The sequence below is a fragment of the Lysobacter sp. M2-1 genome (genome assembly GCF_022662495.1).
In the GTDB taxonomy this organism is placed as follows: Bacteria; Pseudomonadota; Gammaproteobacteria; order Xanthomonadales; family Xanthomonadaceae; genus JAKPBU01.
On sequence record NZ_JAKPBU010000001.1, the window covers coordinates 1,954,082 to 2,011,752 of the forward strand.

General features: G+C 67.8%; 37 protein-coding genes, 1 tRNA gene and 1 pseudogene (1 of these 39 cut by a window edge). 30 read left to right on the plus strand and 9 right to left on the minus strand.

What is annotated here, in order from left to right:
- Both MC375_RS08535 and MC375_RS08540 read right to left on the minus strand, forming a co-directional pair.
- Positions 1-1,369, minus strand: the 5' portion of a protein-coding gene (locus MC375_RS08535; RefSeq protein ID WP_242102848.1) for an oligosaccharide flippase family protein. It extends 38 nt beyond the left edge of the window; only the first 1,369 of its 1,407 coding nucleotides appear in the window; its start codon is at positions 1,367-1,369; its stop codon lies off the left edge, out of view.
- A gap of 315 nt (positions 1,370-1,684) precedes the next feature.
- Positions 1,685-2,941 (minus strand): methyltransferase domain-containing protein, encoded by a 1,257-nt coding sequence (locus MC375_RS08540; protein WP_242102849.1) that lies wholly within the window; start codon positions 2,939-2,941, stop codon positions 1,685-1,687.
- A 223-nt stretch (positions 2,942-3,164) separates the two neighbouring features.
- Between MC375_RS08540 and MC375_RS08545 the strand changes: the two genes are divergently transcribed.
- From MC375_RS08545 to MC375_RS08600, 12 genes are all read left to right on the plus strand, one after another.
- A complete protein-coding gene (locus MC375_RS08545; protein WP_242102850.1) occupies positions 3,165-4,265 on the plus strand; it encodes a glycosyltransferase family 2 protein in 1,101 nt (366 codons plus the stop codon).
- Positions 4,266-4,409: 144 nt separating this feature from the next.
- Positions 4,410-6,575 carry a polysaccharide pyruvyl transferase family protein gene (locus MC375_RS17810; RefSeq protein WP_242102851.1) on the plus strand — a complete coding sequence of 722 codons (2,166 nt, stop codon included), beginning with the start codon at positions 4,410-4,412 and terminating at the stop codon, positions 6,573-6,575.
- A 2-nt stretch (positions 6,576-6,577) separates the two neighbouring features.
- On the plus strand, positions 6,578-7,630 hold the full coding sequence (locus tag MC375_RS08555; protein ID WP_242102852.1) for an EpsG family protein: 1,053 nt from the start codon (positions 6,578-6,580) through the stop codon (positions 7,628-7,630).
- 108 nt (positions 7,631-7,738) lie between these two features.
- Positions 7,739-8,542: a YdcF family protein gene (locus tag MC375_RS08560; RefSeq protein ID WP_242102853.1), complete on the plus strand. Its 804-nt coding sequence runs from the start codon at positions 7,739-7,741 to the stop codon at positions 8,540-8,542.
- 170 nt (positions 8,543-8,712) lie between these two features.
- Positions 8,713-9,909, plus strand: a complete 1,197-nt coding sequence (locus MC375_RS08565; protein WP_242102854.1) for a polysaccharide biosynthesis/export family protein — start codon at positions 8,713-8,715, stop codon at positions 9,907-9,909.
- 13 nt (positions 9,910-9,922) lie between these two features.
- Positions 9,923-10,468: a low molecular weight phosphotyrosine protein phosphatase gene (locus tag MC375_RS08570; protein ID WP_242102855.1), complete on the plus strand. Its 546-nt coding sequence runs from the start codon at positions 9,923-9,925 to the stop codon at positions 10,466-10,468.
- Positions 10,469-10,778: 310 nt separating this feature from the next.
- On the plus strand, positions 10,779-12,716 hold the full coding sequence (locus tag MC375_RS08575) for a UDP-N-acetylglucosamine 2-epimerase (protein WP_242102856.1): 1,938 nt from the start codon (positions 10,779-10,781) through the stop codon (positions 12,714-12,716).
- Positions 12,713-14,962, plus strand: a complete 2,250-nt coding sequence (locus MC375_RS08580) for a polysaccharide biosynthesis tyrosine autokinase (RefSeq protein ID WP_242102857.1) — start codon at positions 12,713-12,715, stop codon at positions 14,960-14,962. The genes MC375_RS08575 and MC375_RS08580 overlap by 4 nt, the downstream gene beginning before the upstream one ends.
- 27 nt (positions 14,963-14,989) lie before the next feature.
- The gene (locus MC375_RS08585) at positions 14,990-17,956 is read left to right on the plus strand and encodes an asparagine synthase-related protein (RefSeq protein ID WP_242102858.1); all 2,967 of its coding nucleotides are present in this window, start codon (positions 14,990-14,992) and stop codon (positions 17,954-17,956) included.
- Complete coding sequence (locus MC375_RS08590; RefSeq protein ID WP_242102859.1) at positions 17,946-19,103, plus strand: right-handed parallel beta-helix repeat-containing protein; 1,158 nt, start codon at positions 17,946-17,948, stop codon at positions 19,101-19,103. The genes MC375_RS08585 and MC375_RS08590 overlap by 11 nt, the downstream gene beginning before the upstream one ends.
- A gap of 81 nt (positions 19,104-19,184) precedes the next feature.
- Positions 19,185-20,168 carry a hypothetical protein gene (locus MC375_RS08595; RefSeq protein ID WP_242102860.1) on the plus strand — a complete coding sequence of 328 codons (984 nt, stop codon included), beginning with the start codon at positions 19,185-19,187 and terminating at the stop codon, positions 20,166-20,168.
- A gap of 96 nt (positions 20,169-20,264) precedes the next feature.
- A tRNA-Lys gene (locus MC375_RS08600) sits at positions 20,265-20,340 on the plus strand.
- A 65-nt stretch (positions 20,341-20,405) separates the two neighbouring features.
- On the opposite strand, the gene MC375_RS08605 is transcribed toward MC375_RS08600, so the two are convergent.
- Positions 20,406-21,302 (minus strand): alpha/beta hydrolase, encoded by an 897-nt coding sequence (locus MC375_RS08605; protein WP_242102861.1) that lies wholly within the window; start codon positions 21,300-21,302, stop codon positions 20,406-20,408.
- 289 nt (positions 21,303-21,591) lie between these two features.
- Between MC375_RS08605 and MC375_RS08610 the strand changes: the two genes are divergently transcribed.
- Positions 21,592-21,999 (plus strand): DUF1801 domain-containing protein, encoded by a 408-nt coding sequence (locus MC375_RS08610; RefSeq protein WP_242102862.1) that lies wholly within the window; start codon positions 21,592-21,594, stop codon positions 21,997-21,999.
- Between the two features lie 82 nt (positions 22,000-22,081).
- Here the strand turns inward: MC375_RS08610 and MC375_RS08615 are convergent, their stop codons facing one another.
- The 3 genes and pseudogenes from MC375_RS08615 to MC375_RS08625 form a co-directional block, all read right to left on the minus strand.
- Positions 22,082-22,558 carry a GNAT family N-acetyltransferase gene (locus MC375_RS08615; RefSeq protein ID WP_242102863.1) on the minus strand — a complete coding sequence of 159 codons (477 nt, stop codon included), beginning with the start codon at positions 22,556-22,558 and terminating at the stop codon, positions 22,082-22,084.
- Between the two features lie 42 nt (positions 22,559-22,600).
- Complete coding sequence (recQ, locus tag MC375_RS08620) at positions 22,601-24,457, minus strand: DNA helicase RecQ (protein ID WP_242102864.1); 1,857 nt, start codon at positions 24,455-24,457, stop codon at positions 22,601-22,603.
- A gap of 332 nt (positions 24,458-24,789) precedes the next feature.
- Positions 24,790-25,266 (minus strand): annotated as a pseudogene (locus MC375_RS08625) (Dps family protein); the annotation flags it as partial.
- A gap of 229 nt (positions 25,267-25,495) precedes the next feature.
- Here MC375_RS08625 and hrpA point away from each other — a divergent pair.
- The 3 genes from hrpA to MC375_RS08640 all read left to right on the plus strand — a co-directional run bounded on the left by hrpA (position 25,496) and on the right by MC375_RS08640 (position 33,404).
- Positions 25,496-29,512 carry an ATP-dependent RNA helicase HrpA gene (hrpA, locus tag MC375_RS08630; RefSeq protein ID WP_242102866.1) on the plus strand — a complete coding sequence of 1,339 codons (4,017 nt, stop codon included), beginning with the start codon at positions 25,496-25,498 and terminating at the stop codon, positions 29,510-29,512.
- 71 nt (positions 29,513-29,583) lie between these two features.
- Positions 29,584-31,767: a bifunctional (p)ppGpp synthetase/guanosine-3',5'-bis(diphosphate) 3'-pyrophosphohydrolase gene (locus MC375_RS08635; RefSeq protein WP_242102867.1), complete on the plus strand. Its 2,184-nt coding sequence runs from the start codon at positions 29,584-29,586 to the stop codon at positions 31,765-31,767.
- A gap of 35 nt (positions 31,768-31,802) precedes the next feature.
- Positions 31,803-33,404, plus strand: a complete 1,602-nt coding sequence (locus MC375_RS08640) for a hypothetical protein (RefSeq protein WP_242102868.1) — start codon at positions 31,803-31,805, stop codon at positions 33,402-33,404.
- Between the two features lie 8 nt (positions 33,405-33,412).
- On the opposite strand, the gene MC375_RS08645 is transcribed toward MC375_RS08640, so the two are convergent.
- Positions 33,413-35,518, minus strand: coding sequence for a glycosyltransferase (locus MC375_RS08645; RefSeq protein WP_242102869.1), 2,106 nt, complete (start codon positions 35,516-35,518; stop codon positions 33,413-33,415).
- 131 nt (positions 35,519-35,649) lie between these two features.
- Between MC375_RS08645 and mrcB the strand changes: the two genes are divergently transcribed.
- From mrcB to lepB, 7 genes are all read left to right on the plus strand, one after another.
- A complete protein-coding gene (mrcB, locus tag MC375_RS08650; RefSeq protein WP_242102870.1) occupies positions 35,650-38,124 on the plus strand; it encodes a penicillin-binding protein 1B in 2,475 nt (824 codons plus the stop codon).
- A gap of 51 nt (positions 38,125-38,175) precedes the next feature.
- Entirely contained in the window at positions 38,176-38,658 is a 483-nt protein-coding gene (locus MC375_RS08655; RefSeq protein WP_242102871.1) for a tetratricopeptide repeat protein, read from the plus strand.
- A 141-nt stretch (positions 38,659-38,799) separates the two neighbouring features.
- On the plus strand, positions 38,800-40,797 hold the full coding sequence (locus MC375_RS08660) for an ATP-dependent DNA helicase (protein ID WP_242102872.1): 1,998 nt from the start codon (positions 38,800-38,802) through the stop codon (positions 40,795-40,797).
- A gap of 60 nt (positions 40,798-40,857) precedes the next feature.
- A complete protein-coding gene (locus MC375_RS08665) occupies positions 40,858-41,952 on the plus strand; it encodes an alpha/beta hydrolase (RefSeq protein ID WP_242102873.1) in 1,095 nt (364 codons plus the stop codon).
- Between the two features lie 16 nt (positions 41,953-41,968).
- Positions 41,969-42,529 carry a hypothetical protein gene (locus MC375_RS08670; RefSeq protein WP_242102874.1) on the plus strand — a complete coding sequence of 187 codons (561 nt, stop codon included), beginning with the start codon at positions 41,969-41,971 and terminating at the stop codon, positions 42,527-42,529.
- A 99-nt stretch (positions 42,530-42,628) separates the two neighbouring features.
- Positions 42,629-43,318, plus strand: coding sequence for a tRNA (adenosine(37)-N6)-threonylcarbamoyltransferase complex dimerization subunit type 1 TsaB (gene tsaB / locus MC375_RS08675; RefSeq protein WP_242102875.1), 690 nt, complete (start codon positions 42,629-42,631; stop codon positions 43,316-43,318).
- A 57-nt stretch (positions 43,319-43,375) separates the two neighbouring features.
- Positions 43,376-43,999, plus strand: coding sequence for a signal peptidase I (gene lepB, locus MC375_RS08680; RefSeq protein WP_242102876.1), 624 nt, complete (start codon positions 43,376-43,378; stop codon positions 43,997-43,999).
- Between the two features lie 102 nt (positions 44,000-44,101).
- Here lepB and MC375_RS08685 read toward each other — a convergent pair whose 3' ends face one another.
- Together MC375_RS08685 and gshB are read right to left on the minus strand one after the other, a co-directional pair.
- Entirely contained in the window at positions 44,102-44,980 is an 879-nt protein-coding gene (locus MC375_RS08685) for a TonB family protein (RefSeq protein ID WP_242102877.1), read from the minus strand.
- A gap of 95 nt (positions 44,981-45,075) precedes the next feature.
- Positions 45,076-46,053 (minus strand): glutathione synthase, encoded by a 978-nt coding sequence (gene gshB, locus MC375_RS08690; RefSeq protein ID WP_242102878.1) that lies wholly within the window; start codon positions 46,051-46,053, stop codon positions 45,076-45,078.
- Positions 46,054-46,239: 186 nt separating this feature from the next.
- Here gshB and pilG point away from each other — a divergent pair, with 186 nt between their 5' ends.
- From pilG to MC375_RS08725, 7 genes are all read left to right on the plus strand, one after another.
- The gene (gene pilG / locus MC375_RS08695) at positions 46,240-46,641 is read left to right on the plus strand and encodes a twitching motility response regulator PilG (protein ID WP_242102879.1); all 402 of its coding nucleotides are present in this window, start codon (positions 46,240-46,242) and stop codon (positions 46,639-46,641) included.
- Between the two features lie 26 nt (positions 46,642-46,667).
- Positions 46,668-47,036, plus strand: a complete 369-nt coding sequence (locus MC375_RS08700) for a response regulator (protein WP_242102880.1) — start codon at positions 46,668-46,670, stop codon at positions 47,034-47,036.
- A 76-nt stretch (positions 47,037-47,112) separates the two neighbouring features.
- Entirely contained in the window at positions 47,113-47,667 is a 555-nt protein-coding gene (locus MC375_RS08705) for a chemotaxis protein CheW (protein ID WP_242102994.1), read from the plus strand.
- 40 nt (positions 47,668-47,707) lie between these two features.
- The gene (locus MC375_RS08710) at positions 47,708-49,720 is read left to right on the plus strand and encodes a methyl-accepting chemotaxis protein (protein WP_242102881.1); all 2,013 of its coding nucleotides are present in this window, start codon (positions 47,708-47,710) and stop codon (positions 49,718-49,720) included.
- Between the two features lie 78 nt (positions 49,721-49,798).
- Entirely contained in the window at positions 49,799-55,753 is a 5,955-nt protein-coding gene (locus MC375_RS08715) for a response regulator (RefSeq protein ID WP_242102882.1), read from the plus strand.
- Between the two features lie 302 nt (positions 55,754-56,055).
- Positions 56,056-56,535: a chemotaxis protein CheW gene (locus MC375_RS08720; RefSeq protein WP_242102883.1), complete on the plus strand. Its 480-nt coding sequence runs from the start codon at positions 56,056-56,058 to the stop codon at positions 56,533-56,535.
- A gap of 75 nt (positions 56,536-56,610) precedes the next feature.
- The gene (locus MC375_RS08725; protein ID WP_242102884.1) at positions 56,611-56,949 is read left to right on the plus strand and encodes a hypothetical protein; all 339 of its coding nucleotides are present in this window, start codon (positions 56,611-56,613) and stop codon (positions 56,947-56,949) included.
- Positions 56,950-57,671: the final 722 nt, after the last annotated feature.

Sequence of the window (57,671 nt, forward strand, 5' to 3'; positions counted from 1 at the left end):
TGCGCTTCGACAGCAACGTCACCGCATCCGTCAGCACGGCGCGACGCAGGGAGATAAAGGTCCAGATGCCAAGATGCCTGCGGGCTGCGGCCAGGCCGAGCACGTTGCCAGTAAGCGAGCCGACGCAGGAGCCCAGGGCCACGCCGACGACGCCGGCGACGTAGCCGCCGATGGTGCAGGCCAAAATCTGCACGGCTCCCGCCCACATGGTGACGTGCAGCGTCTGGCGACGCAGCCCGGTCATCGGCAGCACCACCTGCCAGGATCCGGTCACGATATTCGCGATCTGGCCGACGGACAGGATCACCAGGATTGGATACGCGGCTTCGTAGTGGGCGCCGAAGAGCGTGCCGAGCACCGGGCGCCCGATCAGCACGATCAACAGGAGTATGACGATACACGGCAGGCTGGCCAGGCCGCCGACGGCCTGGACGATGCGCTCCATGCGCTTGTTTTCCCCGCGTGCGTACAGTTCGGCCACGACCGGGGGCAGAAGCATGTTGACGATGGTCAGTGGCGCCGTCATCAGTAGGACGAAGCGATCCGCGATGGCGAACAGCGCGACGTTCTCGGAGCTGTCGAAGCCGGCCGCGAACCAGCCGTTGACCTGCAAGCGCAGCACGCCGAGCAGGCTCGCCAGCCAGAGCGGCCAACCTTCATGCAGCACCCTGCCCGTTGTCCAGTTTCCGGAGGAGGGGGCGGCCGGCAGCGGTTGGACGGCCGTGCGCAGGCGCCGCTGCAACGTCCATGCCGCCACAATCACCACCAGCAACGAGGAGCACACTGTCGTTGCAAAGGCTGCGGCCAGCGTCATCGCACCCGACGCCCACAGGATCAGCAGGGTGCCGCAGGTGATCAGGCTGATCAGGATGCCGTTGTTGCGAAAGCCACCGAACAGGGTCGCTCCGCGGATATCGTTCAGTCCGCGAAAGGTTTCGGCCAGCTGGCGCTGCACGGTCGAGACGAACAGCAACAGGACCATCAGACCACTGAGTCCGATCGCCGCAGGCATCTTCACCACGTAGGTGAAGAACCATGGGGTCAGAAAGTAGAAGATCAGGCACAGGAGGGCGGTTGCCGCGATCACGGTCACCAGGCAGCGCTTGACCACCGCGCGCACGCCAGTCCAATCACCCACGCCTTTGTACGCAGCCACAAACCGGACCACGATCCGGTCCATGCCGAGTGTGGCGACCGTGGCAAGGATGATCATGGTGCTCATGACGACGAAATAGACGCCGTAATCGCCAGGCGTCAGGCTCCGTGCCAGCACCAGGTTCAGCACGAAGGCGGCAACGATGGCGACGAGCCTGCCGCCCGCTGCCCACATCCCGCCGGAGATCATGTTCTGCTTGAGTTCGTGGCTCATGCGGCGCTCATGGGATCCGGTTTCGCATGAAACCTCTGACGTTCGCGCTTGTCATCTTCAATCTTGTCCGCGCGCAGTCTGGAAGTTCGCGACGACTGCCCGGGTCCGGGAGATGATCGTTTCGGCGTTGCATAACGGGCCAGCAGCATACATAGGTGACCTGATACAAAGCTATGACGTGGACGGGGAAACATCTTCTTTGTGGCGGCCTTCTTGGTTTCTGTATGGTCGACGTTCAGGGGCGCATCGCGAAAGCCCGCGCGTTTCATGGCGATGCGGCTCGGAATCGGCGTGAAGCCTGCGCATTGGCGGCCTTCATTTGGAAAACACGATGACAGAGCGTCCTTCGTGCGAGGTTCCGAGCACGCTGTGGTTCGGGAAGCCGGCACGGGAGAAGCGTTCGATCTCGACTGCGTTCTGATCATGACCTTCGAACACGACGAGGCGGAACCTTGCCAGGAAGTCCATAAGACGTTGCTTGTCCCGGACCATGTCGAGCACGCCAAGCGCAAAGATCACGTCAAAGTCCGCTGGCTCGAAGCGCTCTTCCCACGGATACGCCGCATCCAGGTCCACCTTCTCGAAGGAGGCGCCTACCGAGAACGCTTCGGCGATTTGCTTGGCGGAGGCAAGAATCAATGGGTTGGAATCGATGCCCACGGCCGAGAGCGCCTGTCCTTCCTTCAGTAGCCAGATGCACAGCAGGCCCATATGGCAGCCCAGGTCGAGCGCGCGCAAGCCACTGAAATCCGCTGCATTGCGCAGCAAGTCCCAGCGCTGCTCCCATGGCTGCTTCCCGGGGAGCTTCATGTCTCCGACGATAAGGGAGTAATCGGCGACAGGTTCGCCTCGTGCTTTCATGGCTGCGCGCTGCGCGATCTTCCAGGCGCTGCACAGCTTCCTCTGCATCAGGGGAGCATCGGATCGAAGGGTCGGCATGCTGGCGGCCCTGCGGCGGGGCAGGAACTGGAATGCAAGGCGAGCGGCGACCAACAGCCAGCTCCCGTAGATCAATGGATCACTCGTTCCTATGCCAAGGACGTTCCGGAGCAGTGCGTCGGTACGGCTGGTGAGGTGGGCTTGATCGAAATCGACCAGATAAGGCCGGTTGGCGCGACCCACCACGATGTTTCTGGGAACGATATCGTTGTGTGCGACTCCACGCCACGAGATTCCGATGCTGGTGTGCAGCAGGCGCACGATGATTCGCCACGCCTGAGCGATCGTCAGGTCGCCCAGGACATCCTGCAACGCGGTGCCTTCGAGCCGGTCCATCGACAGTACGCAAGCGTTCGTGTTTTCACGAAAGTCGTGCACCGTGGGCACGCCGGGAATGCCATTGCAGTGCCCGAGCAGGGCGGCTTCGAATGCACCCGGGGAAAGTTTGGGGTAAAGATCGGGGAGATCCGTCTTTAGCGTGATCTTGTGCGCGGAATCTCCCTGGAGGTAGGTCCTGATCGTCGGATCGTAAACGCTCTTGTGAAAGCTCCCTGATGGGTCTATCGAGAATGAGGACAGCACGAGTTCCCAGGCCGCCTCGGACCGCCAAGGCGCGGATTGGGCGTCAGTCATCCTGCCACTCGCACAATGTCATGGCTGCCAAGGGCGTGTTCTCAGCGAAGGTGCTCGCGCCGCAACGGCTCTCGTTGCCTGCGCTGGGACGTCGGTGGTGGCGCGCTGTTCCGGTGCGGCCGTTTGCGGTTTCGAATTGTCGATGTCGCCGCGCAACGTATCGTGAAGGGTTCGCTGCACGGGAGCGTCGAATCGTGCTAAGGCGGCAACGGGCGAAATCTCCGTGGCGTACACCACCACGTCCTGGATGGAGCTTCAGGCTCGGTCCGTAACGTTCAAATTCCGTAAGGCAACGGCGGATCTTCGACGCCCGCCGTTCGCGCTGCTTCTTCAGTCGAGCGTCAACAACCGATTCAGGTTTCGCATGCGAAGCTTAATAACTTCCTGCGCGTCGCTGCGGGACCCGAATCGGCATGAACGATATGAGATGAAGGCCATAGCTGAAGCAGGTTCGGATGATCCTGGCCGAAGTGGTGCCGATGTCCGGCCCGCGCCGGTAAGCGTGGTCGTGCCCTGCTACCGCTGCGCGGCGACCATCGGTGATGCGATCGCTTCGATCGTCGACCAGACGGTGAGGCCCGCCGAAGTCCTGCTGGTCGACGACTGCAGCGGTGACGAGACGCTCGAAACACTGCATCGAATCGCCGCCGCCTACCAGCCTGGTTGGATCAGGGTGATCGCAATGCCAGCGAATGGGGGCCCGTCGCGCGCGCGCAATACGGGCTGGCGGCAGGCGCAGCAACCCTACATTGCCTTTCTCGACGCCGACGACACCTGGGCGCCTCGCAAGTTGGAGCTGCAAATGGCGGTTCTGGAGGCGGACCCGACCATCGCGCTGATCGCGCATCCGATGGTCGTGCGCATGCGCGGCACCGAGCTGCCCGGATTGCGGACTCCCGTCCTTACGGAGATCGTGAGCCGACGCAGGCTGCTGCTCCACAACCCATTTCCGACCGCCTCGGTGGTGCTGCGCCGTGATTTGCCGCTGCGCTTCGACGAGAGCTTCCGGCGTTCCGAGGACTTCCTGCTGTGGGCGCAGATCGTGCTTTCCGGCTATCGCTGCGCGCGCCTCAATCAGGTGCTGGCGATCTGGAACAGACGCGCCGACGACGCCACCGGTCTGAGCGACGATTTCGCCGCGATGCGCCGCACCAACCACGAGGCGCGCCGCAAACTGCTGCGGCAGGGCCTGCTCAGTCGGCCGGAATTCGAGTTCACCCGCGTGGTCAGCGTGCTGCGCTGGGCGCGCCGCGACCTGGTGCTGCGTTTGCAACGGCAAGGGCCCTATCGGCCGGGCCGGGCTGAATCCATCTCCGCAAGGTGACCGACGGCGTCTGTCCACCAGGCAGCATCCGGCGGGATCCATGCATTCCATTCACAGATGCTGTCGGCAGCATCCATGCTTGCGTCGGCCGCAGCCGGCGCACTGGTTGACTCCAACGCGCATGCGACATGATCGGGCCCAATCGTGAAAAGTTTCTATCTATCGGGACAGCGTACTTTCGGTAACCGCGGATGCGAGGCGATCGTTCGCAGTACGGTTGGGTTGCTCCGGGCGCAGTTCGGAGACGTCAGGGTGCTGGTGCCCTCGCGTCATATCGAGCGCGATCGCGCGCAGTGGCCGGAGGCGGCGGAGGCGGGGGTCACGTTCGTCAGGGCGTATCTGCCGCGCTACGCGCACTACTGGGTCAATCTCCAGCGCCTGCCGCTGCCGTTTCTGAAGCGCATGGGCTGGCCTTTTCCGATGCCGGGCTGGCTGGAGGAGCAGATCGCCAGCGTGGACGCGGTACTGGCGATAGGCGGGGACAATTACTCGCTCGATTACCGGATTCCCTCGCCGGTCATCGGTCTGGACAAGTTCGCGATGGACCTGGGCAAACCGGTAATCCTGTGGGGCGCGTCGGTGGGGCCGTTCGAGAAGGAACCGCATTTCGTGGGCGCCGTCGCCAGGCATCTCTCGCGCATGGAGTTCATCGCGGTCAGGGAGTCGGTCAGCTACGCCTATCTCACGCAGACGCTCGGCCTGGGCAACGTGGTGCAGATGGCGGATCCTGCATTCACGCTCGGCAAGGAGGCGATCGACCTGGCCGGATTCTGGACAACCGGGGAGAACGGAATCCTGGGCGTGAACGTCAGCGCGCTGATCGAACGTTACAAGCGGCAGGAACAGGATATTCGCACGGAGGTCGCGGAGTTCATTCGCCATGCGGTGCGCGAACATGGCCTGGGCGTGCTGCTGGTTCCCCATGTCAACCCGCTCAAAGGACAGCATGCGGGAGGTGACGCGACCTACATGGCGGGGCTGCAGGAGCAGCTGCGCGATCTCGGTACGTCGGTGACCATGATGCCGCACCAGTTGAACGCGGAGCAGATCAAGTATGTGATCAGCCATCTGCGATTCTTCATGGGCGCACGCACGCACGCGACCATCGCGGCGCTCTCCAGCGGGGTGCCGACGGTGTCGATCGCCTACAGCGTGAAGGCCCGTGGCATCAACCGGGACCTCTTCGGCAACGAGGAAGCGGTGCTGCAGACTCCGGATCTGTCCTTGCAGTCGTTGCGTGGGCGACTGGAATGGCTGCTTCGGGAGGAGCAGGCGCTCAAGGCGACCCTGGCTGCGCGAATCCCACAGCTTCAGCATCAGGGCAGACAGGCGGCGGCGCGGATTTCGGACGTGCTTGCCCGGGACATTGGCAATGATGCCGGATCGGTGCCCGTCCGCTCATCGAACGGGACGATGATCGAGCAGGCGGCGGCGGTGGGCGAGGCGAGGGTGGTCGTTGACGGTCAGGATGCGGCCGATGCCGCGCGGGCGCCGGTGAGCGTGGTCATTCCCTGCTTCCGCTGCCGAAGCACGATTGCCGACGCGATCGCTTCGGTGGCGGCGCAAACCCTGCGGCCCGCCGAGGTGTTGCTGGTGGACGACTGCAGCGGCGACGATACGTTGGAAGCGCTGCACCAGGTCGCGTCGGGATACGAACCCGGCTGGGTCAAGGTGATCGCGCTGGCCGAAAACGGTGGTCCGTCGCGCGCGCGCAATGCGGGATGGGAGCGTGCAGGCCAGCCCTACATCGCGTTCCTCGATGCCGACGACACCTGGCATCCGCGCAAGCTGGAACTGCAGGTGACGGCGCTGCGTGCCGATCCCGCCATCGCGCTGATCGCGCATCGGATGACGGTACGCGATCGGGACTCGGCGGTGCCCGGGGTACGTGCGCCGGTGCGGGTCGGGATCGTAGGCCGACGCAGGTTGCTGCTGAACAATCCATTCCCGACCGCCTCGGTGGTGCTGCGCCGCGACCTGCCGTTCCGCTTCGACGAGAACTTCCGGCGCGTGGAAGACTTTCTGCTGTGGGCGCAGATCGCGTTCTCCGGTTACCGCTGCGCGAAGATCAACCAGGTGCTGGCTTCCTGGCACAAGCCGAACTACGGGGCTGGCGGCCTCACCGAGGATCTCGCCGCGATGCACGCGGCCGGCCGCAAGGTGCGCCTGGAGCTGGTGCGCCAGGGTCTGCTGAGTCCGCCAGAGCATGCGTTCGCCCGGCTGATGAGCGTGGTGCGCAGGACGCGCCGGAACCTGCTGATGCGGGTGCGTCGTCAGGCCGATCGGGCACGTCTGCGCCAGGTCGCGTAGCCATGGCCACCGCCCCGGCCACCGCCCTGCCTGAGCGCCACAACACCCCGGCGACGCATGCGGGGCTGGTCCTGAGCCTGATCCTGCTGATCGCAGCGGCGGGTTTCGGCTGCTGGGTGGTAGGCACGCGCGGCCTGGATATCGGCACCGACACCAGCGTCTATGCCGGCTTTTTCGAAAGCCTGAACCGTCCTTTCATTACCCGGCTGGAGCCCGGTTTCGTCTTCATCAGCTATGTCCTGAACCGGCTCGGCCTTGGTGTCACCGGATACCAGACCGCGCTGTTCGCGCTGCTGCTGCTGATTGCCGCGGTGGCGGCGCGCAGGTATTCGCGCTACCTGGGGGCCACGCACGGGTACCTCACCTTCCTCAGCGCATCGCTGATGCTGCTGTATCTGTCGCCGATGTTCGTCAACGGGTCGATCAACGCCGTGCGGCAGGGGCTGGCCTCGTTGCTGGTGTTCGCCGCGCTGCTTTCGTTCCAGCAGCGCAAATGGTGGCTGTTCGTGCTGTACGGCGCCCTGGCCAGCAGTCTGCATCTGTCGTCGCTGCTGTACCTGGCATTCGCGCCCTTGCTGCTGGTGCGGTCGGGCGTGTTGCATTACGCGGCTGCGCTGGCATTCCTGATGTACTGCACGGGGCTGACGTTGATCCTGGTGCGCACATTGATTCCGCCGCTCTACAACCTGGTGATGACCTACACGGTCAATCCGGAATACCGGGCGGGCGTGCGCATCGACTTCGCCGTATTCTCCATCTTCTGGTATGCGCTGCCGCTGCTGCTGGCGCCGCTGGTGCGGTCCCCCTACCGGGAACGGATCAAGGAGAGCACCGCGGTCTATCTGGTGATGTTGCTGCCGTTCTTCGCGATCGGTTGGGGTTACTACTCCAACCGCTATCTGCTGCCGGCGTGGCTTGCAGTATCGCTGATGATCGCGGCGATCCTGTGCCACAGCCGGATCGCGCTGCTGCGCAATCCGCTGCTGATCCGGATGGGACTCATCGCCGCTTGTCCCGTCTTTTACTACTACGTGACCAACGTGATCGTGATCTGAGCCGCCATGTTTCGGCGAGTCGGGGCGTGATCGGCAGCAGAGGCGCGGACTCCGCCAACACTCGGCCTGCACGCGCTGCGAGCCCTCCATTTTTGTTCCCGGATACCCATGCTTTCAGCCGTACAGGAACTCGCCGTTGCACTCACTTTTCCGCCTACCTTGTCGCTGTGTCTGCTGGGATGTGGAATCCTGGCTTGGCTGTTGCGGCGGCGCAGGATCGGCGGCGGGCTGATGGTCTTCGCGTTCGCGTGGTCTCTGCTGTGGTCGATCCCGTGGTTTTCCGCGCAGCTGCGCGGAAGCCTCGCCCGCAATAATCCCGTCGTTGCCGAGGCAGCGCTGCCCAGGGCGGACGCGATCGTGGTGCTTGGCGGCGGGCGCTATGGCAATTGGATGAGCCGCGACAGCGTCGATCCCGACGAGCTCAAGACCAGCCGGCTGGCGGCCGGTGCGCGCGCGTGGCTGGCCGGGCGGGCACCACTGATCATCCTCTCTGGTGGCAACGGCGGCGGTGGGCGCAGTGAGGCAGAGATCATGGCCGCAGCGATCGCAAAGGCCGGGATTCCGGCATCGGCGCTGCTGTTGGAGGAAGGCAGCGCCAACACCAGCGACAACGCGCGCCTGACCGCGGCGCTGGCACGTAAGCACGGGGTGCGGAAGGTGTTGCTGGTGACCTCGACGGTGCACATGCCGCGCGCGAGCCTGTTGTTCCGCGATGCCGGCATCGACGTGGTGCCTGTGCCGGTGCCGGAGGGCCAACTCGGCAAGAGTTGGCGGGAGCGGTGGCTGCCGAGTCCGTACGCGCTATGGCGCAGCGGACGGGCATTGAAGGAGTACGCAGCCCTGTTCGCCATCCATGCGCAGAATTTTGTGGACGGTCATGCAGAACCCGTGCCGACGGATTCGGAAATGTGAAAGAACCGTTGCGCGACAGATGGTCAGCTGAAAATGAACCGCACTAAAAGAGTGATGAATCGGAGCTCGCGATAGCGATGGGTTTCACGCTTCTGCAATGAGGCCATCGCTAGTCTCCCTGCTCCCCGTTTCGTTCGAGTGAAAAATTTCGCAGCAGGAGCCCTTCCCCCGTGCAACCGTCGACCGCATTCAGTTGCGCCGCAACCCCCCCGCGTGCGCGCTTCCTCATCGGCACGGAACGCCCCTTACTCCCATTCAGCAAGTCCGGCCGCAATCGGGCGCTGACCCGGCTGCGCCTGCTCAGGGGCATCGTCGTGGCGGTCGCCCTGAGTGTGTGCCTGGCAGCACAGGCGCAGTCAGGCAATCTCGGCAACCTGGTCGAGAGCGGTCACGTGAAGTTCGTGAAGATCACGCCGGAACTGGTCTCGCAGATCAGTGCGAAGCAGCAACCCGCCGCACCGCAGGAACTGCTGCAGTATCGTCCCGAGTCCTACCGGATCAGCCCGGGCGACACGATCCTGGTCACCGTCTGGGATCATCCGGAACTGATGGAGGTCAATCAGGGCGGGGGGCAGAACCCGCAGGCGAACGGCCGCCTCGTACATCCGGATGGCACCTTCTATTACCCCTTCGTCGGCACCCTCAAGGTCGCGGGCATGCAGCTCGAAGAGCTGCGTAACGTCATCACCAGCAAACTGTCCACCTATCTGCAGAGTCCGCAGGTGGACGTCAACATGGCTGGATACGGTAGCCGCGTGACGTTGCAGGGCGCCTTCCAGAATACCAGCCCGCAGAACATCACCACCGTTCCGTTGACCCTGTCGCAGGCGATCGGTGCTGCGGTCATCAATACCGACGAGGCCGACCTGTCCGGATTGATCCTCACGCGCGACGGCAAGAACCATCACGTCGACCTCGACGCGCTGAGCCGCAACAGAGGGTCGACGCCCGAAATCTACCTGAAGCCAGGCGACCGCCTGTACCTGCCGTTCAACGACCGCCAGGAGGTCTACGTCCTGGGCGAAGTGCTGCAGCCGCAGGCGCTCACATTCAAGACGTCGGACATGACGCTCACCCAGGCCCTGGGTCGCGCCGGAGGCCTGAATCCGACTACGGCGAAGGAGGAAGCGGTCTACGTCATCCGCGGCATGGACGTGAACGACATGGAGAAGCAACCGTCGACGGTGTACCAGCTTGATGCCAGTTCGCCGGCCGGGTTCGCGTTGGCCGACCGGTTCCCGGTGCGGGCGGGAGACGTCGTGTTCGTCGGCGAGGCAGGCGTAACGCGCTGGAACCGCTTCCTGAGCCAGCTGCTGCCGCTGTCCGGGATCATCCGCAACGCTGCCACGGTGCCTGGTGGCAACTGAGCCCGAGCAGACCATGGCAGACGCGTTCTTGCAGCTGCATCGAGCGACCCCGCCGGACCCGGCGGTATTCGCGCCGCGCATGGTTTCGCCATTGCCGAGGGTTCATGTGCTGATCGTTTGCGCCGGAAACGTGCGCCGTAGTCCGATGGCAGCGGCGTTGTGGCGCCACAGGTTCCGCGAGCAGCCGATGCTGGTGCAGTCCGCTGGGCTGAACGCGCTGAACGGGCTCGGCATCGATCCGCGGGCCGAAGCGGCGCTCGCCGCGCGTGGCCTGAGCGGACGGCCGCACGTCGCCAGGCAAGTGACCGGCGCGCTCGTGGAAGCGGCGGATATGGTGCTGGTGATGGATTGCGCACAGGCCATTGCGGTGCAGGCGCTGTCGCCATGTGCGTCCGGACGCACGTTCACGCTCGGAAAGTGGTCGGGCGGTGCGGAGATTCCGGATCCGCATCCATACACCGCGGATGCGTATGCACGTGTCTGCAGTTTGATCGAACGCGCAGTCGACGATTGGCATGAACAGCTGAATGGCCGTGTCGCCGCGGCCACGATGATGTAGTGCCGCCCGCGTCTGCGGGCAGGGACGCCGGCAGCCAATCCATGTACGTGAGGATTGGCCACAGAGCAAGAAGCGTTTCCCGAGAAAGCAAGTTCGAAACCCACAAGGATGGAGCCAGGTGAGCGTAGTTCACCTACCTGTAAGGATGGCGTGCGTACCTTGTTTTGGTGACGCGCGTTACAGGGGCGCTCCGTCCGCAAGCAATTCCTCGAAGGCCCGCCCCGACACGCCCATGCAAAATGAGAAGTTTGTTGCCGCGAGCGCCATTACAGTAGCGGTTACCCTGGCATCCATATTCTGGCTGCGCCCCTTGGCGCGACGCATCGGCCTGGTCGATACGCCGAGCGAGCGCAAACGCCATCGCGGGAGGGTGCCGCTGATCGGTGGTCTGTGCTTCTTCATCGGCACCATCGCCGGCCTGATCTACTTCCATCATTACGACCCTTTCGTGGTCGCCCTGCTCGTGAGCGGCGCGATCGTCGTTCTTCTCGGCCTGCTGGACGACCTGTACGACCTCAGCCCGCGCACGCGGCTGCTGATCCAGGCCGGTACGGTGGTGTTGGTCATGGCCGCTACCGGCGTCTACGTCGACAGTGCCGGCAATCTGTTCGGTGGTGGCGAGATCCGGCTGTACTGGCTCGGCATTCCATTCACCGTCGTCGCCGTGGTCGGTCTGGTCAACGCATTCAACATGCTCGACGGGATCGACGGTCTTGCCGGCAGCCTGAGCATGATCAGCATCGCCGCGATCCTCGCCTTCAGCGGTGTGCAATGGCCGGTGCCGAGCGTGCTGCTGATGCTCCAGCTGCTGGCAGTGGCGCTGGTGCCGTACCTGCTGGTGAATCTGGGCTGGCCGGATGGGCGCAGGATCTTCATGGGCGATGCCGGCAGCATGTTGCTCGGCTTCGTCCTGGCATGGAGCCTGGTTTCCCTGAGCCAGCGCGGCGGCGGGCTGGCACCGGTGGACGTGTTGTGGTGCGTGGCGTTGCCGGTGATGGACACCATCGCGGTGATGTACCAGCGCGTGCGCAGCGGAAGGTCGCCGTTCCGCGCGGACCGTCGACACCTGCATCACATGCTGCTGGATGCGGGGTTGTCGCCACGCAAGACGCTGGCGCTGGTCGTCGCCAGCGGTGGGCTGATGGCTGCGCTGGGCTATGCGATGCGCGATGTGACCGAAGGCCTGAGCCTGCTCGCATTCCTGAGCGTGCTGGTGGCGTATGTGCTGCGCGGTCCGCGCGCCGTCGCTTGGCTGCGGATGGCGGTGAACGGCCACCACACGGCTTTGCCGGACCGCCTCTCCGGGGCGATCTCCGGCTTGCTGGGCAGTTCCTGGGTGTACTTGTTGTTCGGAAAGCAGGCCAGTGCGCTTTCCATCGCACGAAGCGGGTCGCGGCACACGTCGCCACCCACGATGGCCGTCACGAGCGACGACGGCCGGCTGCAGGTCCCTCTTACGGTGCAGGCACCGGATTCCGATTTCGACCAGCGCGACGAGCCTGTCGCGCAATCCGGCTCCGCACACGACGGGCGGGTCAGGGCGCTGTGCGTGCTCGACGGAACGCCCGGCGACCTGGAAATGGTGCCGATCATGCAGCAGCTGTCGGCGGACGCGCGCTTCGACGCCCGGATCTGCGTCGCCGGACTCCAGGACCAGGAACTGCATGCGGACCGCCGCTCCGCCGACCGTAGCCGCGGCGAACCCGAGCCCGACCCCGGCCTGCCTCAGGATCCCGCGGCGGTGGTCTCGCGGACGATGGATGAGATGGGGCGCATGGTCAGGGCGTTCGACCCGGACGTGGTCCTGATCCATGGCGAGTCGCCGACCGTGCTCGCCACCGCGCTGGTGGCGTACTACCAGGAGATCCCGGTGGCGCGCATGGGAACCGAAGCGTCGCCCGGGGCGGACGCAGTGCAGGCGCATGCCGAGACCAACGACAGGATCATCAACACCCTGGCCTCGCTGCATTTCACCTCGAGCGAGCGCACCAGCGACGAACTGATCGCCGCGGGAATTCCGCAGGACCGGATTACGGTCACCGATCACGCAGGCATCGGGTCGCGGCGCGCGCGCGCGCGTTCCGCCGACGCCTGCGTGCGCATCGCCGAGGCGCTGGCGCACCTGCCGCACGGGGCACCGGCGACGCAATCCGAGGTGCAGGAAGAGGTACCTCCGCCCCGCTTGGCGGCGAACGAATATGCCCGGCAAGGCGCGCAGGCGCCGGCAACGGCAGGAGAGAGCAGATGAAAAAACTCACCGTGGACGGCAGACACACGGACATCATCGCGCGTGACGCGGGGCATCTGCGCGATGACGATATCGACCTGGGCGCGCTCGTGGGGGTGGCGAACGACCACAAGTGGCTGATCCTGATCGGCACCGCGATGTTCTTCCTCGCCGGTGTGATCTACGTCATGGCAGCCAAGCCGACCTATCAGGCCAGCGCCCTGGTGCAGGTGGAGCGCGGCAGCGCCGGCGCTCCCGGACAGTCGCCGCAGACGTCCCTGACCCTGGTCGAACCCGCACGCTCGCAGGCGGTCACCGAGATTCCGCTACTGACCTCGCGCACCTTGTTCAGCGATGCGGTGAACAAGCTGGACCTGGACGTCCGCATCGAGCCGCAGCGGCTGCCGATCCTGGGGGATTTCCTCGCGCACCGCTACGCGCCGAAGCGACCCGGAGACGTCGCACCGCCGCTGTTCGGCCTGTCGCGCTATGGCTGGGGAGGCGAGGAACTGCACATCAAGCAGCTCGATGTGCCTGACAGCCTGTTGAACCAGCCGTTGGTGCTGGTCGCCGAGCCATCGGGCCGTTATCGCCTGCTCGACCAGGACGGGGAGCTGCTGGTGCGCGGGCGCACCGGCACCGTCGCGCGGGCCGGCACCGTGGTCGCCGACGTGGAGACGCTGCGCGCCAATCCCGGCACCCGTTTCAATGTGACCCGGCTGAACCCGCTGGCGGCGATCAGCGCGCTGGCCGACAACATCGAGGCCACCGAGCAGGGGCGGGATTCGGGCATCATCTCCGTCACCTACCGCGACACCGATCCGGCGGTCGCGGCGCAGGTGCTGGACCATATCACCAGCGCCTACGTGCGCAGCAACGTGCAGCGCAACTCCGCGGAAGCCGAGCGCAGCCTGCAGTTCGTCAACGAGCAGCTGCCCAAGGTGCGCAAGGAGCTTTCGCGCGCCCAGGCGGCGCTGAACAAGTTCCAGAGCGAGGTCGGTACCGTCGACATCGAGCTGTCGACACGTGCGCTGCTCGACCAGACCGTCGCCATCAACGCCAGCCTGCAGACGCTGCAGACGCAGCAGCCGGAGATCGCGCGCCGCTTCACGCCCGCGCACCCGGCGTCCAAGGCGCTGCGCCAGCAGATCGGCCAGCTCCAGAGCGAGAAGGGCGCACTGCAGGCGCGCATGAACAAGCTGCCGGACATCCAGCAGGGCCTGTTCCGCCTGACCCGCGACGTCGAGGTTACCAACCGCACCTACACGACGCTGCTCGACCGGGCGCAGCAACTCGACATCGCCCGCGCCAGCGCGATCGGCAGCGTGCGCGTGATCGATCGCCCGTCGGCCGACCTTGCCATGCTGGTGTGGCCGCTGAAGGTTCCGATCGTGCTCGGTGCTACTGCGCTTGGCGCGATGCTGATGATCGCGTTCGTCTACCTGCGGCAGATGTTCAACCGCGGCGTCACCGATCCGGCCGACGTCGAGCGGCTTGGCCTGCCGGTCTACGCGGCCATTCTCGACAGCCCGCAGGAGCGGACGCTGGCGCTGCGCCAGCGGCGCGGGCGTTCCCGTCACTTGCGTCCGCAGCTGTTGGCGCTGAACTCGCCAACCGATGGGGCGATGGAGGCGCTGCGCTTCCTGCGCACCAGCCTGCATTTCGCCCGGATCGAGCCGGAGAACAAGCTGCTGATGATCGCCGGACCGAGCTCGGGCGTCGGCAAGACCTTCGTCTGCTCCAATCTGGCGGTCGCAGTCGCGCAGGCGGGTCAGCGGGTAGTGCTGGTCGACGCCGACATGCGTCGCGGAACCCTGCATCAAGTGCTCGGCGTCCGCGCCACGGAAGGCCTGTCCGAACTGATCTCACGGCAGATCACCCTGGACGCAGCGGTGCGCACCGTCGCAGGCGCCGAGAATCTCTCGTTCATCTCGCGCGGCGCGCCGCCGCCGAATCCGTCGGAACTGCTGATGCATCCCAACTTCGGCAAGTTGCTGGACACGCTCGCCGCCAACTACGACCTGGTGATCATCGACACCCCGCCGGTGCTGGCGGTGACCGACGCCGCGGTGATCGGCCAGCACGTCGGCACCACCCTGCTGGTGGTGCGCTCGGGCCTGAGCCAGGCGCGCGAGATCGCACTGGCCAAGCAGCGACTCGAGCAGAGCGGGGTCGAGATCAAGGGCGCGATCGTCAACGGCTTGAACAAACGGAGCAGCTACCACTATGCCTACGGCGACGATTACCTTGGCGCGCAGCCCGGCTGAGGCGGCGGCGGCGCGATGAGCCAGCACATGTCGTCGTCTATCGTCGCCAGCGAACTCGACTGCGACGCCCTCGCCGCGTCGCAGGCCGCGCGCCCGCCACTGCAACCGCCGTCGATGTCCGAGCCGGCCGACGCCATCACGGCGGACGGCGAAGCGCGGCGTCTGCAGATCGCCATGTCGCCCTACCTCGACGAGCCGGACTTCTCCGCGCTGACCGACGAGTACAAAGCCGGCGCGCCGCTCGATCTGGTGTCGGTCGCCGACCTGCTGCGCAACGCCTTCGTGTACACGCCGCATTCGATCTATCGCGATCTCAAGCTGGCCACGCCGGGCTTCGATCCGCAGCACGACATGCACGGCCAGCCGGAGTTCCGCTATCAGTTCCATGAGAGCGGGCGCAGCCAGCGACACGACGGGACGAACGTCGACTGGGTGGAGAAGTACCACCAGTTGTTGTGCGACGCGTTCGAAGCCTCGTGCCGGGAAATCCGTTCACCATGGTTGCTGCAAAGCGGCGGCAAGGATTCCACGCCGCTCGCGATCGCCGCTGCCGAAGTGCGGCCGGAGACGCATTGCATTACCTATCTGGGCGGCAGCGAGGAGAACGAAATCGCTTCCGCCACGCTGGTTGCGGAAAAGCTCGGCCTGCGTCACGAGACGCTGATCTGCAACCCGGGGCGCGCCTACGACCGCTATCTGGAGCTGCTGCCGCGCATGCCGCTGCCGACCGCGGATTTCGCGCTGCTCTCGTACGTGGACCTGGCGACCACGATCGCCGGCGAAGGCGGAGACGGCATCATCGATGGCATGGGCGCGGACGGGTACTTCGGCGCTTCCGTGCAGCGGCGCGAGCGCATGCTGTCCTGGCTGGCCCGCGGGCTGCGACTGCCGGGTCGGGCCACGGAGCTGCCGCTGCTGGGGCGCAATTTCGAGTTCTGCTATCTGATGTCGACGCTGCAGATGAATCCGCTCGAGCGCGTGTTTCCGGGTTCGAGATTTACCGATGCCGAGGTCGACGAGTTGTTCGGTCTCGAAATCTCCGAACAATCCAGGGCGCGTCTCGCCCCGTTCCTGTCCGAGATCGAATCGGCCGCCAACCTCGACGAGTACTGGGCGATCACCAGTTCGATCTCCGGCATCGCCGGCGGCTTCGCCAAGGGTCTCTACACCGCGCCGGCGCTGTCGTTGCGCATGGCCTACCCGTTCTGCGATCGCGCTTTGCGCGAATGGGTCTACACGCAGCTGCCGTCCGAACAGCGCATCGATCCGGTGACCCGGGCCAACAAGGTGCTGGTGCGCCGGCATATCGCCACGCGCTTCGCGCACCTGCCGTACGTCGCGCGCAAGGGTTGTTTCCGCTTCGACCTGTGCGGCCTGGCGCGGCAGCGCTTCGACCAGGTCCACGACTTCGCCGTGCAGGCGCACGACCTGCTGCCCGGTGCCGTGACCTGGCTGGAGCGCAACCGCAAGCGCATGGACAACAAGTACCACGCCTCCAGGTTCTACCTGTTGGCGGTGGTGCTGCCGTGGCTGGTGCAGCACAGCCAGCGCCGGCCGCAGTCGCAGCAGGCGCGGGTGCAGATCACCATGTCGCCCTACTACGGCAGGCCGGACTTCTCGGCGGTCGACGGCGGCGGCCGCCGTCGCAGCCGGCTGGACGAGGTCTCCATGGCCGACCTGCTGCGCAACGGCTTCGTCTATCCGCCGCACTCGGTCTTCGAGGACGTGAAGCTGGCGACCTTCGGCTTCGATCCGCGCCACGACATGCACGACGAGCCGCAGTTCCACTTCAACTTCCGCGACAGCGGCAAGCGCGCCGAGGGCGACAACGAAGAAGCCACCGTCGCCGAGTACCACCGCCTGCTGTGCGAGGCGTTCGAGCGCTCCTGCGCGAAGATCGGCCAGCCCTGGCTGCTGCAGAGCGGCGGCAAGGATTCGACCACGCTCGCCATCGCGGCGGCCGAGGTGCGCCCGGACACGGTCTGCATCACCTACCTGGGTGGACGCGAGGAGAACGAGATCGCTTCCGCGCATGCCGTGGCCAGCAGGCTGGGGCTGCGCCACGAGGTCCTGACCTGCGATCCGGGCCGCGCCTACGACCGCTATCTGGCCATGCTGCCGCAGATGCCGTTGCTGACCGCGGACTTCGCCCTGCTGTCCTATGCCGACATGGCGACGACGATCGCGGCGCAAAACGGCGATGGCACGGTCGACGGGCTGGGTTCCGATATCTATTTCGGCACGCCGATGCATTCGCAGCATCGGGTGCTGTCCTGGCTGGCGCGCGATCTGCGGCTGCCGCGCTGGTTGACCGAACTGCCGTTGCTCGGCCGCAGCTTCAAGGCCTGCTACCTGCTTTCGACCCTGCAGATGGATCCGAGCGAGCGGCTGTTTCCCGGCTCGCGCTTCACCAACAGCGAGGTCGACGAGATTTTCGGCCGCGAGATCGCCACGCTGTCGAAGGCGCGTCTGGCATCGTTCCGTTCGGAGATCGCGTCGGTACCCAGCAGCGACGACTGGAAGGCGATCACGCTGACCATCTCCGAGGCCGCCGGTGGATTCGCCAAGGGCCTGTACACCGCCAGCGCGCTGGGCCTGCAGGTGGCGTACCCGTTCTGCGACCGGGTCCTGCGCGACTGGGTGTACCGGCAGGTGCCGTCCGATCAGCACGTCGATCCGGTGACCCGTGCCAACAAGGCCCTGGTGCGGCGACACATCGCCACGCGCTTCGAGCGGCTCCCGTACGTGGAGCACAAGGGCTGCTTCCGTTTCGATCTGCGCGGGCTGGCGCAACAGCGCTTCGACCAGGTCCATGCCTTCGCCGCCGAGGCGCGCGACGTGCTGCCCGGCGCTGCCGGCTGGCTGGAACGCAACCGCGGACGCCTCGGCAACAAGTACCACGCCTCCAAGTTCTATCTGCTGGCGGTGGTGTTGCCCTGGATCGCGTGCCACGGCGCGCAGGATGCCGATCAAGGAGGGCGCGGTGACGTCTAGGCTGCGTCGTCGCATCGGATGCGTACCGCGGCAACCCATCGATCTGCTGCGCAGGCGGCTGCTGCTGGCGATGCCGCTCGCGTTCGCCGCCGGGCCGTTGGCTGCGATGGCGCAGCGCACGGCACCCCGGCGCCAGCGCGGCGCGACCCGGATCGACGTGCGCAGCACCGGCGCGCGCGGCGACGGGATGAACGACGATACCGCCGCGTTCCAGCGCGCCATCGATTCCCTGCCGGAGGATGGCGGCACGGTCGCAGTCCCGGCCGGCAGCTACGTGATCGACCCCACGCGCCGGGTGGTCCTGCGCAGCAGGATGCACCTCGACCTCGCCCCCGACGCACGCCTGCTGGCCAAACCCAACGCGGCCGAACGCGCCTATGTGCTGGAAGGCGCCCGCGTCAGTGACGTGGAGATTTCCGGGGGCCGCATCCAGGGAGACCGCGATGGACACCTCGGCGACAGCGGCGAGTGGGGCCACGGCATCGCGCTGTACGGCGCCAGGCGCGTCACCGTGCGCGACATCCATGTGTCGGGTTGCTGGGGCGACGGCATCGCCATCGGCGGCAAGAGGGCGAAGAAGACCGACAAGGTGCCCGAGCCCAGCGAGGACATCGTGCTGGTCAACGTGGTCAGCACCGGCAACCGCCGCCAGGCGCTCACGATCGGCCATTCGCGGGGCGTGCGCGTCTACGACTGCCAGTTCAGCGACACCGCCGGGACGATGCCCCAGTGCGGCATCGACCTGGAAGCCGATCCGCCCTGGAACGTCGAACGCGCCCATATCGAGAACTGCCGCATCCACGGCAATCATGGCAGCGGCATCCAGATCTACCACCGCGTGCGCGGCGTCACCATCCGCGGCTGCACCATCGAGGACAATCGCGGCTATGGCGTGCTTGCCATCGAGGCCGCCGACGGCACCATCGAGGACAACGAGATCCGCGACAACGGCTACACCGGCGTGCTGCTGCGCACGCGCACCCGCGACTTCAGGGTCAGCGGCAACCGCTTCCGCGGCAATTCGTTGCGCCGCCGCGGTGACGCCAAGCGCGCCAAGCTGCCGGTGGGCGCGCACATCCGGCAGGCGGAAGACACATCGGGAATCACCTTGGCCGGCAACCAGTTCCTCGATGATGCGGACCGCTGAACCCGCCCGGTCTCACGTGCGAGGCAATGACCAATCACGGAGAGCCGCCGCGATCCACACCGAAGCAATGATGGCGAATCGATGAGCGACTATCGCGACCTGCCACTCCACATTGCGCGCCGCGCGGCCGAACGCAAGCGCGAGTCGGAACGCTTGCGCGTACGCTGGCGCACGCCCCTGCGCGCGCTCGCCTGGCTGTCGGGCGTGGCCGCCGTCGCGGTACTGACAGTGCTCGCGCAGCCGTTGTGGCAACCCTATGTCGGTGGCCGGCAGGCCGAGGGGCAGCGATTGCAGAACGACGCCCGCCCCCTTGCCGCGCGCCCGCCGGAGCAGGTACCGCCCGCCGCCACGCCGCCGCCACGCGCCACGACCGATACGGCCGATGCGACGGAGCCCGCTCCGCTTCGCGCCCTGTCCGCACCTGCGCAAGCGCCGCCCGCGCGCGAAGCGGCGCCGGTCGAACCGTCCGCCATTGCCGCGGACAACGACGCCACCGACGCACCGAAAGCCGCGGCAACCGAATCCGCGCGAGCGGCCGGGGAAACCGAAGCCCTGCGCAGCCGCGCCGACGAAGACCTGCGTCGCGGGCGCCTGCAGCAGGCGGCCGACGGATACCGCGCGGTGCTCCAACGCTCCAGCAACGACACCGCCGCCGAGGAAGGCCTGGCGAAGATCGTCGCTGCCCATGCTGTGCGCGCGCAACGGCTGGCGGCGGATTTCGACTTCGACGCGGCCGAGCAGGAACTCGCCATGGCCCGCAACCTGGATCCGGATGCCGTCGCAGTGCGCGAGGCCGTCGACGATCTGGCGCGCGCGCGTGCGGCGCGCGCGCGGCTTCCCTCGTCTGTCGATGCCGCGCGGCAAACCCGCGTTCGCAGCCTGCTGGATGAGGCGTCCAACGCCCTGGCGCGTGGCGACCTGATGGACCCGCCCGGGGAAAGCGCCTTCGACAAGATCGCCGCCGCCCGCGCGCTGGCTCCCGATGCAGCCGAAGTCCGCATCGCAGCCTACCGGCTCGAACGCGCGCGGCAGGCGCAAGGCGACCGACCCGCCACACCGAGGTGAGCGCGCGCCGGGGACAGCCCTGTGGGCGCCCGCGTCCGCATACCGTCGCCGCTGCGCTAAAATGCCCGGTCTGGCCCGCGCGCCGGAGCCTCATGTGGGCCGTTAGCTCAGTCGGTAGAGCATCGGACTTTTAATCCGCTGGTCGATGGTTCGAATCCATCACGGCCCACCATCGCAGCGCAACCAACTCCTCGGATCCGGGCGTCTCAAGCCCGTCGTTGCGGTCGCGGGTCGTACCTATCGGGGCTTCGTTCCCGGCAGGTCGTCCAGGAACCGGGCGAGTGCCTCGGAAAAATGCACGGGCTGGTCGACGAAGACCGCGTGCCCCGCGCCCGATATCACGCTCAGCTGCGCGCCTGGTATATCGCGCGCCATCTGCCGCAGCGCCTCGATCTCGCCTGAGTTCTCCGCAGCGACGATCAGCGTGGGCCTGTCGATCTTGCCAACCACGCCGCGCCGGTCGGTGGTGAGCAGGTCGGATACCAGCATCGCAATCCCGGTATCCGTGGGCGTTTTCGCGGACGCACGCACCAGCGAGGATTTCCTGTCCGCGCTCATCGGCTGGGCCAGGCTCGCATCGATCATTCCGGCGAGATATTCGCTGGGATAGTGGGCGTAGAGGGAGATCCGGCGCAGCAGCAGGTTGGTTCCCTCCGGGTCAACAGTGAAACTTGCCGGCCCGGCCGCCAACGCGGAGTCCACCAGTACCAACCCGGCGATGCGCCCGGTGCCATGGCGCTCGATATAGGCGGCGATGTCCTGCACGCCTTGCGACCAGCCCACCAGCACCACAGGCGATTCGCTGAATTTCGGAAGCAGCGCGTGCAGGTCGTCGGCCCTGGCCTCCGGAGTGTTTCCGCTCGGCGCCTGGGAGGATTCGCCCTGCGAACGCGGATCGATGGCCACCACGCGGCGCGAATCGGCCAAGGCTCGCATCTGCTCCGTCCAGATCGATGCCGACCAGGTCCAGCCAGGCACGAATACGACTGTCGGATGCGGGCTTTCCTTGCCACCGTGCAGGTAGTGGATCGTGACGCCCTCGGATGTCTGGGCGAACGCGCTGGCAAATATCCGCTCCGAAGACCGGGTCCCGGTCGCCAATGCGGGCATGGGTGCGAGCAGAATGCATGCCATTGCCGTTCGGAGAATCGCTCGCGCACAAGCGCCGGACTGCAGGTGCAGTGAACGGCACGGAAATCGTTGACGACTGAGCATCGGGCCTGCTCGGGTAGTTGGCTGGAGAAAATTCTCGATTGGCCCTATCAAACGCCTCGAAAGCGATGCTTGGAAGACCCAGCGGTGCGTGTTTCACTGGAGCCAATCCGGGAAAATGCCATACACCCGATACTCAACGGAGTGGTTGACAAGTCACTCGAGCCGAGACCGTTTTCGGGTTCGGCCAGATTGCCGTCACGCTGCCCTCATGAAGAAATCAGTTCCCGCAGACTCGCCCGACGCATACGTCGCTGCGCTCACCGGCTGGCGCAAGGTCCTCGTCGAGAGCCTGCGTCGTTCCGCGCTTGCAGCGGGAAAGCTGGAAGAACGGATCAAGTGGGGGCACCTGGTCTATTCCTTTAATGGCCCCGTGCTGCTGATCCGAGCCGAGGAAACGCGCGTGCTGTTTGGCTTCTGGCGCGGCAAGCAGTTGGCGAACGTTGACAGGCGCCTGAAGCCAAGCGGCAGGTACGAATTGGCCAATATGGTGCTGGTCGAGGGCGATGAAGTGAGTCCTGCGCGGGCCAGGAGCCTGGTCGAGGCGGCAATCGAGCTGAACCAACAGCTCGGCGACCCAAGGGTTGCAGCCAAGGTCCCACAGGGCACGAACTCTTAGCGCCCATCCGGACGTTTGCCTGGTCGCTGGCGAAGCAGCCGGATTCGCTCGACGGCCGAAGCCTTGCAGGTCGCGATGGCCGTTAGCCCACCAGCCGCTTCTCGTAGCGCCACACCTCCAGGCGGAAGATGCCGGCTGGCGTGTCCAGCGGATTGACGACGGTGCCGGTGCGCTGCCAACCGCACTTCTCGTAGAAGCGGGCGGCGCGCTCGTTGCCGATCGCGCAGGCCAGCCAGGCGGTGGCGACGCCTGCTGCGGCCAGGCGCGCCTCGGCATCGGCCACGAGCGCCGCGGCCACGCCGGATCCACGCGCAGCTGCGGTGACGAAGAGCTGATAGAGCTCGTCGCCATGGACCATGCAGAAGCCGACGGCTTCACCTGACAGCTCGGCCACGCGGACCTGGTCGAGCGCGGCCCGCAGCCGCTCGCCGAAGCTCTCGAAGGTACGCAGGCGCGCCAGTTCTGCCGGCAGTATCTGCGCGTGGGCGTCCTGCCAGCCGTCGTACCAGATGCGGGCCAGACGATCGATCTCCGCGGCATGGGCGTTTCTGATGTTCATTCCAACCACCACGATTGCTTGTCCGTTACGTGCGCAAATGGATCAGGCCTCACGCGCGTCGGTGGCGCGCTCGAGCGCCGCCATCAGCTGCGCGCCGTAGCGCGCGAGCTTGGCCGCGCCGATGCCTTCCACCGTCGAAAGCGCGTCCAGATCGCGCGGTGGATCGAGTGCGACCGCACGCAGGGTGCGATCGTGGAACACCACATACGCCGGCAGGTTCTGCTCGCGCGCGACTTCGGCGCGCCAACTGCGCAGCGCCTCGAACCGCTGCGCGGCGTCGACCGGCAGGTCGACGGGTGAGCGGGCCATCGGGCCGGCAGCCCCGTCGCGCCTTCCCCGCCTGCGGGTCGCGGGCGGATCGCTGCGCAGCGCCAGCGTGCGTTCGCCACGCAACACGGCGCCGCTGTCCGCGGTCAGGCGCAGGGCGCCGTAGCCTTCCACGTCCGCCTCGAGCAGACCCGCGGCCACCAGCTGGCGGAACACGCTGCGCCATTGCCTGGCGTCCAGTTCCTGGCCGATGCCGAACGTGCTCAGGTGCTGGTGACCGAACTGCTGCACCTTGGCGCTGTCGGCACCGCGCAGCACGTCGATCAGGTGGGCTGCGCCGAAACGCTGGCCGGTGCGGTAGACGCAGGACAGGGCCTTTTGTGCGGTCACCGTGCCGTCCCAGGTCTGCGACGGCGAGAGGCAGTTGTCGCAGTTGCCGCATCGGCCCGGGTGCGCTTCGCCGAAGTAGGCGAGAAGAGTGCGCCGCCGGCAATCGGTGGATTCGCAGTAGCCGAGCAGTGCATCGAGCTTGCGGCGCTCCAGCAGCTTGCGCTGCTCGGCCGCGTCCGAGGCAGCGATCATCCGCTGCAGCAGGGTCGCATCGCCCAGGCCGTAGGCGAGCCAGGCTTCCGAGGGCTCGCCGTCGCGGCCGGCCCGGCCGGTCTCCTGGTAATAGCCTTCCATCGACTTGGGCAGATCGAGATGGGCGACATAGCGCACATCCGGTTTGTCGATGCCCATGCCGAAGGCAATCGTGGCCACCATCACCACGCCCTCGCCACGCAGGAAGCGGCGCTGGTGATCCGCGCGCACGGCCGCGTCCAGGCCGGCGTGGTAGGGCAGGGCGGTGATGCCGGCGTCGGCCAGCATCTGCGCCGTGGCCTCCACTTTGCGCCGCGACAGGCAGTACACGATGCCGGTCTGTCCGCGGCGTGCATCGATGAAGTCGAGCAGCTGGCGCGGACCGCCATGCTTGGGCACCACGGTATAGCGGATGTTCGGCCGGTCGAACGAACTGACGAACTGGCGCGCGTCCTCCAGCGCCAGGCGCTCGACGATCTCGTTGCGCGTGGGAGTATCGGCGGTGGCGGTCAGGGCGATCCGTGGCACGTTCGGCCAGCGTTCGTGCAGCAGGGTGAGTTCGCGATATTCCGGGCGGAAGTCGTGGCCCCACTGCGAGACGCAGTGGGCCTCGTCGATCGCGAACAGGGCGATGTGCGCGCGTTCGAGCAGCGAGAGGAAGCGTGGGGTGAGCAGGCGCTCGGGCGCCACGTACAGCAGGTCCAGTTCGCCCGCGGCCAGCTGGCGCTCGACCGCGTTCGCCGCCTGCGCGTCCAGGCTGGAATTGAGGAAGGCCGCCCGCACCCCCAGCTGGCGCAGCGCTTCCACCTGGTCCTGCATCAGCGCGATCAGCGGCGAGACCACGATGGCCGTGCCTGCGCGTAGCAGCGCTGGCAGCTGGTAGCACAGCGACTTGCCGCCGCCGGTGGGCATCAGCACCAGCGCATCGCCGCCGGCCATCACATGCGCGACGATCTCGGCCTGCGGCCCGCGGAAGGCGTCGTAGCCGAAGACGTCGCGCAGCCGATCCAGGGCAGCGGGTTGGGCGGGGAGATCAGGGACGGCGGACATCCGGGCAGGTTAGCAACCGTCCGTCTCACCCGGTGTACGGGAACCCCGCTGGATGGGGCAGGAAAACTCCGCTTTCCGCTATCGACCCGCTCGTAGGTCGGGGCTACGGCCCCGACGCTTCGCGATGATGGGTTGCGCGGACGTCGGGGTGTGGCACGCCTTATGGTGGCTGCCCTAGAGGCCGTGCAGTTGTGCGCACGTCGGGCGCGTAGGCCCGACCTACAGCTTCGGCGTTTGTTCGGGCATCAGGGCCCGGAGCCTGACCCCACCTTCCGTGGCCGGCCAATCGTCGGGCGCGGAGGCCCGACCCCGGATCGGGTCCGGGGCAGGCCCTACTGCAACAGCGAGCGCAGCATCCAGGCGTACTTCTCGTGGGTCTGCAGACGCTGGGTCATCAGGTCCACCGTCGGGTCGTCGCCGCCGCCTTCGCCGGTCTTGAGCACCTTGCGCGCGGTGCGGCAGACTGCCTCGTTGCCCACCACCAGCTGGCGCACCATCTCGCGCCAGTCCGGCGCCTGGGTCAGGCCTGGTTCTTCGCCGATCGAGGACAGGCGGATGAACTCGGCATACGAACCGGGGGCGTTGAATCCCAGGGCGCGGATACGTTCGGCCACGTCGTCCAGCGCGTTCCACTGCTCGGTGTACTGTGCCTCGAACATGGTGTGCAGGGCGTTGAACATCGGTCCGGTCACGTTCCAGTGGAAGTTGTGCGTCTTCAGGTAAAGCGTGAACGCATCCGACAGGTAAGTGGACAGGCCTTGTGCGATCTTCTTGCGATCGCCCGCGCCGATCCCGATATCGATCGCCGGTCCCTTGTCGGCCGGACCTGGCGAGGCGGCCGGATTCGGAACCGCGCCGGCCGGGGGGTTCTTCGACTTGTTGGACTTGCCGCTTTTCGACTTGGCCATGGGGGCACTCCTTTCGTGGATGCGCTGACCATACGCCAGGTACGTGCATCGTTGAAATGAAAGTTATCGTTCGTACGAATTCATGCAGCCTATCGAAGCCGAAAACAATCACGCGCCGAACCAGCGGGCATTGAGCCAGGCACGTCGGCGTCTGGACGCCGCCTGCACGCGTGATCGCGGACGGCTGCTCGGCCTATGGTCGAAGTGGAAGGCAAAGCCCGGCGATGCGGGTGCGCGGGCCGGGTTCGAATCCGCACTGCAGGCTTCGGTCGCGACGCGTGCCGCCCGGGCTGCCGCGCTGCCGCAAGCCCCTGTCGTGCCTGATCTACCCATCGCCGGCGAAGCCGAGCGGATCGTCGAACTGATCCGCTCGCATCCGGTGGTGGTGATCGCCGGCGAAACCGGCTCGGGCAAGACCACCCAGCTGCCCAAGCTGTGCCTGGCGGCCGGGCGCGGCGCGGCCGGGTTGATCGGCTGCACCCAGCCGCGTCGGATCGCGGCGCGGGCCGTGGCGCGACGCGTGGCGGAGGAACTGCAGGTGCCGCTGGGCGGCGCGGTCGGCTTCCAGGTGCGCTTCAGCGACAACGTGAGCGAGCAGACCGCGGTCAAGTTCATGACCGACGGCATCCTGCTTGCGGAAATCCAGACCGACCGCTGGCTCTCACGCTACGACACGATCATCGTTGACGAGGCGCACGAACGCAGCCTCAACATCGATTTCCTGCTCGGCTACCTGAAGCAGCTGCTGGAGCGGCGCTCCGACCTGAAGGTGATCGTCACCTCGGCCACGATCGACACCGAGCGCTTCGCCGCGCACTTCGGCAACGCGCCGGTGGTGAACGTGGAGGGACGCGGGTTTCCGGTCGAAGTGCGGTATCGGCCGCTGGAGGGCGAAGGCGACATGGCCGCTGCCGCCGGCGCGCGCGGCGCCTCAGGCGAGGGGCAAGGAGGCGAACGCAGCGTGCTCGACGCGATCGTCGCCGCCTGCGACGAGATTGCGCGGGACCGCTCCATGGGCGACACCCTGATCTTCCTCCCCGGCGAGCGCGAGATCCGCGACGCGCACCGGGCCCTGGAGCAGCGCAAATACCGGCACACCGAAGTGCTGCCGCTGTACGCGCGCCTGTCCGCACGCGACCAGGACCGCGTCTTCCACCCAGGCTCGCAGCGACGGATCGTGCTGGCCACCAACGTGGCCGAGACCTCGCTCACCGTGCCGCGGATCCACTACGTGGTGGACCCGGGCCTGGCCCGGGTCAAGCGCTACAGCCCGCGGCAGAAACTCGACCGCCTGCACATCGAGCCGGTCAGTCAAGCCAGCGCCGACCAGCGCAAGGGGCGCTGCGGCCGCATCGCGCCGGGCATCTGCTACCGGCTGTATGCCGAAGCTGATTTCGCCTCGCGCCCGGCCTATACCGACCCGGAGATCCGGCGCGCTGCGCTCGCCGGGGTGATCCTGCGCATGCTCTCGCTGGGGCTGGGCAGCATCGAATCGTTTCCTTTTCTCGAACCACCCGATGCGCGCGCGATCGCCGACGGCTGGCAGCAGCTGGCCGAGCTGGGCGCGGTCGACGATGAGCGCAAGCTCACCGCGATCGGCCGCAGCATGGCGCGGCTGCCCATCGACGTGAAGCTCGCCCGCATGCTGGTGTCCGCGCAGCGGCATGGTTGCCTGCACCAGATGCTGGTCATCGCCAGCTTCCTCGGTATCCAGGACCCGCGCGAGCGCCCCGCCGATGCGCGCGCGGCGGCAGACAACGCCCATGCGCAATTCGCGGACGCGAAATCCGAATTCGTCGGGATCCTCAAACTCTGGGATGCCTATCGCCAGGCGCACGAGGAGCTGACTCAGTCGCAGCTGCGCAAGTGGGCCGACAAGCACTTCCTGGGTTTCCTGCGTCTGCGCGAATGGCGCGAGCTGCACCGGCAGCTGAAGCTGCAGTGCGAGGAACTGGGATGGGGAATTCGAGAAACGAGTGAAAAGGAACGAGGAACAAGTGTGGGCGAAGCCGATCCATCGGGCATTCGTTCCTCCTTCCTCGTTCCTCGTTCCTATGCACTTTTGCATCGCGCCCTGCTCGCCGGCCTGCCCACCCAGCTCGGGCACCTGGTCGAGCGGGGCCTCTACGATGGTCCGCGCGGGCGCAAGTTCCAGCTGTTTCCTGGTTCGCCGCTCGCGCGCAAGCCACCGCCATGGGTGCTGTCGGCGACCCTGCTCGATACCGAAAAGGTCTGGGCTCTGACCAATGCCGCGATCGAGCCAGACTGGGCGATCGACGAACTGACGCATCTGCTGCAGCGGCGCCACCACGATCCGCGCTGGTCGCGCGCGCAGGGCCGGGTGATCGGCAGCGAGCAGATCAGCCTGTTCGGCCTGGTGCTGGCGCCCAAGCGGCCAGTGCACTACGGCGCGCTGTACCCGGTCGAGGCACGCGCGATTTTCCTGAGCGATGCGCTGGTCGCGGGCGAGATCAACACGCGCGGCGCCTTTCTCGCGCGCAATCTGAAGACGCTGGAATCGGCGCGGGAGGAAGAAGCCAAGCTGCGGCGCACCGGCCTGGTGATCGACGAGGAGGCGCAGGCGCAGTGGTACGACGCGCGCATCCCCGCGCACATCGTCAGTGCCCAGGCGCTCGATGCCTGGTTCGCCAAACTGGCGAAGGACGAGAAAGCGGCGCTCGAATGGGCCCGCGACGACCTGCTGGTCGGCGACGGCAGCGACGCTTCGCGATTCCCGGCGTTCATCGCCTTGGGCGATGCCCGGCTGGCGGTGCGCTACCGGTTCGAGCCCGGCGCGCCGGACGATGGCATGACCGTGGTCGTGCCGCTGCACTTGCTCAATGCGCTCGATCCGGCGCGGCTGTCGTGGCTCGCGCCGGGCTTCGTCCAGGACAAGGCGGCGGCGCTGATCCGGTCGCTGCCCAAGCCGCTGCGGCGCAATTTCGTGCCGGCGCCGGACTTTGCCAAAGCCTTCGCAGAGGCGCATCCGGCGCCTGAGGCCGACAGCATCGAGGGCGCGCTCGCCAGGTTCCTCAAGCGCCTGGCCGGCGTAGAGATTTCCGCGACCGATTTCGAACCGGCGGCGATCGATCCGCATCTGCACGCGAACCTGCGCCTGCTCGACATCGCCGGGGAGCGAGCCAGCGACCGTCGCGTGCTCGCCGAATCGCGCGACCTCGCTGCGCTGCGCGAACGCTTCGGCGCCCGCGCCGCACAGGCATTCGCGTCGCACGCGGCAGCAGGGCTTGCGCAACCGGGGTTGATCGCCTTTCCCGATACACCGATCCCCGAATCGGTGCCCGGTGCGGGCGGCGTGCCAGCCTATCCCTCGCTGCAGGAAGACGGCGACAGCGCTTCGCTCGTGGTGCACGCCGATCGCGCGGTGGCGCACCGCCTGCATCCGCAGGGCGTGCGCCGGCTGCTGGCCATCGCGCTGGCCGACCGGCTCAAGCAGGCGCGCAAGCAATTGCCGGTGCAGGCCAAGACCGGGCTGTTGTATGCAGCGATCGAGTCCGCGGCCCCGCGCCAGCTGCAGGCCACGGCGCAAACGGGCGGATCGAAGGGCGATCGTCTGCGCGAGGATCTGGTCGAAGGCGCGTTCTCGGCGCTCGCCGCCGACGGCTTGGAGCAGGTCCGCGATGCCGGCGCGTTCGCGCAGCGTCGCGATGCGATCGCCACGGCGCTGTTCCCGGAAGCCATGCGCCGGCTGCAGCAGGCCGAAGTCATCCTGGGCCAGGTCGCCGCCGTGCGCGCCAGGCTCGACAGCAGGTTGCTCGGCTGGGCGCGCGGCAACCTCGACGACATGCAGGCCCAGCTCGCGGCGTTGCTGCCTCCTGGCTTCCTCCGTGACGTGCCTGCTGCCGCGCTTGCCGAATATCCGCGCTACCTCAAGGCGCTCGCCCTGCGCGCCGAGCGCGCCTTGCGCGATCCGGCGAAGGATCAGGCGCGCATGCTCGAACTCAAGCCCTTCGCCGACGCGGTGGCCGCTGCCCTGTCCGAACACCCGGGCGACCCGGACTGGCAGGCAGTGCGTTGGGACCTGGAGGAGCTGCGGGTGTCGATGTTCGCGCAGGAGCTGGGCGCGAAGGGCGGCATCTCGCCGAAGAAGCTCGCCGCGCGCCTGGCCCAGCTGCAGCGGTCGGCGTGACCTGCGAATGCGACGTCGATGGTTTTGCCGGCAGGCACGGACACCGCTAGTGTAGGACGCTGATCGCGTTGATGGCTGCCGTGCACCTCCGGAACGAACAATTCGAAAGCCTGCTTGCGCAGCCGCCGCTGTCGGCGCTTCCCGAGGCGTTGCGCGATGCATTGGCGGGGTGCGCACGCCGGGCCGGACCCGCCGAGCCGGGACGGTACGCCGTGCTCGCGGATACGCTGGAACTGCTTTCCGTCCTCAATGCCGATGCCGACACGCTGGCGGCGACATTCGTGCATGCACTCAATGCCGTCCCGGTGGAGGAGATGGCGGCGTTCGAACGCACGCATCCGGAAATCGCCCCGCTGCTCGAGGGCCAGCGCGCTGCAGCGCAGGTATGGAGCCTGCACGCCGGGCAGTCGGCCGGTGGCAATGCCGAAGGCTTGCGCCGGCTGCTGCTGGCGATCGTGCGCGATCTGCGCGTGGTCCCGATCCTGCTGGCCGAGCAGCTGGCGCGGATGCGGCTGTCGCGCGACCTGCCAGAGGACGAGCGCCAGGCGCTTGCCCGCCTCACCCGCGACATCCATGCGCCGCTCGCCAACCGCCTGGGCATCTGGCAGTTGAAATGGGAGCTGGAGGATCTGGCCTTCCGCTACCTCGAACCGGACACCTACAGGCGCATCGCGCGCCTGCTCGACGACAAGCGGACCGGCCGCGAGCATTACATCGAGCAGGTCAAGCGTGAACTGGGCGCCGCCTTGCGCGATCAGCAGATCGTCGCCGACGTCGCCGGGCGGCCGAAGCACATCTACAGCATCTGGAAGAAGATGCAGAAGAAGAATGTGCCGATCGGGGAGCTCTACGACCTGCGCGCGGTGCGGGTGCTGGTCGACGATGTCGCGGCCTGCTACGCGACGCTGGGCGCGGTGCATGCGCTGTGGGCGCCGGTGCCCGGCGAATTCGACGACTACATCGCCCGGCCCAAGAACAACGACTACCGCTCGCTGCACACGGCGGTGATCGGACCCGAAGGCAAGACCCTCGAAGTGCAGATCCGGACCCACGAGATGCATGCGCAGGCCGAACTCGGCGTGGCCGCGCACTGGCGCTACAAGGAACATTCCTATGGGGGCCGCGGCGGCTCGCAGCGGTCCGCTGCGGCCAATGCGGCCAACGACCGCAAGATCGAATGGATGCGTCGCCTGCTGGAAGCCAGCGCCGAAGGGCGCGAGGGCGAGCAGGCGCTGTCCGGCAACTTCGGCACCGAACTGGTCGAAGACCGGATCTACGCGCTCACGCCGCTGGGCAAGGTGATCGACCTGCCCGCGGGCGCCACGCCGCTGGACTTCGCCTACCACGTGCACACCGAGGTCGGCCACCGCTGCCGTGGTGCGAAGGTGGACGGTCGGATCGTGCCGCTCGATTACCGGCTGCACACGGGCGAGCGCGTGGAGATCCTGACGGCCAAGACCGGCGAGCCGCGCCGCGACTGGCTGCTGGCATCCAATGGCTTCCTGGCCAGCGCCCGCTCGCGCGACAAGGTGCGCGCGTGGTTCCACAAGCTCGACCGCGCGCGCAACCTGCAGGCCGGGCGCGAGATGCTCGAGAAGGAACTCCGGCGCCTGGGCCTGCTGCAGGCAGACCCGACTCCGGTGCTGGCGAAGTTCAACGTGGCCAGCTATGAAGACCTGCTGGTGCTGGTGGCACTGGGCGACGTCGGCCCGCACCAGGTCGGGCGCGCCCTGCTCGAGCACGAGCGCGCGGGCGAGGATTCCGGTTCGGCGCAGCCGGCGCCACGCCAACCGCGCAAGCCGTCCGGTGCCGGCACCCCCGGGTTTACCGTCGTCGGCATGGGCAATCTGCTGGTCCAGATTGCGCGCTGTTGCCAGCCGCTGCCGGGCGAGCCCATCGCCGGCTACCTGACCCGTGCCCGGGGCGTGACCGTGCACCGCGCGGACTGCGCGGCATTCCTGCGCCTGTCGGCGACGCAGCCGCAACGGGTGCTGCCGGTGGAGTGGGGACGCAGCGATGGCGGACACGCAACCGGCGTGCTGGTCGAGGCGCTCGACCGCAAGCACCTGCTCAAGGACCTGACCAACCTGATCGCACAGGAAGATGCGCACGTGCTGGACATCCACAGCGAATCCCAGCGCGGCCATCGCGTGCGGTTGCGGTTGCGGGTGCGGGTGCGGGATTTCGGGCAGCTGGCGCGCCTGCTGGGGAAGATCGAGCAGCTCTCGGGCGTGGAGTCGACGCGGCGGGCGTGACGCCGCGCTGCCCGTCATACGCCTATCCTGCGCGCGTGAATCCCAGCCCGCCCATCCACCCCGAGCCGCAGTCCCATCGCGCGCTGCCCGGCCCGCGCCGGCAGGAGCCGGGCTGGGGGCGGGTGGACCAGCTCGATTTCCACGAAGTTGCGCGCGACCGCCGCCCGCTCATGCCGCGCGCGCGCCGCCTGGCATGGATGGTGGTGGTGGCGATGCTGATTCTGGCGGCGGTGCTGCTGCGGCGCCCGTTGGCCGACTGGATATGGCCCGAGACGCGCGCCCAGGCATTACGCGAGCAGGCGGCACTCGCGCTGGAGCGTGGACATCTCACCGCTGGCGATGGTAGCGGCGCACGCGAACTGTACGAGGCCGCGATCGCGATCGATCCGGACCGTAACGAAGCGCGCACCGGTCTTGCGCGTGTAGCGCAGGCCGCGCTTGCCCAGGCCGATGCGGCGTTGCGACGCGACGATTTTGCGCTGGCGCACCGGCAGCTGGCATTGGCGCGTGAGCTCCAGGTGCCGCGTGCCAGCGCCGAGGCCGTCGCCGCGCGCCTGCGCGCCCGGGAAGCCGACGTGGCAGGGATCGAAGGGCTGCTCGCCCAGGCCGAGGTGGCGCGCGAACAGGGGCGGCTGGACGGTGCCGGGGATGCGGCCCTGCCTGTGTATCGGCGCGTGCTGTCGTTGCGTCCGGACAACCTGCGCGCACTGGAAGGCCGGGAAGACGCGCTGTCGGAGCTGCTGCAGCAGGCGCGCAGAGCGCTGCAGTCGGGCCAGGTCGGGCAAGCCGCGACCATGATCGCCGCGGCGCGCGGCTACGACCCCGGACATGTCGACCTTCCGCAGCGTCAGGGCGAACTGACGCGCGCGATCGAGCAGCTGCGCCAGCGTGCCGATCGCGACCGTCGCCGCGGCGAGCTGCAGGCGGCAGCCGGGAAATACCGGCAATTGCTGCAGATCGATGCCGAAGACGCCGTCGCGGCCCGCGGGATGGCCGCGGTGGCAGCAGCCCATGCCATGCGCGCCGAGCGCGCCGCGGCCGACTTCGATTTCCGCGGCGCAGAGGCTGCACTGCGCGAAGCCCGGGCGATCGCACCCGGCTCCGAGGCGGTGGAACGCGCGGCGAATCGGATCGCGGACGCCAGAAGAACCCGCGCACGGTTGCTGCCGCCTGCCGCCAGCCGGCGTCAGGCCTCGCGTGTCGACACCCTGCTGCGCGAAGCGGCGCAGGCCGAGGCGCGCGGCGATCTGCTGACTCCGCCGGGCGACAGCGCCTACGACAAACTGCGCGCCGCGCGCGCGCTGGCCCCCGCCCATCCGGGGGTCGCACGTGCGCAGGCGCGCCTGGTGCCGGCGGCGAAGCAATGCTTCGAACGCGAATTGCCGCGCAACGACCTGGGGCGCGCGCGCATTTGCCTGGACGCATGGATCGCCCTGGAAGGCGAAGGCAGCGTCACCCGGCAGGCCAGGCGCAGGTTGGCGCAGCGATGGCTGGCGGTCGGTGCCGAGCGGCTGGGAGCAGGGGAGGTCGCGTCTGCGGCCGCCGCGCTGCGGTCTGCGGAGTCCATCGATCGCGCGACACCGGGCATCGAGGATTTCCGCGCCCGCCTGCGCGCGGCTTCGGCCTCGCGGGATTGAAGCTCCGCTCAGCGTGCGCCGGTGAGAAACACCCGTCGCACCGTCTCCGCTGCCGCCTCCATCGAAAAATGACGTTGCACGTTCTCCCGGCCATGGGTCGCCAGGCTTTGCCACAGCGATTCGTCGCGGTATAGCCGCAGCACCGCAGCGGCAAAGGCTTCTGCGTCATCGCCGACGAGCACATCGTGACCGTCGCGCAGGTGCATGCCCTCGACCGCGACCGATGTCGCCACCACTGGCTGGCCGTGCGCCATGCTCAGATTGATCTTGCCTTTGACTCCCGCGCCGTAACGCAGCGGCGCCAGTGCGATCCGGCAGCCGCGCATATAGGGCCCGATGTCGGGGACGTGTCCGTGCACCAGCACGCCGTCGTGTGCCGCCAGCGCCTGCACGACCGCCGGAACGTGGCCGCCGATGCAGTGGAACCGCATCCCGGGCTCGCCGGCACGTATCAGTGGGAAGACTTCTTCGACGAACCAGCGCACCGCGTCCACATTGGGCGGATGGCGGAAGCCGCCGACGAACACCAGGTCCTGGCGCTGTGCGTAGGGCGAGCCATCGTCGGCAAGCTGGTGCAGGTTGGATAGCACTTCCACCCGCGCCTGCGGCGCGTCCTGGGCCAGGAGCGCGCGCTCGGCTTCGCTGACCACGAGGGTGAGATCGCTGCGCGCGATAATGTCCAGTTCCAACGCGCGCGTGCGCGCCGCAGCGCGGGCCAGCGCACCGTCCCCGGCGAGCGCCGCGCCACGCTGCTCCCTCAGGTAATGCAGGTCGATCGTGTCGAAGACGACTTGCGCCTGAGGCGCGTGCCGGCGCACGAGCGGAAGGAACTCGCGCGCTACGTAGTGGCGGCAGATCATCACGGTGTCGAAGCGCGGACCATGTTCGCGAAGCCAGGCAGTGGCGCGACCGGCGTAGGGCGCGTACCAGGCCTCCACGCCCAGCTTTTGCAGGGTGTGCGTGTGTTCGTCCGCGTGCGTGCGCTTGGCTGGCAGGAACACTACATGTGCGCCTTGGTGGATGAGCAGGCGCATCAGATTGACCAGGCGCAGCGAGCCAGAATCGTGATCCGGTGTTGGCGTGAGCGCATCGATGATCAGGATCTGCCGTCGCGTGCGGTGCACGCTTGCTGGCGAAGGCGCCACCGACGCGTCGCCGAAAGCAGCCAGCGCCTGTGCATGCCGTTGCGCGAAACGCTCGCGATTGCGCGTCTGGTAGGCCTTGATGCCGCTGGCGACGTCCGTGCCGGACGTTGCGCCTTCCTCGTGCACGACGACCGCGTCCGGTTGATAGAGCACGCGTCTGCCGGATGCTCGCACCCGGAAAGCCAGATCGGTGTCTTCGTAGTACGCGGGGGCGTAGTGCGCGTCGAATCCTCCAAGCGAGCGGAACAACTCGCGCGGGATCGCGATGGCAGCCCCGCTGACGTAATCGGCGTCGCGCAGGGATGCGAAGCGGCAATCGTCCGGGTTTCCGTAGCGCCCGTAATTCCAGGCGTTGCCGTCGGAGAACACCACCCCGCCGGCCTCCTGCAGCCGCCCGTCCGGATACCGCAGCTGCGCACCGACGAGTCCCGCGGCGGGCTGGGAGGCGAAAGGTGCCAGAAGCGCATCCAGCCAGCCCGGTTGCGGGATCGTGTCGTTATTGAGGAACACCAGGTACTCGCCGCGTGCGATTCCGGCCCCGTCGTTGCAGGCAGCGATGAATCCGCCATTCTCTTCGCGGCGGAGGTAACGCAATCCGGCGATGGCAGCGAGCGCCTGCTGCGTGTCATCCGCAGAACCATCGTCGACCACGATCACTTCGCAGCCTGCGTGCGGGGGATGCGCAGCGAGCGCCTGCAGGCATCGCAGGGTATGGGCGAGCTGGCCGAACACCGGAATCACGATGCTCGCGCGCGGTGCGGGATCGGAAAAAATGGCTGCGGGAGCGGTCGGCTCGCCCTCCGGGAACCACAGTGGCTCACGCAGCCTGGGCGGCAGCACGCCCAACTGCGCGATGAGTCGCTCCCAGGTCGTGCGCCAGCCCCGGGTACGCAGGCTCAGCAACCCCCGACGGGACAGGCCGGACGCGCGCTGCAGCAGGAATCGCGCATCGGCCAACGACCACGACATACCAACGGAACTCCGGCTGACTGTAGAAGAGGGGGGCACTCGGGCCGGCCGGGGACGCTGCGCTAGACTCGCCAGCTCCGACAGGTACGCGCGCGGCACCAGCCGCCATTGTCGCATCCCATGGTTCTGCCTTGGCCCGCATCGATTACGACGAAGACGACGATTCCGACCTGGACAGCGAGACGCCGGACTGGCGCCGGCGGCTTCTGACCTGGGGACTTGCGGCGGTCGGCCTCGGTCTTGGCTTCCTCATTCCCTACACCCTGTACCTGAATCATCAGGTCGGCAGCCGGTTCGGGCAGTTGCAATGGCAGCTGCCCACGCGTGTTTACGGGCGCCCGCTGCAGTTGTCGCCCGGTCTGGCGATGGACGCGCAGACGCTCAAGACCGAGCTGGACGCCGCGTCCTACCGCGAAGGCGGCGGCGAGCGGCCGGGCAGCTATCTGCGCGATGGCGGCCGCTGGAAGATCGCCAGCCGCGGCTTCAACGACATCACCGGCCCGGTGGCGCCCAGCCGCATCGAGGTCACGCTGTCGGGCGGTCGCGTGTCGCAGGTGCGCGATCTGGTCGGCAGGCGCACGGTGAAATCGGTGCGCCTGGACCCGGCACGCATCGCCACGCTGTACGGGCAGAAGCAGGAAGAACGGCGCCTGGTGCAGATCGACGAGGTGCCGGAGCTGCTGGTCACCGGCCTGCAGGCGGTGGAGGACCGGGATTTCGCCCGTCACCACGGCATCGACCTGTCGGGCATCGCGCGCGCCATGTTCGTCAACATGCGCTCCGGCGAAGCCAGGCAGGGCGCCAGCACCCTCACCCAGCAGCTCGCACGCAGCGGCCTGCTCGGCATCGGCCGCGAACAGACGCTCAAGCGCAAGTTCAACGAGATCCTGTACGCGATGCTGATCGAGATGCGCTACGACAAGCGCACGATCCTGGAAGCGTACTTCAACCAGGTGTACTGGGGGCAGCGCGGGGCGCAGGCGATCCACGGGGTGGCCGCGGCCTCGGAATTCTGGTTCGGCCGCGACCAGCGCGACCTCAGCACCGAGCAGATCGCGCTGCTGGTGGGCATCGTGCGCGGCCCATCGCTGTACGACCCGCGCCGCCATCCCGAGCGCGCCACCGAACGGCGCAACTTCGCCCTGGCCAAGATGCACGAAGCCGGGCTGATCGATGCCGCCGAGTTCGAACGAGCGAAGCGGGCGCCGTTGGGCGTGACCAAGGAAGCGGGCAGCATCGCCGCCAACCGGTTCCCGGCCTACGTCGACCTGATCCGCCGCCAGCTGGCGGTCGACTATCCCGCCGAAACCCTGCAGGGCGCCGGCCTGAGCGTGATGAGCGGTATGGCGCCCTCGGCGCAGGGTTACGCAGAAGGAGCGGTCACGCGCACGCTCGATGGGTTGGGCAAGCGCAAGGTGCCGCTGCAGGCGGGAATGGTCGTCACCGATGCGCATACCGGCGACGTGGTCGCCGCGGTCGGCAGCCGTTCCTTCGCCGAACACGGGTTCAACCGCGCGATCGAGGCCAAGCGCCCCCTCGGCTCGCTGCTCAAGCCGTTCGTCTACCTGCTGGCGCTCGCCGATCCGGCGCGCTGGACCCTGGCGACCTGGCTGGACGACTCACCGGTGAACATCCGCCTGGACAACGGCAAGCGCTGGAATCCGGGTAATTCCGATGGCCGCAGCCACGGCAGCGTGCGCATGATCGATGCGCTGGCCCAGAGCTACAACCAGGCCACCGTGCGCCTGGGCATGCAGGTGACGCCCGACCGCCTGGCCGACCTGCTGCGCACCCTGGCCGGGTTCGACGCGCCGCGCAATCCGGCCCTGATCCTGGGCTCGGTGGACCAGAGCCCGTATGCCATGGCCCAGGCGTACCAGTTCTTCGCGACCGGCGGCGAGATCCAGACCCTGCGCCTGGTGCGTGGCGTGCTCGATCGCAACGGCAAGCTGCTCAAGCGCTACGACAAGGCGCCGCAGGCGGCGACCGAGCGCGACTCGCTGTCGGCTCGGCTGGTCACGCTGGCGCTCCAGCATGCGGTGACCAGTGGCACCGGACGCCAGTTGATCAGCGACGGCCGCGGCAGGCTCAAGCCGGCGGGCAAGACCGGGACCAGCAACGACAGCCGCGACAGCTGGTTCGCCGGCTGGACCGGCGATCATCTGGCCGTGGTCTGGGTGGGCAATGACGAGAACAAGCCCACCGGCCTGTACGGCGCCACCGGCGGCATGCGGGTGTGGTCGAACCTGTTCGCACGCCTGCCCACGGCACCGCTCGAGGTCGACAACACCGGCATCGAATGGGCCTGGGTTTCGCAGTCCTACTCCACCGACGCCGGTTGCCCGGGCGCGCGACGCTTCCCCTTCGTCAAGGGCTATGTGCCGGCGCATCAGCCCTGCGTTTATGCGGAACCGGTCGACCCGTATGGCGAAGACGCCTACGGGGACGGGGGCGAGGAACGCCGCAGCTGGCGCGACTGGTTCGGCTTCGGCGACCGCGACGAGCCGCAGGAGCAGGATCCCGCGCGCCAGGGCGAGCCGGAGCCCGCACCTGCTCCGGCCCCTCCGCCTCCGCCGCCCCAACCGCAACCGATCCCGGAGCAGTGAGTCATGCAGTTGCCGATCCGCCCCGTCTTTCTGTTTGTGTCGAGTGCTGTAATGGCTCTGCTGTGCGCCTGCGGATCGACGCCGGCGCCACAGCCCACCAAGCCGGCGCAGGCCGATCCCACGCAGATGGTGGCGGCCGTCCGCGCTGCGGCCGGCAACGGCGAAGGCGAACTGGCGGTGCAGCCGCTGCGCGATCCGATGGTCGAGGACTTGCGCCAGCAGGCGGTGACGCTTGAACAGCAGAAGCAGTACGCAGACGCGGCAGCGGCGCTGGACAAGGCGCTGGCGATCACGCCCGACGATCCGGCGGTGCTGCAGGAACGCGCCGAAGCCGCGCTGCTGCTCAAGGATTTCGCTGGCGCTGAGCAGCGCGCGCGCCGCGCCTACGAGATCGGAGCCAAGGTCGGGCCGTTGTGTCGCCGCCATTGGGCGACGGTCCGTGCCGTGCGCTATGCGGCCAATGATGGCGCGGGAGCAGCGGAGGCCAACAAGCAGCTTGCGGCGTGCAAGGTGGCGGCGCTCGAGCGATTCTGAACATGCAGATGCGGATGCGGATGCGCGGTGGGCGCGCGGAAAAGTTCCGCCAAACCTCGCCGAGCGGGTTCCAAAGGCCGCTGCGGCGGCTTGGGTAGGAATGCGCCGGGAAGTTGATCGCGGCGCCCATACAATCCACGGATGTCATCTTCCGATCTCGCAGCCGCCAGCCTTGCCGCCCTGAGCGAAGGCGGGCTGCTCGCCGAACGCATTCCCGCGTTCCGCCCGCGCGCAGCCCAGCAGCGTCTGGCCCAGGCGGTGGTCGCTGCCTTCGAGCAGCGCGAGGTCCTGCTGGCTGAAGCGGGCACCGGCACCGGAAAGACCTACGCATATCTGGTGCCTGCGCTCCTGTCGGGCATGAAGACCATCGTCTCCACCGGTACCCGCGCGCTGCAGGACCAGCTCTACCACCGCGATCTTCCGCGCGTACGCGATGCGCTGGGCACTGGACTGAAGACGGCGCTGCTCAAGGGCCGCGCGAATTACCTGTGCCGTTACCGCACCGAGCAGGCCAAGGGCGAACCTCGGTTTGCTACCCGCGAGCAGATCGCCCAGTTCCAGCGCGTCGTCGCCTGGAGCGGGCGCACGCGCATGGGCGACCTGGCCGAACTCGAGGACCTGCCGGAAGACTCGCCGCTGATCCCGATGGTGACCTCGACGGCGGAAAACTGCCTCGGGGGTGAATGCCCGTTCTACGCCGACTGCTTCGTGGTGCAGGCCAGGCAGCGCGCGCAGGCCGCCGATGTCGTGGTGGTGAATCACCACCTGCTGCTGGCCGACCTGGCGCTCAAGCAGGAAGGCTTCGGCGAGATCCTGCCGGGCGCGCAGGCGTTCATCGTCGACGAAGCGCACCAGTTGCCCGAGCTCGCCGCGCAGTTCTTCGGCGAGGGGATCGGTGCGCGCCCACTGGTGGAACTGGCGCGCGATGCGCTGGCCGAGTGCAAGGACGTGAGCGGCGCCCTGGCCGCCGTGCAGCAGCCTGCACGCGACCTGGAACAGGCCGCCCGGGCGCTGCGCGCGGCGATGGACACGCTGCCCATGCGCGGCACCCTGCAGCGCGCGCTCGAATACAGCGCGGTGCGCGAGGGTTTCGATGCGTTGTCGGCGACGTTGCTGAAACTGCACGAGACGCTCGGCCCGCTGCGCGAGGCATCGCCCGGCTTCGATGCCTGCCATGCGCGCTCCCGGGAATTCATTTCGCGGCTCGCGCGCTGGCTTGTCGAACGCGATCTGGACAGCGAGCTGGAAGCGCCCGACGACGACGTGCGCTGGTACGAACTCACCCCGCGCGGATTCCGCCTGCAGCGCACGCCGCTCGACGTGTCGGGCCCGCTGCGCGCGCATCGCGAACGCTCGCAGGCGGCGTGGGTGTTCACCTCCGCCACGCTGTCGGTGGATGCCAGCTTCGAACACGTTGCCCGCCGCCTGGGCCTGGACGCGCCGCGCACCCTGCTGCAGCCCAGCCCGTTCGACTGGAACACGCAGGCGCTGTGTCTGCTGCCGCCGCGGATGCCCGAACCGGCCTCGCGCAACTACACCCACGCGCTGCTCGATGCGGTGCGGCCGGTGCTCGAAGCCTCGAATGGCCGCGCCTTCCTGCTGTTCGCTTCGCACCGCGCGCTGCGCGAAGCCGCCGAAATCCTGCGCGGTGGCGCCTGGCCGCTGTTCGTGCAGGGCGAGGCGCCGCGGCACCTGCTGTTGCAGCGTTTCCGCGAGTCCGGTCACGGTGTATTGCTGGGCACGGCGAGCTTCCGCGAAGGCGTGGACGTGGTCGGCGCCGCGCTGAGCGTGGTGGTGATCGACAAGCTGCCCTTCGCCGCGCCCGACGATCCGGTGTTCGAGGCGCGGCTCGAGGCGATCCGTCGCGCCGGCGGCAATCCGTTCCGCGACGAGCAGCTGCCGCAGGCGGTGATCGCGCTCAAGCAGGGCGCGGGGCGACTGATCCGCAGCGAAACCGACCGCGGCGTGCTGGTGCTGTGCGATCCGCGTCTGGTCGGCAAGGCGTACGGGCGCATCTTCCTCGACTCGCTGCCGCCGCTGCCGAAGACCCGGGATGTGGCTGACGTGCAGGCGTTCTTCGCGCCTGCGCCCGACGAACCGGTCTCTGCTAGCACAGCCCTGGCCGAGGGTTTTCCCTAGCTGGATTGCGCTGCGGGCATCGCTAGGCTGGCACGGTCGTCAATGCCGCCGGAGTCCAGGATGAGCCCGCCCCCCATTGGCCAGGTCAACGCGCTCGATCTGCCACCGCCCAACGCGTGTCCGGCAGGCGCGCCGCCCAGCGGCGGTTCCGCTGAAGAGAACGCCCAGTGGTGGAGCGGCCTTTCGCAACAGGAACAGTCCAACTACCTGGCGACCTATGGATCGCAGGTCGGTGCACTCGATGGCGTGCCGGCGGAGGTGCGCCACGAGGCCAACCTGGAGGTGCTGCGCCGGGATGCGGCCAGCGGCCATGACCAGGGCAATGCGCAGGCGCTGCTGGAACGGGTCGAGGGCTCGCAGGATCTGCCTCCGGGCGAGCGCATCTATCTGCTCGGCTACACGCCGCCGGGTGCGGACGGAGCTCCGGATGCGCTGGTCATCGCTGCCATCGGCAATCCGGACACCGCCGACCACACCGCGATCTTCGTGCCGGGCACCACCACGAATCTCGGCAGCATGAACGGCTCGCTCGATCGCATGGACGATCTGCGCGCTGCATCCACGGCCGTGCCTGGTGCCGGCGACGTGTCCACCATCGTCTGGCTCGGCTACGACGCGCCCGACAACATCCCTGCGGCGGCCCTGGTGGGCTACGCCGAAGACGCCGCGCCCGATCTGCGCAGCTTCACCGAAGGCCTGCGCAGTTCGCATCTGGGGCCGGAGTCGCATGTCACCGTGATCGGCCATTCCTACGGCTCCACGGTGGTCGGCACCGCGGACGCACTCGGCGGGCAGGGCACCGACGATGGCCTGGAAGCCGACGACATCATCGCCCTGGGCAGCCCCGGCATGGGCATCGAATCGCCGGACCGTCGCGGCTGGTTCGACAGCGCCTACGTCGACGACGTCAGCGACATGCACATCGGCGCCGACCACTTCTGGGCGGGTGCGGCCAGCGACGACATCGTCAGCTACACCGAGATCCACGGCAACAGTCCGGTCGACTGGAGCTTCGGCGGCCAGCGCATCACGACCGATGGCGCGGATGGCCATTCCGAATACTGGGACACCGGCACCGAGGCGCTGCGCAACCAGGCCTATATCGTGACCGGCAACTACGACCAGGTCGCCACGGTCGGCCGTCGCTTCGGCTGAGCGCAAGCCAGGGCGTATGCTCGCTGCGATGCGCTTCCACAACCCGACACTCGGCAGGCACGCCCGGCTCCCGGGCGTGCTTGCCTGCATGCTCATCGCCGGCGCCTGCGCCGGCGCAACCGATACGGACAGCATGGACACCAAGAACACGCAACAGGCCGTCGCCGAATTCCTGCCCCAGGTCGAGAGCGCGCTGGGCGCGCTGGCGGTCGATCGCGAGTCCTTCGAGGTGCGCGCCAATCGCTGCGAAGGCAGGCAAGGCGAGACCCGTGACGATCTGTATTACATCTGGGTCGGCCTGCGCGGTACGGCGCGCGGCAACGACATCGCGAACCAGATCGGGCAGGCGCATGCGCGCTGGCAGGCCGCCGGCTGGGAAATCACCCGGTTTCGCACCCTGGACAACGGCGGCGTGAACCTGACCGCGACCGACCCGGCCACTGGCAACACTTTCACTCTGGACTCGGGCTTCCAGCCGGCGCCCGATGCCTATGTGGTCGGCTTCTTCAACACGCCCTGTTTCCAGTCGCCGGAAGGCAGGGTCGACTTCGGCACCGTCTCGCGACGCGGCGGGTAGGGCGAGCGACGCGCACGCACACTTCGAAAGCCCACCGCGTCGCCGCCGAGGTCCGTGGTCCTTCGACAACCTCTGGATGCGGGGGCTAAGGTGTGGCCCATGAAACTGCTTGCCTTCGAGACCGCCACCGAAGCCTGTTCGGTGGCCCTGTTCGTCGATGGCGCGGTGCGCGAGCGCTTCGAGCTTGCGCCACGCCGCCATGCCGAGCTCGCGCTGCCATGGGCCGAAGAACTGCTCGCGGAGTCCGGCATCGCGCGTTCGCAGCTCGATGCCGTCGCCGCCGGGCGCGGCCCGGGCGCGTTCACCGGCGTACGCCTGGCGATCTCGATCGCGCAGGGCATCGCGCTCGCACTGGACCGGCCGGTGGTGCCCGTGTCCACGTTGGCAACGCTCGCCATGCAGGCCGAAGGCAACGTGATCGCCGCCATCGACGCGCGGATGGGTGAGGTCTACCTGGGTGCGTTCCGACGCGTCGGAGAGGACGTGCAGCCCCTCGTTCCGGAAACGGTCGTGAAGCCGGCCGAAGCCAGCATTCCGGAAGGCGCCGGCTGGCACGGCATCGGGACCGGCTTCGCAGCGGCCGACGGCGCGCTGCGCCACCGGCTGCAGGCGCAGCTGGGTACGGTCGATGCGGCCGCCCTGCCGCACGCCGCCGACGTCGCCAGGCTGGCCGTGTTGGCATATGCGCGCGGCGAGGCGCTGGCGCCCGAACGGGCGGAGCCGGCCTACCTGCGCAACCACGTCGCCCTGACCCTGGCCGAACAGCAGGCGCTGCGCGCCGGGCGCTGAGCGCCGGAACCTTGCCCGCGGTTCGCGGTCAGGAACCAGGCCCTTCCGGAGAGGCATATGCAACCCGCCGCACCGTCTCGCAGCGCCCGCTTCCGCCATTGGTTCCGGACCGAAGCGCGTCCGATCCTGCTCACCCTGGCTTTGCTGATGCTGGCGCGTACGTCGTTCGCCAACCATTACCAGGTCCCGAGCGGCTCGATGGAACCGACGCTGTATCCGGGCGACCGGGTGGCGGTGGACATGAGCGCCTATGGCCTGCGCCTGCCGTACACCGATATCCAGCTGATCCGGCGCGATCGGCCGCAACGCGGCGACGTGGTGGTGTTCAAGTCGCCTGCCGACGGTACACGGCTGATCAAGCGCGTCGCGGCCGTCGCCGGGGACACGGTCGAACTGCGTCAAGGACGCCTTGCAATCAACGGCAGGCCGCTGTCGTCGGAAGGCACGCCGGATGTCGAGGTCTTCGGCCAGCGCCGCATCCGACTCGGCCTGGAGCTGGGCGGTGGACCGGACATCGCGCCGACCGTCCTTCCGACAGGCACGCTGCTGGTCCTGGGCGACCATCGCGGCAACAGCGCCGATGGGCGTTACTTCGGGCTGGTCGATGCCGACAGCGTGTACGCACGTGCGGTCGCGGTGTACTGGCGCAGCGGCGAAGGCTTCCTCTGGCAGCGGCTGTAGGTCGGGGCTACGTCCCCGACGCTGCGCAAGGTTTCGACGCGCGGCCGCGTCAGCCGCGCAGAAACGTCACTTCACCCGATCCTGGCCGACCTCCGCGACATCTCACTCGTCGATCAGTTCACCGCCCGGCAGGAACTGCCAGGTGCGGGTGACATGCAGGATATCGACGTCCTCGGCGGTCTCCGGCAGCGGGGCGAATGGCTCGGATAGTTTGACGATGCGCAGTGCCGCGGCGTCGAGCATGGGAATGCGGCTGGACTGGATTACTTCCGAACGCTCCACGCTGCCGTCGCGTCGGATCGCCACGCTGATCACCAGCAGGCCGCCGATGCGGCGGCGGCGCGCCTCGTCGGGATAGTTGAGGTTGCCCACGCGTTCGACCCGGTCGACCCAGCCGCGCAGGTAGGCGGCGTAGGCATATTCGCGCGTGCTGGCCGAGATGAACTTGCGCTTGGGCCGCTTGGCGTAGCGCTGCGAGCGCAGGTGCACCTCCGCCGCCAGGCGCGCCATGGCGATGTCGTGTTCGATCTTCTGCGCGCCGGGCGGCAGCATGCTCTGCTCGACCCTGGGCCTGGCCCGCGGCACCGGCAGCACGTCGGGGCTGCGCTGGTTGCTGACCACGCGCGCCTGCGGCGGCGGCTGCGGGGCAGGGGATTGCGCGCGCAGCGGCTGCGGAGCGATGCCCTGTTCGGGCTGGGGAATGCGTCCGGCCTGGGCTTCGCGAGGACGCGCGCTGCGGTCGTGCTCGCCGCCGCCCTGGTTGCTGGCCTGGGCCAGGAAGTCGGCCTGCTTGCGGGTCAGCGGACTCTGGGTCTCGGTCAGGATCACGTCCAGGGTCGGCATCACCGGCGCGGCATCCTCCAGCACGAAACCCAGGCCCAGGATCAGCATGCCGTGCACCAGCAGCGACAGCACGAAGGTCGCGCTGAGCCGTTCGGGTTCGCCGATGCGGGGGGCAGGGGGGAGAGCGGCCGTGGTCATGCGTGGGGACGGTCGAAAGCGATCTTGCAAGCGGGAGGCAGCGGGTCGTTCTGTGGAGTCACTTCAACATGGCGGCGCGCATGGCCCGCCCGGGGCTAGGCCGACAATGCGGTGCCGGCTCCGACCACTCCGGCGTCCCGCTCGATCGCGTCGAACAGCATTCCGGCGATGTTGATCCCGAACTGCTTGTCGAGTTCGCGGATGCAGGTGGGGCTGGTCACGTTGACTTCGGTCAGGTAGTCGCCGATCACGTCCAGGCCGACGAAGCGCATGCCGCGGCGCTTCATGTCGGGCCCGACCTGGGCCGCGATCCAGCGGTCGCGATCGGTGAGCGGACGCCCCTCGCCGCGCCCGCCAGCAGCCAGGTTGCCGCGGAACTCGTCGCCCTGCGGGATCCGGGCCAGGCAATAGTCGACCGGTTCGCCGTCGATCAGCAGGATGCGCTTGTCCCCGTCGACGATCTCCGGCAGGTAGCGCTGGGCCATGGCCAGGTGACGGCCGCTGCCGGTCAGGGTCTCGAGGATCACATTGGTATTGGGGTCGCCGGCACGGGCGCGGAAGATCGAGCGCCCGCCCATCCCGTCCAGGGTCTTCAGCACCGCGTCGCCGTGGGTGGCGATGAAGGCCTTGATCTGGCCGGCGTCGCGGCTGACCAGGGTGGGCGGACAGCACTGCGGGAACTCCAGCGCGGTCAGCTTCTCGTTCATGTCCCGCAGCCCCTGCGGGTCGTTGACCACCAGCGCCCCCTGGCGCTGCGCCACGCCGAGCAGGTGGGTGTCGTGCAGGTAGTCGGCATCGACCGGCGGATCCCTGCGCATCAGCACCAGATCGCCTGCGCCCAGCGCACGTTGTGACGGCTGTCCCAGTTCGTACCAACGCTTGGGGTCGTCGAACACGCGCAGCGGCGCGACCGTGGCCTCGGCGCAACCGCCGCGCAGCGTCAGTCCGCCCGGAACCACGTAGTGCAGGCGGTATCCGCGGCGCTGGCCCTCCAACAGCATGGCGAACGTCGAATCCTTGGCGATCCGGATCGACTCGATCGGGTCCATCACCACGATGACATCGACGCTCATGAGAACCATCCGCGGCAGAATGTGACGCATGTTAGCAGGCGCCCGAAGGCGCCCGAACGACGCGCAAGCGCCGCGTTTTTCGTCGATACTCCAGAATGCTTGACACCATCATGGCGTGCTGGAATAAAGCTGTGCTCTGCAGCGGCGCCGGTATGCATGAAGCGCAGCGCATTGGGGGAGAACGCGATGATGCAAGACGACAACCGCACCGGGAGCCTGAACGGTCTCCGGGTGATGGTGATCGACGACTCGAAGACCATCCGCCGCACCGCCGAGACCCTGCTTGCCAAGGAGGGTGCGGAGGTGACCACGGCGGTGGACGGATTCGAGGCGCTGGCGAAGATCGCCGAAACCGCGCCCCAGATCATCTTCGTCGACATCATGATGCCGCGTCTGGACGGGTACCAGACCTGCACGCTGATCAAGAACAACCCGCGTTTCCGCGACACGCCGGTGATCATGCTCTCGTCCAAGGACGGGCTGTTCGACAAGGCGCGCGGGCGCATCGTCGGCTCCGAGCAGTACGTCACCAAACCTTTCACGCGCGAGGAACTCCTCGACGCGGTCCGTAAGCACGTCAACGTCTGATTCGCCTCGGGGGAGAGGCACACCACATGGCACGCATCCTGTTGATCGAGGATTCGCCCACCGATACCGCGGTCCTGACCCAGCTGCTCCAGCGCAACGGGCACCAGGTACTGGCATCGGGCAGCGCCGAGGACGGCATCGAAGTCTGCAAGCGTGAGCTGCCGGACCTGGTGCTGATGGACATCATCCTTCCGGGCATGAACGGCTTCCAGGCTACCCGCGCGCTGTCGCGCGACGAAGCCACCAAGTCGATCCCGGTGCTGATCGTCAGCACCAAGGGCATGGAAACCGACCGTGCCTGGGGCATGCGCCAGGGCGCCAAGGACTACGTGGTCAAGCCGCCGGTGGAGAGCGACCTGATCGGCCGCATCAACGCCCTGCTCAACGCCGCCTGATATGTCGCGCAAGTCCGGCCGCCACGGTTTCACGCAGCCTGCGCCGGCAATGCCGGCCGCGGCGCCGTCGCTGGCCGTGCGCGATCCGTTCGAGGTCCTGCTCGATTACGAACGCAAGAGCCTGGCCCATGTCGTCGGCCTGCCCGAGCAGATCGACGCGCCGGGCCTGTGGCGTGGCGTGGGCTACCGGATCGGTGCGCGGCACCTGGCGTCGGGCTTCGACGAAGTGCTCGAGATCCTGCCGATGCCGCAGGTCACGCCGGTGCCGGGCGCGCAGCCGTGGATGCTGGGCGTGGCCAACGTGCGCGGCAACCTGCTGCCGATCGTCGACCTGAAGCAGTTCCTGGAAGGCGAGCGCACCGTGCTGCACGAGGGCCAGCGCATGCTGATCGTGCGCCAGCCCGGCGGCGACGTGGCGGTGATGGTCGACGAGCTCTACGGCCAGCGCAGCTTCGTCGACGAGCAATCCATCGACGTGGACGGCGCCGAAGCCAAGCCCGAAGTGCCGCTGGCCGACGGGCGCTACGCGCATTTCATCGAACGCGCCTACCGCATCGATGCCAATACCTGGGGCGTGTTCAGCCTGGACCGGCTGTCGCGCACCCCCGAATTCAGACAAGCCGCGGCCTAGCGCCAACGCCCCATAGCACGCACGCAAGAGAGAGCGCAGCATGAGCACGACGATCGACAACATGGCGGGCCGGGCCCGTGGCATCGGCAGCAACGTGTGGATCTGGCTGCTGCTGGCCTCGCTGGTGGTCTTCGCGGCCAACACCTTGTACGCAACCACCAAGGCGGCGCGTTTCGGTGGTGCCAGTACCGCGGCGTCGAGTCTGCAGGTGAACTCGCAGCGCCTGGCCAACCAGGGCCGCGACGCGGTCGAGGGTAATGCCGAGGCGTTCGCCGCGTTCAAGGCCACCAAGCAGCAGATCGACGACGACCTGCGCACGCTCAACGACAACTTCGGCAACAGCGAAGTGGGCGGCCCGATCAAGGCGGTCAACGACCGCTGGGGCACGCTGGGCAGGAACGCCAACCAGCTCATCGCCAGCGAACGCGCGGTGCTCGGCCTGGCCGGCAACGCCGACCGCTTCACCCAGCGCGTGCCGCAGCTGCAGGCGCAGCTGGACGAAGTGGTGCGTGCGATGTCCGCCAGCGGCGCGCCGTCCTCGCAGATCTACATCGCGCTGCGCCAGGTGGTGTTGGCCTCCACCATGGCCCGCCGGGTCGCCGAACTGCGTGCGGGCGGTCCTGCCGCCGCGGGCGCCGGCACCGCGCTGGGCCGCGACATCGGCTTCTTCCAGCAGGTCATGGACGGGCTGCGCCAGGGCGGCACGGGCGAGGCCCAGCGGGTCGGAGGCGCGGCCGTGGCGCCGCTCAACCAGGCCAATACCCTGTGGCTGGAGATGAAGAAGGACGTCGACGCGATCCTCGCCACCTCCACCGACCTGCTCAATGCACAGAGCGCCGCCACCGCGCTGGCCAGCGGCTCCAACCAGCTGCTCGCCGACAGCGAAAACCTGTTCCGCTCGCTGACCGCGTTCGGTTCGCTGCGCGATACCAGCATCGTCGGCGGCGTCTGGGTCAGCATCCTGTCGGGCCTGCTGGTGCTGGTCTCGCTGGTCGGCTTGTACTTCAGCACCCGCCGCGCAGAGCGCGCGCGGTTCCAGTCCACCATGGAACTCAACAACCGCAACCAGGAGGCGATCATGCGCCTGCTGGATGAGATGGGCTCGCTCGCCGAAGGCGACCTCACGGTGAAGGCCACGGTGACCGAGGACATGACCGGCGCCATCGCCGACTCGATCAACTTCGCGGTCGAGCAGCTGCGCAGCCTGGTGCAGACGATCACCGACACCTCGGTGCAGGTCGCATCCAGCGCGCAGGAGACGCAGGCCACCGCCATGCACCTGGCCGAAGCCGCCGAACACCAGGCGCAGGAAATCAATTCGGCTTCCGACCGTATCAGCGAAATCGCGGCGAGCATCGACCAGGTGTCGAAGAACTCCGCCGAGTCCGCCGGCGTGGCCCAGCGCTCGGTGCAGATCGCGACCAAGGGCGCGGGCGTGGTGCGCGAGACGATCGCCGGCATGGACTCGATCCGCGACCAGATCCAGGAAACCTCAAAGCGCATCAAGCGACTGGGCGAAAGCTCGCAGGAAATCGGCTCGATCGTGGAACTGATCAACGACATCTCCGAGCAGACCAACATCCTCGCGTTGAACGCAGCCATCCAGGCCGCCTCGGCGGGCGAGGCGGGCCGCGGCTTCGCGGTGGTGGCGGACGAAGTGCAGCGCCTCGCCGAACGCGCCTCCAACGCCACCAAGCGCATCGAGACGCTGGTGCAGACGATTCAGTCCGACACCAACGAGGCGGTCACCTCGATGGAGCAGACGACCTCGGAAGTGGTCGCCGGTGCGCGCCTGGCCGAGGACGCCGGCACCGCGCTGGGCGAGATCGAAAACGTGTCGACTAACCTCGCCGACCTGATTCAGGGCATTTCCAGCGCCGCCCAGCAGCAGTCCACCGCCGCGTCGAACATCACCTCGGCGATGCACACGATCCAGTCGATCACCGCGCAGACCTCGCAGGGCGCCAACCAGACGGCCGAGTCGATCGGCACGCTGGCGCAGCTCGCCGCCGACCTGCGTCGCTCGGTCGCCGACTTCAAGCTGCCGGCCTGACCGGAACTTTGACGGGATGTCGGGAATGGCTGTCATCGCAGTAGGGTGCGTCGCGTGCACGGTCCGGAGAACGTTCCGATGACCGCGCTGAGCGACGCGATCGATCGCACCGCGCTCGGCTGGGTCAAGCCCGAGCTCGACGCGCTGCTCGCGCAGGCGCGGCGCGAGGTCGAAGCCTTCGCCGATTCCCCGCGCGATGCGGCCGCCATGGCCACCTGCGTGCAGCTGCTGCAGCAGGTGCGCGGCAGCCTGCAGATGCTCGACCTGCAGGCCGGCATCCTGCTGACCGACGAAATGCACCAGCTGGCGCAGGCCCTACAACAGGGTGGCGTGGCCGACGCCGAAGCCGCCAATGCCGCGCTGATGCGCGCCCTGGTGCAGCTGCCCGATTACCTCGAACGCCTGCAGGGCGGTCATCGCGACGTGCCCGTGGTGCTGCTGCCGCTGCTCGACGAGCTGCGCGCCGCGCGCGGCGCCGCCGGCTTCGACGAAGCGCAGCTGGTCGCCATGGCCGGTTCCGAGCCCGCCACTGAATTCGAACTGGCGCACGCGCGCGCCGCCCTGGGCGGACGCAATCGCGCGTTGATGGGCACCGTGTCCGCGGCGGTGAAAGAAGACCTGATGCAGGTCAAGGATGCGCTCGACCTGCATCTGCGTGGCAGCCAGCGCAGCGTCGATACCTTGAAGCCGCATGCCGAAGCGCTCGGCCGTATCGCCGGCACCCTGGCGATGATCGGTCTGGATGGCGCCAGCGCGCGCATCGGTGCGCAGCGCGATGCGCTTGCCGCCATCGCCGACGGCCAGCGTCCGGCCAGCGCGGACGCGCTGCTCGAAATCGCCGGCACCCTGCTGCAGGTGGACGCCTCGCTCGACGAACAGGTCGAGCGCATGGGCAGCCACAACGACGGCGCCGGCAACGAAGCGCTCGCCAGTGAAACGCGTCGGGTCACGGCGGTACTGCTGCAGGAGGCCGCCAACAACATCGCCCGCGTGCGCGAAAGCACGCTCACCGCGATGCTGGACGGCTGGCATCCAGCCGAACTCGCCGAAGTGCCGCGCCTGCTGCACGAGGTCGGCGGCGCCCTGCGCATGCTCGACCAGGCGCATCCGGCGGATCTGGCGACCGGCATCCAGGGCTATGTGCAGTCCGAACTGCTGGGCCGCGAAACCTCGCCCGACGCGAACACGCTCGAGCGCGTCGCCGACGCGGTCAGCAGCCTGGAGATGTATCTCGAAGGCCTGGAAGACGGCGGCCGGCGCGAGGACCTGCTCGACATCACCCGCGCCAGCCTGGCGACGCTGGGCTACTGGCCGCTGCCGAAGTCCGCGGCCGAGGCCACGTTCGGGGAACGTCCCGAGGTCGAAGTGGCGCAGGTCGCCACCGCGCAGACCGTCGCCGCGCAAGACCAGCCCGCCGACACCGCTGCCGCGCCCGCGTCCGAAGCCGCTGCCGTGGTCGAGGAAGTGGTCGCCGCCGCCACGCCGGCCAGCGCCGCTGCCTCCGGTTTCGAACAGACCGGCGATGAGATCGACGACGAGATCCGCGAAGTCTTCCTCGAGGAATTCGAGGAAGAGATCGGCAACCTGGGCCAGCTGCTGCCGGCATGGCGCAGCGAACCGGACAACACCGAACTGCTGCGCCCGATCCGTCGGGTCTTCCACACGCTGAAGGGCAGCGGCCGTCTGGTCGGCGCCAAGCTGCTGGGCGAGTTCAGCTGGAAGATCGAGAACATGCTCAACCGCGTGCTCGACGGCAGCCGGCCGGCTTCGCCGGCGGTCATCGCCCTGGTCGAGCAGGCGCACGCCAGCCTGCCGCAATTGCACGCGGCCCTGCGCGGTGCAGGCGCGGTCAGCGCCGATCTGGATGGCCTGCAGCAGGTGGCAGATCGCGTTGCCAGCGGCGAGGAAGTCCGTTTCGCCACTGCGGCGGCCGCCGCACCGGCGCCGGCGGCCGAGCCAGAGCCAACACCAGAGCCAGAGCTAGAACCAGAACCAGAACAACCCCAAGGTTTCCGGGCCACGGTCGATCCGGTGCTGCTGGAAATCCTCGAAGCCGAAGTCACCGGCCACCTGCAGACGATCGAGCACTGGCTGAGCAAGTCCGCACCGCGCCCTGACGAAACCCTGTTGCGCGCCCTGCACACCAGCAACGGCGCCTTCGCGATGACCGAAGTGCCGGCCATCACCGACACCCTCGGCCAGGCCGAGGCGTACGTGAAGCGCCTGCTCCTGAGCGACCGGCCCGCCCTGCCCGAAGGCGTGGCCGCGCTCGGCGAGGTCGCCGCCACCGTGCGCGAAACCCTGGTCGCGCTGCGCTCGGCCGACCCGCGCGTGTTCGGCACGCCGGAACTGGCCGCGCGGCTGACCGCGCTGCGCGACGCACTGCCCGATCCCACCGCGTTCGACACCCGTGCGCTCGACGCGCTCGGCGCGCAGGACCTGGCCATGCCGGACCTGGTCGAGCCGTTCGAACCCGGTCCGCTGGACGCGCTGCTGCAGGGCCACGCCGGCCTGGCCTCGGATCATGCCGAAGCCGAGCGACTGGCGAGCGAACGTGCCGAAGCGGAACTGCGCGCCACGCAGGCAGCCGAGGCCGCGCTGCTGGAAGCCGAACGCATCGCCTTCGAGCAGGCCGAAGCCGAGCGCCAGGCCGCGGAACAGGCGGAAGCTGCACGCCTCGAAGCCGAACGCCTCGAAGCCCAACGTCTCGAAGCCCAACGTCTCGAAGCAGAACGTCTCGAAGCCGAACGTCTCGAAGCCGAACGTCTCGAAGCCGAACGCCTCGAAGCCGAACGTCTCGAAGCCGAACGTCTCGAAGCCGAACGTCTCGAAGCCGAACGTCTCGAAGCCGAACGTCTCGAAGCCGAACGTCTCGAAGCCGAACGTCTCGAAGCCCAACGTCTCGAAGCCCAACGTCTCGAAGCCCAACGTCTCGAAGCAGAACGTCTCGAAGCCGAACGTCTCGAAGCCGAACGTCTCGAAGCTGCACGCCTGGAAGCCGAACGTGCCGAAGCTGCACGCCTCGAAGCCGAACGCCTCGCGGCGGAGCGGGCCGAGATGGAACGCCTCGAAGCCGAGCGTCTGGCCGCGGCCAGGAACGAAGCCGAGCGCGCGGAAGCGCAGCGGCTGACCGCCGAACGCATCGAAGCAGAGCGCATCGATGCCGAACGTCTCGAAGCCGAGCGCGCCGAAGCGGCACGTCTTGAAGCCGAGCGCCTCGAAGCCGAACGTCTCGAAGCTGAGCGCATTGAAGCAGAACGCCTTGAGGCCGAGCGCGTCGAAGCCGAGCGTCTCGAAGCCGAACGCCTCGAAGCCGAGCGCCTCGAAGCCGAACGCCTCGAAGCCGAACGTGTTGAAGCCGAGCGCATCGAAGCCGAACGCCTTGAAGCGGAGCGCATCGAAGCCGAACGTCTTGAAGCAGAGCGCCTCGAAGCCGAGCGCGTTGAAGCAGAACGTCTCGAAGCCGAACGCGTTGAAGCAGAACGTCTCGAAGCCGAGCGCCTCGAAGCCGAACGCATCGCGGCCGAGCAGGCCGAAGCCCGCCGGATCGAAGCCGAGCGCATCGCCGCCGAACAGGCCGAGGCCCGGCGCATCGCCGCCGAGCAGGCCGAAGCCGAGCGCCAGGCGCGCAGGGAGCAGGCCGAAGCCGCGCGCGTCGCCGAACTGCTGGCCAGCGCCGCCGCGTCGGCGTCCGCTGAGGATCCCGACGAAGCGCTCGACCTCACCGACCTCGACCCCGAGCTGGTCGACCTGTTCGTGGAGGAAGCGCGCGACCTGCTCGACCATTCCGACGGCCTGCTGGCCAAGCTGCGCGACGCGCCCGAAGGGCGCGACACCGTCATCGGTCTGCAGCGCGACCTGCACACCATCAAGGGCGGTGCGCGCATGGCCGGGGTCATGGCCGTGGGCGAGCTGGGCCATGCGATGGAATCGCTGCTCGAGCTGGTCGCCGAGCAGAAGCTGGAGCTGGGTCGCGGCGACATCCCGCTGCTCGAACGCGGATTCGACCGCCTGCACGGCATGGTCACCCGGGTCGGCGCGCGCCGCGCAATCGGCATGCCGGAAGGGCTGATCGCCGAGTTCGCCGCCCGCGTGCGCGGCGAAACCGTCGGCGCGGACGCCGGCGCTGACAAGCCCAAGTTCGAACTCAAGCCGCTGTCGGCACCGATCGGCACCGGCATGGACCTGGAAGACGAGGAAGTCGGGGTACGCGCCCCGCAGGAACAGGTGCGCATCCGCGCCGACCTGCTCGACCGCCTGGTCAACTACGCGGGCGAAGTCGCGATCTACCGCGCGCGCCTGGAACAGCAGCTGGGCGCATTCCGTGCGGCCATGTTCGAAATGGAGCAGACCAACGCGCGCCTGCGCGACCAGCTGCGCCGCCTCGACGCCGAAACCGAAGCCCAGATCATCGCCCGCTTCCAGCGCGAGCAGGACGTGGCCGATCCCACGTTCGACCCGCTTGAGCTCGACCGCTTCTCCACCCTGCAGCAGCTCTCGCGCGGCCTGGCCGAATCGGCCGCCGACATGGCCAGCCTGCAGGGCACGCTCGACGACCTGACCCGCCAGTACGAAACCCTGCTGTTGCAGCAGTCGCGGGTGAGCTCGGACCTGCAGGAAGGCCTGATGCGCACGCGCATGGTGCCGTTCGACGCGCTGGTACCACGCCTGCGCCGGGTGCTGCGCCAGGCCGCCACCGACACCGGCAAGGCCGTGCAGCTCAGGCTCGACAATGCCCAGGGCGAACTCGACCGCAACGTGCTCGAGCGCATGACCGCGCCGCTGGAACACATGCTGCGCAACGCCGTCGCGCACGGCCTGGAATCCCCGGCCGCGCGCAAGCAGGCGAAGAAGGACGAAGAAGGCACGGTGCGCATCGCCGTGCGCCGCGAAGGCTCGGAAGTGGTGCTTGAAGTCGGCGACGACGGCGCCGGCCTGGACCGCGCCGCGATCCGGCGCCGCGCCGAGGAGCGCGGCCTGGTGCGCGCGGACGCGGTGCTGGCCGACAGCGACCTGGACATGCTGATCATGGAACCCGGCTTCTCCACCGCCGGCGAGGTCAGCCGCCTGGCCGGCCGCGGCGTGGGCATGGACGTGGTCGCCAGCGAAGTGCGCCAGCTCGGCGGCACGCTCGACATCCACAGCAAGGCGGGCGAGGGCACCACCTTCACCCTGCGCCTGCCGCAGACCCTCGCGGTCACCCAGGCGGTGTTCGTGCGCATCGGCGAAACCAGCTTCGCCGTGCCGATCGCCTCGGTGCGCGGCGTGGGCCGCATCTCGCGCGAGGACCTCGCCAAGCCCGACGCCAGCTACCGCTACGGCGGCGAGGACTACGCCCTCCACGACCTGGGCACGCTGCTCGGCCAGGCCCCGGCCCGCGCCGAAGGCCAGGTGCAGATGCCGCTGCTGCTGATCCGCTCGGGCGACCTGCGCGCCGCAGTCAGCATCGACCACGTGATCGGCAACCGCGAAATCGTGGTCAAGCCGGTCGGCCCGCAGGTCGCCTCGATCCCGGGCATCTTCGGCGCCACCATCATGGGCGACGGCCGCGTGGTGGTGATCCTGGACGTCGCGCCGCTGGTGCGCCGCAGCGCCGCGCTGCCGCGCGAGGCCGAACCCGCATCGCAACCCGAGCTGCGCCGCGTGCCGCTGGTGATGGTGGTCGACGATTCCATCACCATGCGCAAGGTCACCGGCCGCGTGCTCGAACGCCACAACTACGAGGTGATGACGGCGAAGGACGGCATCGACGCGCTCGAACGCATGGACGAACGCGTGCCCGACCTGATGCTGCTCGACATCGAAATGCCGCGCATGGACGGCTACGAACTGGCCACCCAGATGCGCTCGGACCCGCGCCTGCGCGGCGTGCCGATCATCATGATCACCTCGCGCACCGGCGAAAAGCACCGCCAGCGCGCGCTGGAGATCGGCGTGCAGCGCTACCTGGGCAAGCCCTACCAGGAGCCCGAACTCATGCGCAACGTCTTCGAACTGCTCGGCACCGGACCCGAATACAGCCACGAGCAGTAGGTATGCCGTCATCCCCGCGAAAGCGGGGACCCAGCGACTTTGAACTTCAATGGACTCATTCGTTTTCCGCGCGATCAACACCCAACCCGTCATTCCCGCGAAAGCGGGAACCCAGCGACTTTGACCTGTCCATCAGGCACTGGATCCCCGCCTACGCGGGGATGACGACCAAAACCAAACCGTTCGCCCGAGCCCAGGCGCGCAGCACCAAAGTCGAAGGGCAACACAACAAGCCCGTTCGTCCTGAGCGTAGGCGCACAGCGCCGAAGTCGAAGGACAAGAGCCACCAGGAGCAGCACCCCATGACCACGGACACCACCACCCAGGAAATCCGCGGCGTCCTGATCCAGGTCGAGGGCGCGCACCTGCTGCTGCCCAACGCCACGATCTCGGAAGTGCTGTCCTATTCCACGCCCGAGCCGGTCGACAACGCACCGGACTGGCTGCTCGGCCGCCTGCGCTGGCGCGGCTGGCAGGTGCCGCTGGTCTCGTTCTCGCGTCTGTCCGGCACCGCCGAAGAGCACGGCGGCCTGGGCAGCAAGGTCATCATCCTCAAGGCCCTGGGCGGCAATCCCAAGTTCCCGTACTTCGCGCTATTGACCCAGGGCTTCCCGCGCCTGGTCACCGTTTCCCGCGACCGCCTCGCCTTCGATGCCGAGGAACAATCCGGCCTGCCCGAAGCTGTCCAGGCCAGCGTCACCCTCAACGAAGACCTCGCCTGGCTCCCCGACCTGGCCCGCCTGGAAACCATGATCGGCGAGGCGTTGCGCGCTGCGGCTTAAGCCGTTACGCCCCAACATTGCTGGTGTAATCCGTTACGCCGACATTTCAGGGGTCGAATAGGTAGTTAGGCCTCAATGGACAGCCCACTAGATTTCGAGCAATTCCTGGATGCTACGTGCAACATCCTCGACGAGGATGGTTTCGCCGCGTACCTGCCCACCCTGTTTGTTGATGACGAGATCCTTGTACTAGAGGGCATTCCGGATTCCGTCTCGGACACAGAGGCATTGAATGATGTCGGGACCGAGTACGGGCTTGGGAGCAACGGCACGTTCTTTGCTGTGCTTGCGGCTGCTGAGACAGTTGTAGCCGGCGAGTTCTCCACAACTGGCTGGCGCTTCGTGCAAATCCAGCCTGGCAGTTCCGGACTAGTTGTCTCGCCGGTAGAGCGGCCGTTGTGGTTCCGGCTTTGAGGCCTAACAATTCATTCAAGCCGAAGCCGCTTCGCGGCTCGGCTTAATTCAGGCGTTAGGCCGCACGTAGAACAACCAAGGAGTGGTTTATGCGCGCCATGCCGCCAATCGTTCTCCGGTTCCTGCCTGACTTGGCTCGCTTGTGCGCCCGGCCGTTCTGGCGGCTGCTGGGCATCGGAGCCCTATCGACCCATCCTGCGTTTCTCGCAGCACTCCCGACAGGCGCCCTGTTGTGGTCGGCTGCCGGCCACACGGGGCGGCGGTTGATCACCTCCCAACTGTTCCCGGGCCGCGTTACAGTGCGGCCTAACAGTTCGTTCAAGCCGAGGCCGCTTCGCGGCCCGGCTTAACTCAGGCGTTAGGGCCCATACCGTGAATGAGCCGTGGTTTGGAGTTCTTTTAGTAGTTGCCGGCTTGGCGTTGCTTGTCGCCACGCTGATCAACTTTCGTGCCCTGGTGCATCATTCCGGCCTGCTCAGCCATTGGGCAATGCTTGTACCGCCTACCCGCGTTGGCCTCTCGGCGGTTGCGTTGTTCTTGGTGCTGCTCGGCGTTCAGATCATTCGATATGCTGCAGGGCACACGTCAGGCAGGACGGAGATCGCGTTCCTCATGGCGGCACTCTTAGCCGGTGGGCTTCTTCATGACACGGCGGTCTGGGTGCTAGCGTCTCGTAGGGCGCGCCGCAATGGGCCCTAACAATTCATTTAAGCCGATGCCGC

Coding starts and splice junctions, on each gene's coding strand:
- MC375_RS08660 (WP_242102872.1), top strand. CDS start 38,800: ATGTCATCTTCCGATCTCGCAGCCGCCAGCCTTGCCGCCCTGAGCGAA.
- MC375_RS08685 (WP_242102877.1), bottom strand. CDS start 44,980: ATGACCACGGCCGCTCTCCCCCCTGCCCCCCGCATCGGCGAACCCGAA.
- tsaB (WP_242102875.1), top strand. CDS start 42,629: ATGAAACTGCTTGCCTTCGAGACCGCCACCGAAGCCTGTTCGGTGGCC.
- MC375_RS08725 (WP_242102884.1), top strand. CDS start 56,611: ATGGACAGCCCACTAGATTTCGAGCAATTCCTGGATGCTACGTGCAAC.
- MC375_RS08710 (WP_242102881.1), top strand. CDS start 47,708: ATGAGCACGACGATCGACAACATGGCGGGCCGGGCCCGTGGCATCGGC.
- MC375_RS08615 (WP_242102863.1), bottom strand. CDS start 22,558: ATGAACATCAGAAACGCCCATGCCGCGGAGATCGATCGTCTGGCCCGC.
- MC375_RS08720 (WP_242102883.1), top strand. CDS start 56,056: ATGACCACGGACACCACCACCCAGGAAATCCGCGGCGTCCTGATCCAG.
- MC375_RS08540 (WP_242102849.1), bottom strand. CDS start 2,941: ATGACTGACGCCCAATCCGCGCCTTGGCGGTCCGAGGCGGCCTGGGAA.
- MC375_RS08580 (WP_242102857.1), top strand. CDS start 12,713: ATGAAAAAACTCACCGTGGACGGCAGACACACGGACATCATCGCGCGT.
- MC375_RS08585 (WP_242102858.1), top strand. CDS start 14,990: ATGTCGTCGTCTATCGTCGCCAGCGAACTCGACTGCGACGCCCTCGCC.
- MC375_RS08670 (WP_242102874.1), top strand. CDS start 41,969: ATGCTCGCTGCGATGCGCTTCCACAACCCGACACTCGGCAGGCACGCC.
- recQ (WP_242102864.1), bottom strand. CDS start 24,457: ATGTCCGCCGTCCCTGATCTCCCCGCCCAACCCGCTGCCCTGGATCGG.
- MC375_RS08605 (WP_242102861.1), bottom strand. CDS start 21,302: ATGGCATGCATTCTGCTCGCACCCATGCCCGCATTGGCGACCGGGACC.
- MC375_RS08555 (WP_242102852.1), top strand. CDS start 6,578: ATGGCCACCGCCCCGGCCACCGCCCTGCCTGAGCGCCACAACACCCCG.
- MC375_RS08645 (WP_242102869.1), bottom strand. CDS start 35,518: ATGTCGTGGTCGTTGGCCGATGCGCGATTCCTGCTGCAGCGCGCGTCC.
- MC375_RS08665 (WP_242102873.1), top strand. CDS start 40,858: ATGAGCCCGCCCCCCATTGGCCAGGTCAACGCGCTCGATCTGCCACCG.
- MC375_RS08700 (WP_242102880.1), top strand. CDS start 46,668: ATGGCACGCATCCTGTTGATCGAGGATTCGCCCACCGATACCGCGGTC.
- pilG (WP_242102879.1), top strand. CDS start 46,240: ATGATGCAAGACGACAACCGCACCGGGAGCCTGAACGGTCTCCGGGTG.
- gshB (WP_242102878.1), bottom strand. CDS start 46,053: ATGAGCGTCGATGTCATCGTGGTGATGGACCCGATCGAGTCGATCCGG.
- MC375_RS08610 (WP_242102862.1), top strand. CDS start 21,592: ATGAAGAAATCAGTTCCCGCAGACTCGCCCGACGCATACGTCGCTGCG.
- MC375_RS08635 (WP_242102867.1), top strand. CDS start 29,584: ATGGCTGCCGTGCACCTCCGGAACGAACAATTCGAAAGCCTGCTTGCG.
- MC375_RS08595 (WP_242102860.1), top strand. CDS start 19,185: ATGAGCGACTATCGCGACCTGCCACTCCACATTGCGCGCCGCGCGGCC.
- MC375_RS08715 (WP_242102882.1), top strand. CDS start 49,799: ATGACCGCGCTGAGCGACGCGATCGATCGCACCGCGCTCGGCTGGGTC.
- MC375_RS08570 (WP_242102855.1), top strand. CDS start 9,923: ATGGCAGACGCGTTCTTGCAGCTGCATCGAGCGACCCCGCCGGACCCG.
- MC375_RS08655 (WP_242102871.1), top strand. CDS start 38,176: ATGGCTCTGCTGTGCGCCTGCGGATCGACGCCGGCGCCACAGCCCACC.
- MC375_RS08560 (WP_242102853.1), top strand. CDS start 7,739: ATGCTTTCAGCCGTACAGGAACTCGCCGTTGCACTCACTTTTCCGCCT.
- lepB (WP_242102876.1), top strand. CDS start 43,376: ATGCAACCCGCCGCACCGTCTCGCAGCGCCCGCTTCCGCCATTGGTTC.